Genomic DNA, 57,671 nt, shown 5'->3' on the forward strand with positions numbered 1-57,671 from the left:
AGACGCAAAAGGACTGCAACAGGTTATTAAAAAGCAACCTGTCACAGCCCCTAAACCCGCGTCCGACGCGGCCTCTCGGCTCTTACTCTTCTCCCGTCGCAATCGGGTTCTCACTGTACGAGATCCAGTCGCTCCAGCTTCCTGCGTACAGCTTCACTTTCTCATATCCGACTTCCTTCAACGCCAGCACATTGGGACAGGCCGTCACACCCGATCCGCAGTAGACGATAATCTCTTGATCTTTGGACACCGATTCAAACCGATTGCTTAACTCCTCAGCTGACTTCAATTTAGACGTGCCTTCCTGAAGATTGTCCTTCCAAAAATAGGAGACCGCACCTGGTATATGTCCAGCCTTTTTATCTAGCGGCTCTACCTCTCCAAGGTACCTCGGGTATTCCCGCGAGTCGATCAGCACAGCAGCTCCAGTGGTTGAAGCCTTACGCACATCTTCTATATCAGCCAGCAGGTGAGACTGAATATGCGGGGTGTAGGATGCCGGTATCCGAATCGGCACATCGGCAGTGACCGGGAAGCGCGCGGCCTGCCATGCAGCAAATCCCTCATCCATGATATATACCTTCTCATGACCGAGATAGCGCATCAGCCACCAGAATCTTGACGCCATCGCACCGCCTTGGTCATCGTAAGCAATAATTCGGGTCCCGTTACTGATTCCCACTTTGCGAATTCGGTCAACCAGCTGCTCTACATCTGGCAGTGGATGCCGTCCGCCGTGACCTTTTTCATGCACGGGTGAAGACAGATCCTGCTCCAGATCAAAATAAACAGCCCCTGGTATATGGCTCTCGCTAAAGACTTGTCTGCCTGACTCCGGCTGACCCAGGGCAAAACGGCAGTCGACAATCGCCACATCCGGTTCATACATACGGGCTAGCACCCATTTCATGGATACGATAAATTTCATTGCTTATCACCGCTCTTTACTTGGAATGTTGGTTTATACGTGCGAATGCTGTTATGTAAAACATGTCTAGCTGTATTTTACTTTAAATAGAGCTCACCGCCAATCCGCATGCGAAATAGATAAATCCTTTATTGGATGTCTCTAAGTAAATGTTTTTTTATTCTATAAATATAATAAGAAGGAAGTGTGACCCAGGAAGAATTAAGCAGAAGGAGTTCATATTCACGCATTTTTTCGAACAACTGAATTTTTATGAGTTGAGAATTCTTAAACGCTAGAGCCTACTTATGAGGATAAGAACCGATATCTTCAGCAAATTCTTCCAGTCGAACGAAAATCCTACTTGACGTTTGGCGTGCATTTCATATCTGATTGTTATTTCTGTTTTGTATTTCATGTAGTAAATAATGCTCAAATTTGCCTTATTCAGCAATAGGCAGTCAAAATCCAACTATAATAGATTATTAGACAGTGGATGAATTCTAGGAGGACGATGAAAAGATGAGTAAAGAGATGAATGAAGAAGTAAATGAACAGATGGATCAAGCACCCGGTTGGGATGCCATAGATGAAGCATTAAAGCCTATTTACGGAGATCAGGAGCCAAAGGATTATGGGACTTTGCTTTCTTATTCTCTTGGAGGTCAGGACCCGCTTGATGGGATCAGTGCATATAAGTCAGAGCGCGGGGGCCGCATTGGCATATCGTATGATAGAAAGGGTTTTGAATTCAAAGGAGGGGAGAAGGATGGGATATTTAACGATTCAGGAATTGCTTCACAAAGAGGACCATGCTTGGGAAGAGCTTGAGAATAGGCTAAGTCAGGGTAAAAACAAGAGTGTGATCATTCCCGCAGAGCATGAATCTGGAGCAGACACGCTATATCGTTTGCAGGTCAGCACCAAATCCTACTTGGGCGCCGTAGCTTATGAAACGGCAGGTATTCTGTTTGACCATGGATGGATTACGTTACTCGGTGCAGGGGGTGACGGTATATACGGCAGTCTTCCGTACTGGAATGGACTTCTCGATCGTGAGGGCGTTCCCGCTCTTGAAGGAATGCTGCTTGTCGCCTATGATGCGGCGGGCGGATTTTTCAGTTTGAATATCGGCCGTTTTGGAAATGACGGGCTCATCTATTATTATGCGCCGGATACACGGGAGTGGGAATCGACGGATCTTGCGTATTCCGGTTTTGTAAGCTGGCTCGCTGATGGGGATCTAGCCCAGTACTATGAGACCTTTCGCTGGAAAGGGTGGCAGGAGGAGACGAATCGGCTTCAGCCAGGTGAGGTGTTTGCTTATTATCCACCCCTGTGGACGGAAGAAGGCAGCGGAGCCAGCAGCAGCAAAGGGAAGATCTCGGCCATAGAAGCATGGAATACCGTTTTGGATGTCTAGGATGATCTGATGAAGCAAGGAGCAGGAGGAGAGGTTATGGCTCAGAAAGCCATCTTGGCGCTTGCCCGTGCCGGAAATGCTGAAAGAACAGATGAAGATTGCTGCTGTACTGGATGTCATTATGTGTTGAAACGGCGGGAAAATAGGGACAAACTGAAGCCAGAGTCTTAGAGACTCTGGCTTATAATAATCCGCAAAATCATGTGTAGTTCTAGTTGACCCACTAAACTTCCGATGTGCTTGGTTTCTGCTGAACCGGAGGCAGCATTTCTTCCTCCCCGTGAATGTTGTTTTTGCCATACCTCAGGAAGATCCATACGCCAAGCAAAATAATGAATCCTGCTATTAACTGCACACTAGTGAGTGCCTCGCCGAGCAGCATCCAGGCAAGAATGGAGGCAAATACAGGCTCGCCCAGTACGGCCATCGACACTGTCGCCGCATTCATTACTTTAAGCAGCCAGTTGAACAGATAGTGGCCGAACAGTGTAGGGACAATCGCAAGCAGGAGGAATATGCCCCATTCTCTTGCATCATATCCGGTAAAGGGAATGCGATTCACACCATTGTAGGCGGCAAGAGCAGAACCAGCGAATAAAAACACCCAAAAATTATATACATAAGCACTGATGTTTTTTCTAAGATGCTGTCCAAACAGCATGTGCACGGCTACAGCAATCGTTCCCAGAAAAGATAGAAAATCACCCAGCAGCGCATCTCCCGATATTTGGAAATCCCCTGCACCGATGACAACTGAACCGATTACCGCCATCCCCATTCCGATGAGCATGACTTTATTGGGGCGGATACCGAACAGCCACATGGACCCGAGCATAACAAGGATCGGCTCAAGTGTGAGAATAACGGTTGAACTGGCGACAGTAGTGAGCCGGAGCGAGCCCATCCATAATAAAAAGTGGAGACCAAGCATCAGACCGGAAGCTGCTAGGAACAGCCATTCTTTTTTTGTCAGCCGAACGATATCGTGACGGTATTTATAAAGAAGAGGGGCCATGAGCAAATTGGTGAGAAACAGACGGTACATCGCGATAACAGACACTTCCGCATCCGACCAGCGAACAAAGATGGAAGAGAATGAGATGGCTATGATACCAATGATATAAAGCATTTCATACTTACTGAAGGAACTTTTAGCGCTAGACATGATTGAATACTCCTATGGTGTATGTATTTTTCTTAAGCTTAACTCAAACATACACATTATACCGGAGCAGCTAGCAATTAGGAATAGCAATTCATTGGCAACGTATAACCTGTACCGAAAGATCAGCTGATTAACAAGAATGGTATTCGTGTAATAAACAGTAAGGCTATTTAATTGGAGGTAACTCGGATGAAAAAAAGAAACCGACAAACATCAGCTACCTTGAGTGTAACGATCTTGCTGCTGACTGCGGTGATTACTTCGGCAGAACAGACTGCAGCGGCTGAAGCGGCAGCGAGCCTGGAAGCGACAAGTACTGCAGAGCCGATCGTACGTGGAACAATCGTCGAGACGCAAGCCGAAACACAAAAGGAACAAGCTGAAGAGAATATAATAGAAGAAACGGCGATCTATACGGGTCTTGCCGATCCACATACCGCTGAGTTCAAGATTGACGGAGAGGCTGCTGCTTTTCAGCTGGAAGAAGGCCTGATGGAGCAATTGGCGCACTGGCGCAGTGGAACACAAGTGGAGCTTAGGTATACCATTAAAACATTCGATAATCTGCCGGATGTAAGACAGCTCGTTCTTCATGAAGTTGAGATGACAGACAAGAAGAATGATGAATGAGATGGGAGGCTTGTGTATCGCGCATGGAAAGAATTATTTATGAATGCGTTTACATAAAGCTCGTGGTGAAGTGCTTTTAACAAATAAAGATCGTCAGGCATATGCCTGGCGTTTTTTTGTGATTACATACTTCTTGCCTCTTAGAATAATATGGAATATTATGTATTGAAATATTTGGAAAATTAGAAGGTGAGATACGGTATGAAGTTTGTCATTATTTTTGGACCCCAAGCTGTCGGGAAAATGACGGTAGGGCAGGAGCTGGAGAGAATTACAGATTTGAAGCTGTTTCATAATCATATGACGATTGATCTGGTATCCCGCTTTATTAGTTACGGAACTCCGTCAGGCAAGCGGCTCGTTGGTCTGTTTCGCAGAGAGATTTTTGAAGAGGTATCTAAGAGTGAATTGCCGGGTCTTATGTTCACTTTTGTGTGGGCTTTTGACCATCCTGATGATTGGACTTATATCGAAGAGATCAGCCAGATTTTTGAGTCTAGAGGGGGGACCGTATACTACGTTGAACTGGAGGCAGATATAGAGGAGAGGCTTAAGCGCAATAACACACCGAACCGGCTAGAACACAAACCGACCAAACGGGATATTGAATTCTCTGAGCGAGATTTGCTTCAAACCATGGCACGCCATCGGCTGAATTCCTTGGAAGGGGAAATCAAGAAAGAGCATTACATAAGAATTAACAATACCGAGCTGAGCCCGGAGGAAACCGCAAAGCGAATCAAAGAAGCATTTCAATTATAGAAAGGAATGTATGTGATTGGAACAAAGAAACGTGACTAATATAATTTGCTGCTTGATTATAGGAGGATCGATCATAATCGCTAGTGCACTATATTCGAAAACGGAGGCGAACTCGACACCTGTTGCGGCCCAGACTGTTATTCCGGGCCCGGCATTTCTAATTAACTCTTATCGAATTGGATTGTTTAGCTTGAAGATGTTACCCTATTGTTGATATGAATGAGATAAATATAGATAATGAGGGAGAAACCAAACATGAGATCAGAAGACCAGGTTAAACGCAAATTAAATGAACTGAAACGGCAGCTGGATATGATGAAGAGCCGGATGTCTGCCGAAGAAGCGGCGGCAAATGTACAGGTGCTTCGTTTGGAGGATATGATCATGATGCTGGAATGGGTCATCGATCAACCAAGCGGCAGCTACCACGTGTAATGGATTTATATACAGTGATAGGAGAGGAAGCAAATGGTATCTATTGATCCTAGTGAGCAAAGTGAACGTGATAATTATAAACTGCTGACAGGCAGCATCATTCCCCGGCCAGTTGCGTTTGTAACGACATTATCTAAGAATGGTGTGCTGAATGCCGCTCCATACAGCTATTTCAATATCGTCACAGCTAATCCACCAATGATATCCGTCTCCGTTCAGCGAAAGGACGGTCAGATGAAGGACACGGCCCGCAATGCAAACGAGCGTGGAGAATTTGTCGTACATATTTCAGATGAGACGTACATCGAGGAAATTAACAAGACAGCGGCCAATCTGCCGGAAGACCAGAGCGAAATTGCTCTGACAAGCTTGACACTTGTGCCAAGCATAAATATTGATGTTCCTGGCATAGCGGAGTCCAGAATACGGATGGAGTGCGTATTGGAGCATTCCATTCCTCTCGGAGGAGAGAAGAACGTGCCCGGATGCGACCTATTGATTGGACGAGTCGTTCATTTTCATGTCGATAATGAGCTCTATTATGATGGTAAGATACGGATGAAGGATTTGCGCCCGATATCAAGACTAGCAGGTAATGATTACAGTAAGTTGGGTGAGTTGTTCTCCTTGCAGCGTCCTGAGTAAAACACTCGAAGTTGTCTTCGTTGTAACACAGACGCTTAAGAGCCTCCATAAGCTGGGGGCTCTTAAGCGTCTTGTCATGTAAAAGGATGTGATTCCGACGTGGGACGCCGTATGCCGTATGCCGTATGCCGTATGCGTCCTCACTTCCATCCGGCGCCTAAAGGAGTGAGCTTTCCCGCTCAGAAAATCGGTAAGCCGAGACTGGAGCTGAAGAGATGTCCGTATTCGCTTGCAGCATCCTGATCCTCATAGATTTGCGGTATTCCATGGGCGTTATCCCGTAGACTCTCTTGAATACGGCATGGAGATAATTAGCGCTGGAATAACCGGTTTCCTCCGCAATCTCATCTATCGTGCTGTCGCTTGTTGTCAGCCGCTTGCAGATATGAGACAAACGGATGGATTCCAGCATTTCGGTAAAGGTGCCTCCGCCGTATTCTTTCAATATCCGCTGCAGCTGACGGGCACTAAGATGTATCCGATCTGCAACGACTTCCACGGTGAGCGGCTCCATATAGTTATCCTTCATGAATTGTTCGGCCAGCAGGTATCGATGACGCCCCATATCTCTGGAGGGGAGAGAACGTCCGGGCTGAGGAAAATAAGCTCTGGCTGTACGAAGCATAATATTAATGACGGCTTGCTTCATGAGCGTAAATAAACCAGGTTCATTCCGATACCAAGCGGTATAGGCGGTAAGAAAGCATTCCATTGCTTTGAACCGATCGGTCGTCGGGATCTTGGGAAGTGAGCTCAGCTGACGTATACAGGCTTCAGCCTCATTGTATTCCTCTTGGATTCCCGTACTCCAATAGCCTTGTTCCATAGGGGAGTTATCATAAGCGGCAGAAGGCCGTAGCGGAACAATTTCGATTCTGAGGCACAGCTCCTCCATGGCCTCATCAGGAGCGGCTTCCTGATAATGCATCACATGAGGGCCGGTTAGATACATCATTCCCTCCGATAGCTTATATTCCTGATCCTCTAGTATAACCTTGCCTTTGCCCCTCGGAATAAAATGGAATTCAAACTCACTTGAATGCTTATGAAACTCAATGATTTTACCCGCCGGAAAGGTGATCAGATGGAACTGAACGACCCGGATCCCGTAATGTCCCCAGGAAAAGTCTACATTTAGCTGCTCCAGTGCATGGCGTTGTTCATTCATAAGTTCATAGGGGTAAGACAGGCTGGATTCATTCCGTTCCATCTTGCATGCCTCCTTGCTTATTGGCCTAAAGAATATCAGATGATCATATTTAGATTTGTATAATGTAGAATCAGAGCTTTTACGCTCTTTAATTAGGAAGCTTGAGCTTGGTGGTAAGCTTCTCTGGCACTCCGCTCCTCGCAGAACGATTGGAGGCTTCCATCAGCTGAGTCAGCTGAGATCCCATGACCAAATTTGCTTCAAATACGGTACCAGCCTCGATATGGCTGATCCACTGCTCAAAGGCACTTGGCTCTGCATCAGGCAGATCCGCCGTTTGCCATTTCTCATCATTCGCTCCCCGGTATAGGAGCTTGCGATCATGATCCGAGTAGAGAAGGCTGCCTTCTGTGCCGTGAATTTCAAAGGAAAAAGGGGAATGACGGTTTACAAACCCAGCTTCCACAACACCAAGCGCTCCGTTCGCATAGCTGAGTTGGACTACGGCATTATCTTCAACTTCTTTGCCAGTTACATAGCCATAACTGGCGTAGACTTGCTCCGGCATACCCAAGAACAGATTGGCTAAATACATCGGGTGACATCCGAGATCTGTCATCGCACCTCCGCCCGTCTCCTTATAGCTGAAGAAACGTTCCGGAAGCCAGCCTTGATGGTTGGTACCTTGCGGAATCGCTCCATTATGAGATAGCCGGGTACGAACAAGGGTGAGCTGCCCCAACAGACCGCTATGAATAATCTCCATTGCCTTGAGTGTGTAGGGCTCATACAATCGTGGCAGGGAGGCGGTGAGAGTTACGTTCTCCTCCTGTACACATCGGAGGATATCAGCGCATTCTTCTGTTGTAAGCGCGATCACTTTTTCGGTGAATATATGCTTTTTGGCTCTCGCTGCACGGGTTATGACCTCATGATGAATAGCCGTGCTCGTAACAACAATAACGCCATCGATCTCTGGACTTGCGAGCAGCTGATCCAGATTCTCATAGAATGGAACACTGCGTTTGGCTGCTTCTGCTCGTCCGCGTTCGATATCCTCATCCCATATAGCCGTAACTTCTGTCAGAGGATGGGCATCCGCTTGCGATGCATAATCACTCGCGTGGACATGCCAGTAACCGAGAATTCCAAGCTTCAGCATTTTGCTCATCATATCGACCTCGCTTCCATTGTATTGTTGTGGTTAACTATTCAAAATAAATCGCTTTTCCGGTTCTGCTCGATTCATATATGGCCTCAAGTATCTCTGAAACGACACAGGCTTGTTCCGGTGTAACCAGCGGCTCGGTGTCATGCAGGATGGCATCATACCAGCTGCGCATCTCAAGATCAGGTGCGGAATCGGATTGGCCTTCATAGAAGTCTGCGCCTTTGGCATCCAATGAGATTTGATTCAGGAAGAGCTTGCCATGAGTTTCGCCGTTAATACGCAGGCCACCTACCATATCTGCACCGCCTTCGGTTCCACATAAGGTTGTCTTGGCTTCCTGAACGTCCATGATATTCAGTGCCCAGCTGGCTTCCAGTGAAATCGTGGCTCCGTTCTTCATAACAATTAGACCGACAGCGGAATCTTCGACATTGAATTTGGCTGGATCCCATGGTCCCCAGGCGTTTGCAGCATTTTCTTTGGAGGACAGCTTATGGAAGGATCTGCCGAGGACAACGCTGGGTTCGTAGTTATCCATCAGCCATAATGTGAGATCAAGTGCATGAGTACCGATATCGATCAGCGGTCCGCCGCCTTGTTTCTCTTCGTCCAGAAATACGCCCCATGTGGGTACCCCGCGCCTTCTAATCGCATGGGCTTTGGCGTAATAAATTTCGCCAAGTGTTCCGTCCTGTACAATCTTCTTCAAGGTCAAGCTATCCGAACGGAAACGGTTATTATAACCGATCGTCAGCTTCTTGCCCGACTCCTTGGCTGCGGCCGTCATTCGCTTGGCGTCATCTGCGAGTTTGGCCATCGGCTTCTCACACATCACATGCTTTCCGGCTCTTAGTGCTGCAATAGAGATTTCGGCATGCGTATCGTTTGCCGTCAGCACATGTACAACCTCAATCGACTCATCCTGCAGCAACTCTGTGTAATCGGTATATACCTTAGCTTCCGGCAATCCATACTCCGCTCTTGCCTTTTCTGCCCGTTCCGGTATGAGGTCACAAAACGCGACAATGCCCGCTTCCTTAATCTTACTTAAGCTTGGTAAATGTTTCCCGAATGCAATGCCGCCGCAGCCGATGATGGCTGTTCTGATCTGTTTGTTCACGAGAAAATGTCCTCCTTATTCTGCCAATGATGGTGAAGATATGAGATTCGTTTCGGGAACATTTTAGCATGACAGCCATCTGCGGGGATATTCCAAGATTATGACATAAAAGAGTGCAAAATCACGACATCATACCTGATTTTTACGATTCATCCTGCTCATCTGCTTCTCAAGCTTATTGAAGCCTTCCGATAAGTTCGTCATTTCCTGCTGCTGGGTTGATACGAGGTCCAGTACATCTTTCAGGCTGCTTTTATGTTGTTCTGTGATATTGGCTGTATCTTCCGCTCTTTCTTTGGCGACCTGCAGCATATCCTTTAATTCAGCCATTAGTTGATCGTAGTTGCGTAATTGTGGAGTGTTTTCTCCTGTCCCGCGTGATCTCACGAGCTCTGCATTCATCGCTTCTACCTTCTCGCATATGAGAATCATCTGATGACGGTGCGAGGCAGAGTTCTGATTCTGTACTTCATAAGAATATAGAATGTTCTCGATGGAGGAGACGATCTCTACGGAACGCTGGTTGGTCGTGTCTACGGTGGTATTCAGATTGGTCTGATATTCACGAATCGATTGGACCGATTCCGTTAATCTGGACAGCATATGTTCCATCGCTTGCTTCGCTTCGATCACTTTTTGCGTCTTGCTTCGGTTCTCCAGCTGCAGATTATTGTTGAATTTAGCCTGCATAATATTAGAGACGGACACAAAACAAAAAGTAACGATGTAATACAGGAGATCGTTCACGTTTGTCGAATGGAATATGAATTCACCTTGAGTAAAGAAGTAGTAGCATAGAATGGCTAATGTAATCAGCGTTGTCATCAGATTAATAAACCGATCCTGGTAAATTCCCATGATAGCGACATAAAAATACATGGTCATGATGTTGATCATGTGAGGATCAATATGATTAATCATGAACATAAAAATACCAATCACGATCATATTAAAATACTTCATATAAGGTGTAAGCCGCTCTTCAAATTTAGAATAGCTGGCCACAATCGTCATCGGAACGAGCACGAGAAATATGATCCCCTCCACCGTAAGTACAAATCTCAGCGGGATTCCTAATGCAAAGTTAAGCATTTGTACGACAGTAATGACCGTGGCAAACACGGCAACAACCCAGTTGTTTCTCTTCCTTAGTAAGTAATGCTTGTCCACGTCAAAAAACACCCGCTTTCCATTCCCCGGGTGGACTATACCAGTCATATGGAGCTTGTTCATACACTTCTTTCAGATGAAAAAGAGCTGGAATAGCAAGAGCTCCCTTAAACCACTCTTCCTTCTGTACTTGGGTTGTTCTGATACGATACGTATGGTTGAACAGCTCAAATACGTAAGGATCTGCCATTCCAACGGCATGAGTGTATTGATGTTCTTTGGCATAGTGAATCATGAAGCTGACAATTTCTCTTCCGAGCTTGCCGCGATAGCTTGGCAATACAGCAAAACTATCGACCTCCACGAGATTCATCCCGTCTAATACAATATCATCAAATTTATTTCTTATAAAAGGCCTTGAATATGCATAAGGTGTAAATTGAAAGGTTCCCCCGGGTTCCTCGTCTATATAAAAAAGGAATTGCTCCGAATGGGGTTCAGCATATTCCATTTCAAACCCTTTCTCATCCCAGCTTGTCTTTTTAATGAGATAAAAAATATCGAGTTCTTGCTGAGTACCGACTTTTCTATACATCTTTCTTCCTCCTGCTGGCGTGTTGTCGTATCTAAGTATATCGGAGATTGAGGAAAAAGACTGTAGTTAATTCTGATTTCCAGCAGAAAATAGTGCCACACTGTTGTCACTTTGAGCTCGTATACTGTGAATCGTCAATCCTTTTGGAACACCCCGTATATTTATCGCGTGAAAGCGAAAAGAATAATAAGAAGGATAGACCCTTACGATTTCAGGTGTGTCTTGATATAATAAAGCGTCATAAGGTAGAGAGGATGAATTACATCAATGCTTGAAATGAGAAGCTATAGATTTGAAGAGGTTAAAGATCCGTTTGGCATTCTGGCAGGAACCCGTTATGAATTCCATATTGATCTGGACGTAGAGGAAGATGACGAGCTGTACTCCGAGAACGGTGTGTACATCCGGGTCATTTATAGAACCAGCGAAGCGGATTCCGGTATTGTCAAATATGAGCTATACGAGAGCGTAACAGATCAATATTTGGATTTTGATCTGGAGGAAGATGAGATCGCTGTCCTTGATGCGTTCTGTAAGGAGAAGCTGACAGAAGTCTAGTCAGAAAGAATCAGCCGGTATGTGAGTGAAATTATAAAGAGTTTCTTTTGATAAGCAGCAGTGCTGTTGTCGAAGGAGGCTCTTTTTTTTTGTTAAATCAAAGCTCTTTAATAGCCGATAAATAGGTGAAATGATTGTTGAAGGAGCGGGCTTTTTGTATAAAAGATTATTAACGATTTCTATCATCTTTATTGTCTTACTTTCTTTGATTCCCATATCTATTCTTATTAGTAACGAAGCACGTCAAGAATTACAAGTACAAAACGGAGTGATGGACCTCGCAGCTTGGAATCCAGAGCAGGACGGCAGGATAAAGTTGGATGGTGAATGGGAGTTTTATTGGAATGAGTTACTTCCCCCTTCCTTCTTCAGGCAAGACTCATCAGAGGCTGCTTCCAGAATGATAATGAAAGTGCCCTCTGATTGGACCCAGAGCAGAATTAACGGCAAGCCTCTACCTGCGCACGGGTATGCGACTTATCGGATGGTACTGAGCAATGTTCCTGATCATATGGTTTTTGCATTAAAAAAAACGAATATCCGTTTTTCAAGTGATATTTATATCAATGGTGAGAGGTTGCTGTCTGATGGGAATCCCTCTGATCGCAGTACAGACTATACAGCAGGCAATATCCCTCAAATGGGAGGATTCCCATCTACTGGTGATGATATAGAAATTATAGTTCATGTAGCTAACTATGATTATATAAATGCTGGGATTCCAGCTTCCATTTATTTTGGCGAGCTGAACCATATGACGAAACATCAACAACAGCTGATCGTTCGTGAGTTCAGTTTGATTGCTATCCTGGTTACACTTGCGGTTATATACGCCGTATGCTTCATAGCTGCATGGCTGAATGGAAAGAAAGATTATTCATTGCTTCTATTTTCCTTGATATGCTTACTATTTTCTATCTATCAGGGGCTAGTAGGGGAAAGGGTCTTATTGCTGTTTGGTTCAAGCTTTTCCTTTGAATGGATCTACAAAATAAAGGATATCAGCTCGATAACCTACTTTATCGTACTTGCTCTCCTCTTCAATCAGTTACAACAGAATATCATTTCACGAAGAGCTACGAAAATAACGATTACCGTACTTAGTATATTTACACTGCTTATCGTGCTTCTTCCTATTCAAAGCTATACCTTAATTCAAGTATATGTAATTGTATTTTATGAGCTTCTTCTGCTATGGATGCTGGTGAGGGCAGGGGGACTGTACGTTAAAAGTACAACAAATCAGCGAATAAATTCTTTATTGTTGTTTTTAGGGATGCTCACAATAAATCTGTATTCATTAGACCTGCTCTTGTTTGCATTCTCTCTAAAAGAAGAGATATGGCTTGGGCAATTATACATTGTTATTTTTAATATCATTATGATCTTTCTCGTTGTGCTTCGTTTCTTTACGGCTTATCAGAAAATGAAAGAGATGAAAAATAAATTGGTTAGGCTTGATAAAATTAAAGATGATTTCTTAATCAATACATCTCATGAGCTAAAGACACCACTTGGTGCGATTGTGGGTATTACTGACTCGATCATTCAGCGTGTTGAAGGACCTCTTAACGAGCAGCAAATTCAGAATTTAACCATTGTTAAGAACAGTGGAAGAAGATTAACTATGCTGGTTAACGAATTGCTGGATTACTCCAAGATGAAGAATGGAGATATAACAATCTATAAGAAAAGGATGAATCTGAAAGCATCTGTAGACGCGGTTATTAAAGTGCAGATGTTTATACTCGGGAACAAGCCCGTCCGTCTCATAAATAGCATTTCTGAAGCATTCCCGGATATTTATGCCGACCCTGATCGATTACTACAAATTCTGCATAATTTGATTGGGAATGCGATTAAGTATACAGACCTTGGTGAAGTTGAAATAAGTGCAGGGATGAATCGAAATACGGTCGTGATTCATGTTAGAGATACTGGAATTGGAATCGCTCCGGATATGGAAGAGGTTATATTCCAAGCCTACGAGCAGATTGAATCCTCATCGAAATACGATCGAAGCGGTATAGGCATCGGACTGAATATTACTAGGAAGCTCGTTGAACTGCACGGGGGCCAGATTCAGGTGGAATCTGCGATCGGAGAAGGATCTGTTTTTACATTTACCCTACCACAGCTAGGTATGGATTCAGCTGAGCGGGATACAGCATCAAAGGAACATCATGTGGAGGCTAACGAGTCATTGAATTTACAAGTTCAATATCCGTTATATCTGGAGGGTAAAATCAAAGAACCCATATTGGTCGTCGAGGACGACTTAGCCAATATGCAATCCATAATCAATGCTTTGAAGCTGAAGGGTTACTCGATTGTTGCCGTTAACAATGGGCATCAGGCGCTTCAGGAGCTGGATAAAAACCAGGATTTTTATCTTGTTATTTTGGACATTATGATGGCTGATATGAGCGGTTATGAGGTACTAACGAAAATCCGAGAAAGATATACGCTTTTTGAGCTGCCAGTATTAATGCTTACAGCGAGAAATAAGGCTGATGATATGAGGGTTGCTGTGGATAACGGTGCGAATGATTACGTCGGGAAGCCATTTGAGACAGAGGAATTGCTGGCTAGGGTCAACAACCTTACCAAAATGAAAGCAGCTGTGAAACATGCGAAGGACGCTGAAATTGCTTTTTTACGCTCACAAATTAAGCCGCACTTCTTATATAACGCCTTGAACTCGATAGCTGAGCTATGTATCGTTGAGCCTTCTCAGGCAGAAGATTTGGTGCTCCATCTTTCCAGTTATTTAAGAAATAGCTTTGATTTTAAACAGCTGGATTCGTTCACTACGCTCGAGAAAGAATTAGCACTGGTTGAAGCTTATGTCCATATTGAAAAAGCAAGGTTTGGCAGCCGAATTCAAGTAGAGTATGACATTGACGCGGATCCATTTATCCAAATTCCCCCCCTCAGCCTGCAGCCGTTAGTAGAGAATGCAATCAGACATGGGCTTATGTCCAACTCCAATGGAGGAATTGTTAATGTCGTGGTGAGGAAGCAGGAGGATTATATGATGTCCTTTTCCGTATCCGACAATGGTTGTGGGATGAGTGAGAAGAAGCTTAAGGAGATTCTATCTCCTCAGACAGAGACAAAAGGTGTAGGCCTGTGGAATATAGGTCAGCGAATCAAACTGTTATACGGTATCGACTTTGAGGTTACAAGCGTGGAGGGAGTCGGGACACGAATTATGTTCCAAATTCCGGCCCATCCAGAATACATGAAAAGGAGTAATTAAAGAATGCTGCAAGCCGTTATTGTGGATGATGAAGAGCTCTCTATTAATCGCTTGAAAAGACTGCTGACGGATAATGAGGAAATAGAGGTTTGCCGTACTTATTTGAATCCAAAGGATGCCCTTGAATATATAGAAGCAAACCACGTGGACATCGTATTTTTAGATATTTCAATGCCTGAATTAAATGGAATGGAGCTATCCAAGTATCTGAAGCATCACAATGACTCCATTGAGGTCGTTTTCGTAACCGGATACGATGAATATGCGGTTCAAGCCTTCGAAATTAGCGCACTGGACTATCTATTAAAGCCTGTCACGGCACAGAGAGTAGAGGTGACTTTAAACAAAATTCGCAGAACCGTTTCAACTAAGATCCAAGAAAAAAGGCTGACTGCAGAGACCACTGATCTGCTCTTGAAGGTTGAAATGTTTGACGGATTTAAAGTATATCAAAGCAATCATCAAAAAGAATGGGTTAAGCTGAGAAGCCCTAAGACGGAAGAATTGTTTGCTTTTTTGCTGCATAAAAGAACAGTTAGTCGTGATGAGATTATTGATACTTTATGGAAAAATTTTGAGCCTGAAAAAGCTTGGAAAAATCTGAATTCCACCCTGTACTACATTCGCCAAGCTATTAATGGCTGCTACAAGGGAGCATCTGTTATCCAAGCAACCAGAAATGAGATTCGTATTGATGTAGGGTATTTGTCCTGTGACATATATGAGTTTGATCGTTTGATGAAGCAGCAAAGCAACAGTCGTATTTTTGAAATTGAACAAGTAGAGTCAGCCATGAAGTTGTATACCGGACCGTTTCTGAAAGGAAAAACATACGAATGGGCGAGCAGCAGGGGGTTAGAGCTTGAACAGGATTATATGAAAATGCTTGAATATGCTGCCAAATACTATAGAAAAACAAATCATAGCGAACGGTCTCTATACTTTTATGAAGAAATGATCAGAATAGATGCTTTTCGTGAGGATATTGGCGAAGAATTGATAAAAATGTACTTAGAGCTGGGAAGGGAAAAGGAAGCGCTCCGTTTTTATCAGAATTTAGAAGATTTATATAAAATAGAACTAGGGACAGAACCGGTATCTTCTATTAAAAAGCTAATCAGCTCACTTGTGTAATGATGCAAAAAAGGGCCTTGTATGATAAGTCTATTATCCTAGGTCCTTTTTACTTGTTTATTTTTTGTTTATTTCATAAATGTATAATTTAGGAGAATTATGTCGAATTGAGCAATTAGTAATAGAGGGGAAGAAACAAATGAACCGGAAATTTGTAAAAATCGCCGTAAGTACGACGCTATCTGTTGGTATTGCGGTATCTGGAACTGGTTACAGTGGGAGTGCCTGGGCCCAAGCAGCAGGCATGGGTTGGAGTACGGAAGATAGAGAAACGGTGCTTCAACCGATTGAGGAGGATTCTGGAAGCCGGGAAATTAGCGTTTCCTCTATACTTCAGGATAAGGTGCCGTCCGAGGAAGTGCTGGGTATAGCTATTATGGATACGGATACTGCAAATGGAATCTGGGAGTATTACAACGGGAGCATCTGGTACAACATTGAGAAAACGGATGGAGGAACCTCTTATCTATTACTGGCAGGTTCAGATAAAATTCGCTTTACTCCCAATCCGAATTGGAATGGTCAGGCAAGTATGAAGTACAAGCTGTGGGATATGTCCAGTGGAAGTAGATATGCAAAAAATGTAGATACGAGCTCAGCTGCTTATAGTACGGATCAGGGAGAAGCATATATTTCGGTGACTCCTGTAAATGACGCGCCGTATCTGACGGATGAGCAAGCAGGAGAGTATCTTTATTTTGACGGAAATGGAGATTACGTTACGCTGCCATCCAACATAAATTCGATTTACGCAGATTCCTTCACAGTTGAAGGATATTTAAAGGTGAATCAGTTTAACACTTGGATGAGATTTTTCGAGTCTGCCAATGGTCCGGGCAGTGATAACATCTTTGTCGGATTTACTCAAGGCAAGATGAATTTTTCCGCATACAACGGTTCAAGTGGTCCTGTTGATGGGGCAACTAATAATATGACTACAGTAGAAAGCTTTCCTTTGAATCAATGGGTTCATGTTGCGCTAGTGTACAATCAGGAAGAGAAAAGAGCGTATATCTATTGGAATGGTGAGCTTAAGGCTTCTGGTGCTGCAGATTTAAGCTCTATTGGATCTAGATTTAGAGCAAATCATTATCTTGGCAAGAGTAGCTGGGGACAGGATGGCTATTATTCCGGAGGCATGAAGGATGTAAGGTTCTGGAGTAAGGCGAAGAGCAAAGAAGATGTCATTCGAGAAATGAATACTACGCTTACAGGTACAGAGACCGATCTCATTGCGAGTTACAGCTTAGACAGCAGCAGCAATGGAGATAACGCTGTCAGCTTGCCAGAAGTAATGAATGGCCAGATTGAAAATGCTGTATTTAAACAAGCAGAAGGATTCATCAGCGCAGTTACGACAGACATGAACAGAACGGCAGAGAGAGCGTTTAAAGTGTTCGACGTAGATGGAGATGAGCTTCAAGTTACAGCTGTGTCGTCTAACCCGAATCTCATTTCAAATGATAATTTGGAGATCAGCGGGGCTGAAGAGAATCGAACAATTACAATGAAGCCAACAGCTAATCAATATGGTACATCCAGAATTACAGTCAAGGTTAATGATGGAATAATTACTGAATATTACGACTTTCAGCTTATTGTAAATGGAACGGGAGAAATTATTGTAACGGATGTAATATTGAGCAAGAATGATCTTGAGTTGACTGTGGGTGGAGAGAATGAGCAATTGAGTGCGTCTATATCCCCTGCAAATGCAAATAATCCTAATGTAATCTGGTCCTCCAGCGATCCATCAGTTGCTACTGTTGATGAGAACGGTGTTATTACACCGGTTGGACCTGGCTCAGCGATTATAACTGTCACGACAGTTGACGGTGAGTATACAGATACAGTGACAGTCAATGTGGCGGACAAGCCAGGCAACCCTGAGAATGTGGCTGCAATTCCGGGTGATGGTGAAGCGATAGTTAACTTTACAGCGCCTGCCTTCGATGGAGGCAGTCCGATTACGAATTACACGGTAACTGCTCAGCCTGGGGGTATTACGGCTAGTGGTACGGAAAGTCCGATCAAAGTTACAGGTTTGGAAAATGGTATAGCCTACACCTTCACCGTGGTAGCGACTAATCGTGCAGGAGATTCCCTATCTTCGATTTCATCGGCAAGTGTTACACCAATGCCGCCTGCACCAGGAGCGCCAATATTGCTTGAGCCTGTTGCTGGTAATGGAGAAGTGACCTTGACTTGGAACGGAGTGGACGAGGCAACGGGATATAAAGTGTTCATGAGTGAATCGCCGGAAGCGATCGATAACGAAGTAGCTGCCGTAACAGATTCAGTCTACAGTCACACCATTACAGGGTTAACGAATGGCAAAGCCTATTATTTTGTACTAAAGGCAACGAACACGGGCAGTGATAGTGCCCCTTCCTTACCGGTTACTGCTACGCCGATGACGGTTCCTGGGGTGCCGACCAATATAACGGCCACAGCAGGCAATCGTCAAGCGATCATCACCTTTACTCCTCCTGTGGATGACGGAGGAAGCCCAATTACGGGATATGAAGTTACCGCCATGCCAGGAAACCATAAGGTGTTTGGAACATCTAGCCCTATTACAATGACAGGCTTGGATAACGGGACGAGCTATACCTTTACGGTTACCGCCATTAATGGCAAAGGAAACAGTGTGCAATCTGCTGAATCGGAGTCTGTGACCCCATTGGTACCAACTGCTCCGCCAAGCGAGGACGATACAAATGTACCGACTCCGCCGACTACTCCAGTGACGGCACCACAAGCTGAATCAGAAATTCTGATAAACGGCAAAGCAGAGGATATCGGAACCGTGTCAACTAGTGAGCAAAATGGTCAAAGTGTAATCAAAATGTCTATAGACGAACAGAAATTAAATGATAAGCTTGCAAGTGAAGGTTCAAGCTCAATCTTATCCATTGCTGCCAAGCAGGAATCCGATGTACTGATCGGTGAACTAACCGGGCAGACAGTCAAGAATCTGGAGAAGACAGAGACCAAGCTCGAAATCAAGACATCAAATGCAGCATATATTCTGCCTGCAGATGCAATCCGAGTTGATGAAATTTCGAAAGAGTTTGGAGCTGCAGCACTTCAGGATATTAAATTTGAAGTGAAGGTTGCAGCGACCAATAGTGAAATGGTTAAGGTAATCGAGAATGCAGCTGTAAACGGCAAATTCACCTTGATTACACCTGCTGTTGATTTTTCTATAAGTGCCACTTATGGTAATCAGTCCGTTGAAATTTCTGAATTTAATCAATTTGTTACTCGGATGATTGCTATTCCTGATGGAGTAGACGTAAGCAAGATCACGACGGGCGTCATCGTTGATGCAAATGGCTCGGTACGTCACGTACCAACCAAAGTTACGCAGATCAACAGCAAGTATTATGCAATGATTAATAGTTTGACGAGCGGCAATTCCTATTCTGTAATTTGGAATCCTATTGAATTTAGTGATGTACAAGGTCACTGGGCACAAGCTGCAGTAAATAATATGGGATCAAGAATGGTAGTTGATGGAGTAGGCAGCAGCCTGTTCAATCCTGATCAGAATATTACCCGAGCAGAATTTGCGGCAATTATTGTTCGCGGGTTAGGGCTAGCACGTGATAATCAACCATCGTCATTTACGGATGTAGCTATGTCAGACTGGTATAACAGTGCTGTAATAACAGCAGCCGAATTTGGACTTATTCAAGGTTTTGGAGACGGCACCTTCCGTCCGAATGAACAAATTACTCGTGAGCAGGCCATGGTCATCATTGCAAAGGCGATGGAAATCACGGAGCTGAATACTACGCTGCCGACGGATGCTTCCCAGCTTGATACTTTCGTGGATGCACCAGATGCGTCGAAATGGGCGAGCGTGGGCATTGCGAAGAGTGTACAAGCAGGCGTTATTAATGGCAGAAGTGAAACCAAGCTTGCTCCAAAAGCAAATATGACCAGAGCTGAAGTTGCAGCGATTGTAGAGCGGCTCCTCCAGAAATCTGAACTAATCTAAGATGTGGATAAAAGAGAGTTTCTCATGCAAGCAGGTAGCTCCTGTTGCAGAGAAGCTCTTTTTTTGAACAAACAGGAAACTTTTACTGTATTACAGCGTCTATAATATAAATTACATTGTGATTATTTTCTCATATACAATTTGAGCTTCGTTAAGGAGGTGGCATGAGAGTGTTTGCGAATCAGCCGATATATGTCGAGACACTCATCCATACGGACATGGAATCGATCTGGGAGGCTACGCAAAACCCACAGAAGCATGTGGAATGGGATCTTCGTTTTTCGCAGATTGATTACATCCCTAAGCAAGAAGAGGAGGAAAAACAGCGATTTCGTTATGTGACGAACATCGGATTCGGGCTCCGAATAGAAGGGGAGGGAGTGACCACTTCCGGGAAACATCAGGATCATAAACGTATGTCTTCCCTACATTTCTCCTCGGATCAGGCGATCTCTCTTATTTTGTCTGGAGGAGGGTACTGGCGCTATGAGCAGGCGGATAAGGGCATCCGGTTTCTAACCCGTTATGATTACAAGACCCGATTTTATTTCCTGGGAAAATGGTTTGACTTTTTTGTTTTCAGGCCATTGATGGGCTGGGCAACAGCGCTCAGCTTTGATGTACTTAAGATTTGGCTTGAAAAAGGAATTTCTCCTAAAATATCCTACCGGCAGCTATTTATTCATGCGATCGTCACGTTTGGCCTTATGTTTACCTGGATTTACCATGGATTGGTACCGAAGCTGCTTACGCAGGATGCTCAGGAGCTTGCACTGTTGAAGGGGATCATCGGTTCGGAGGCGAATGCAGTGCTCTTGCTGCAGGTGGTGGGGCTGCTGGAAATAGCCGTTGGGATCTTATGCCTCTTATTTCACAGGCGAAAGGCGCTCTACATATTCAACATTGCAGCTATGCTGCTTCTCACTATCGGTGCAGCGATCTCAGATATATCCGTCTTCCTTGCGCCGTTTAATCCAGCCACTTTAAATATGGCAGTTTGTTTGCTTGCCTGGATAGGCTGTATGACACTCGCACATCTTCCATCCGCAAAGCACTGTATCCGCAAGCAGCCATGAGAGAGGAGAACAAGCAATGGATTCGATCTATCGGACAGTACTAGGAACCGATTTTGAGAAGCTCCACCCCCGAATTCAGAAGCGATTTGGGTTTAACAGCTTAAGCGGAATCGCTTCAATCGGGAGAGGAGTGATGGATTCCGTATGGTATGGACGAATGTATACCCTTCCTTTTCTATATATCGGTACCTGGCGAAATATTATGTTTCCTCAGAAAGGGACGAATGTGCCGTTTACGATAGAAAACTATGCATATCTGGATCAATTCGGAAGAGAGACCGTGACTTGGATCCGGACCTATGATTTTGGTAACCAACGCCGCAGATTTGATGCGACCATGATTTACAGCTGTCAGCGGAACAGGATTGTGGATTATCTAGGCACGCATCAGCATCTGGCAGTGGACATTGACCTGACTGTCGATGAGGAAGGAGGCTTAAGACTGCGATCTGGTGAGCAGCGTTTTTATGAAGGCATTATCGGATTTCGGTTTCCCATGCGGTTCTCCGGTGTAGCGGATGTGAGGGAGTGGTACGATGAGACAATGGATAAATATCGTATAGACGTTAAAGTGACAAATGATCATTGGGGACCGCTATTTGGTTATCATGGAAGCTTTGATACAGCCTTTATTCCGATCAAAGTAGGCGGGATCCCTGCTTATATCAAGCCGGTTCGTGAGGAAAAGCGGGAATAGTGACAGGAGTCAAACAAATTCTCAAGAGACTTTTTCCGTAATAGAGCGATATACATTGTACGATAGTCTGTCAAAAGGCTGCTATAGAATTTTCAAAAAGGATGCGTGAATTCGGCGCATTCTTTTTTTATGGAGTACAAAGAAATACGGCATCGGTTAGTCATTTATACAAATGGTTGATCTGTTAGCAGAAACAATCCAGACTACACCGAATAGCGAAAGTAAAGCGTTTATACATAGATACAAAATAATGGAATTGCAGGAAAGCTCAGCAGGAGCCCATAGTGAAAAGAAGGATGAAACGAGAGGAGAAGGGTGATGGCACGAATCCTGTTTAACCATGTGTACAAAAGATATGGCAAAGATCAGCAGCCCGTCGTACAGGATTTTCATCTGGAGGTTGTGGACAGAGAGTTTATCGTATTTGTTGGACCATCGGGGTGCGGCAAATCGACGACGCTGCGTATGCTTGCCGGGCTGGAGGAAATCTCTGAGGGCGAGATTTGGATCGATGATGAAATGGTCAATCAGCTACCGCCGAAGGATAGAGACATCTCGATGGTGTTCCAGAACTATGCACTGTACCCCAATATGTCCGTATATGAGAACATTGCGTTTGGACTAAGACTTCGCAAATTGCCAAAGCATGATATTGATCTGGCGGTAAAGCGAGCAGCGAGAATACTTGAGATCGAATCGTATCTTGACCGAAAGCCGAAGGAGCTGTCCGGCGGACAGCGTCAGCGTGTAGCACTTGGCCGCTCCATCGTGCGTAATCCGCAGGTATTTCTCATGGATGAGCCGTTATCTAACTTGGATGCCAAGCTCCGGGTTCATATGCGTACTGAGATCATCAAGCTTCATAAACAGCTTGGAGTGACAACCATATATGTAACCCATGATCAGACAGAAGCGATGACGATGGGCAGCCGAATTATCGTACTGAAGGACGGCATTATTCAGCAGGTGGATTCTCCAGAGCTGATATACAATTGTCCGCAGAATATGTTCGTTGCAGGCTTTATCGGCTCTCCACAGATGAATTTTATAGAAGGGAAAATTGTAGAAGCGGACGATCAGCTGGAGTTTCAGACGAGAAGACATCGTCTCGTTATTCCGGAGAGCGCTGCTGTTCCCTTGAGGAAGCGAAACAGGGTCAATAAGTACGTTATCCTCGGGATCAGGCCGGAGAATATAAGCATAGAACCAATCATGTTCGAGACCTTTCCAAACGCTGTATTCCAAGGCATACATCAGTTCAGTGAGCTAATGGGTGCCGACCGCTACTTGTATGTCGATATTGGAACTGACAAGGATTTAATTGTCAGGGTGAACCCGAGAGACCATGTGGAAGAGCTGACAGAGATACGGCTGGCGATGGATATGAACAAGGCACTATTTTTCGATAAAACTACGGGTGAAAGGTTCAGCTGATTTACAGGAAAAGAGAGGTGCAATATGAAGCATATCCGCTATATTTTCCTTATCCTTCTGCTTGGTATCGTTCTGTCTACGGGCATCTTTCCATACACAAGCCCTTCTGCCACTCCACCTGTATCCGCTGCCGATTCCTTACAAGATTCAAAGGATGGAGAATATCCGCTTGTTAATCCCACAATTGAAAGCGCATTCGAACCGTATTATTCGGATGTTGCTGATTCATGGGAGCAAGAAGGAGTTCCGCCGGCTCGGGAGTCCATTCTCGTACCCGGCACAAGTATCTCAGGCCAATCGGAAGGGGCAAGTGTATCCGCCGGCTCATACGCAGGCAAGGAAGATGTACTGATCTGGAGCAATAACCGGACGGAATGGATCGAGTATGAAATTGATGTTCCTGCCGAAGGAATGTATGAAATGGCGCTGTCATATCACGCCTTGATTGATGAGGATGCCGTTTATCAGAGCTACCGGCCGACAACGATGGCTGTATCCTTTGAAGGTGAATATGTGTTCAACGAGGCAAGGGCGATTGAGTTTGCCAGATGGTTCAGGGATGAGCTTCCTTTCAAGACAGATGAGAATGGAAACCATATTAGACCCAGGCCGATTGAACAGAATCAGTGGATGAGACAGCCATTTCAGGATGCGGAGGGAACCACTCCTCTACCGCTAAAGTGGAAGCTGACCGAAGGCAAGCATACCTTGCGTCTTCAATCCTTTGCACCTATCGTTATCGATCGAATTGAGCTTGTTCCGCCAACAAGGATACCGCCTTACGAGGTGTTTCAGACTAACATGCCGGTGAGCAATGGGAATGCGAGTGGAAGTGAAGTCATCGTAATTGAGGCCGAGAATATGCAGGCCAAGAATGATGTAGCGATTCAAGCGATGACGGATCAGGACCCGCTCATGACACCGGACGCCGCGAGCAAGCTGATCTTTAATGCCGTCGGCGGCACACGCTGGCAGAATGGCGGCGGCGCAATAACCTGGAGCTTCACAGTACCGGACAGTGGACGTTATAACCTAGGGATCAGGGCCTATCAAGGCTACCAATCGAGCAAAAAGGTGTATCGGAAGATCATGATTGACGGGAAGGTGCCCTTCGAAGAGCTGCTGGCATATCCGATCTCTTATTCTACAAGCTGGCAGGGGCTGGTGATCGGCCAATCTGCGGAAGAACCTTATGAAATATACCTTGAAAAAGGTGAGCATACCCTCACACTGGCTGCTACATATGCTCCTTACAATCAAGTTCTTAACGAGCAAGAACAAGTACTCGCTTCAATTAGAGCCTTATCTGAGAATATCAACACGATTACCGGAGGAGTAGAAGATACAGCTCGAACGTGGAGAATCAAAGAGAACTTTCCGGAGCTGATTACAAGGACAGAGGAGATTAAGCGGAAGCTCGAACGTATGGCGGCCATGCTGCTTGAGGTGAATGGCGAAGCGGATGCAAACTCACAGTCCTTGTCTACAGCAATAACCGATGTAGAGGACATTCTTCGTTATCCGAATGATATACCCTACAAGCTGGAGGATCTAAGTCTGATCTCATCCCGGATTGCTTCAATTACAGCGAGTCTCACGGCTGCACCGCTTGCGCTTGACAAGCTGTATATTGCTCCGGCAGGCACAGCTTTTCCGCGAATGGAAGCCAATTGGGGGGAGAAGACGCTAAGAAATGCCTCTTCTTTCTTTCATTCCTTTAGTTCAGACAACAGACTATCGTCCAGTGAGGGTGAGGTACTGAATATATGGGTCAACTATGGCCGTGACTATGTCAATCTGATACAGGAGATGGCGGATCAATATTTTACTCCGGAGACGGGCATCGAAGTCCAGGTGGACCTGCTGCCAGACGAAAATTTACTAGTGATGGCGAATGCCGCAGGTAAATCTCCGGATATTGCCCTAGGGATGACGGAAGGAAGGCCGATTGAATTGGCCATTCGCGGGGCAGTAGAGGACTTGTCCAATTATCCGGGATTTGATGATTTGTTTGAACAATACTCACCAGGCTCTACTTTACCCTACTATTTTGCTGACGGCTACTATGCACTGCCGGAAACACAGCGGTTTCAGGTGCTCTATTACCGCAAGGACATTTTGCAGAAGCTGGGGCTTGGCGTGCCCGATACATGGGAAGATGCGATCGAGATGCTTCCCACTCTGCAGCAGAACGGATATAACTTCCACATTCCGTATAACGATTACATGACCTTCCTATATCAGTACGGTGCTGAATTTTATACGGCAGACGGAATGAAGACAGCACTTGATTCACCCGAGGCGTTCACCGGCTTCAAGCTTATGACCGATCTGTTTACTGTATATGGAATCGAGCAGCAAGTTCCGAGCTTCTACCAGCATTTCCGCGATGGAGATATGCCGATCGGGATCGCTGATTTTAACTTTTATTTGCAGATGCGTGTGGCTGCGCCTGAGCTGGATGGCTGGTGGGGAATGGCACCGCTGCCGGGAACAGAGAGTGAGCGCGGGGAAGTAGAACGCTGGACAGGCGGAAATCAGACCGCGGCGTCGATCTTCTCAAACAGCAATCTTAAAGAGGAAGCCTGGCAGTTTCTGCAATGGTGGCTGTCGAGCGAGACGCAGCAGCGATTCGGGAATGATCTGGAAGGATTCTACGGCGTAGCGTTCCGCTGGAATACGGCGAATCTTGAAGCCTTTACAGGACTGCCGTGGAACGAGGAAGAGCTTGCAGTCATGCTTGAGCAGTGGCGCTGGTACAAGGATATGGCCAATATACCAGGCTCGTATTTTATCCCGCGGGAAGTGATGAACGCATGGAACAGAACCGTCCTGAGCGGTCAGAACTACCGTGATGCCCTTGAAGAGGGAATACTCGGCATTGATCGTGAGATTTGGCGTAAGGCGAGGGAGTTCAATTTCATTGATGATCAGGGACAGATTGTAAGCACCTATGATCCACCACAGGTGACAGAGCCTTGGAAGGGAGTGGATAGGTATGTCAACCCATGAGGCAGAGCTCTCTAAGCCATTAAGACCTCCAGAGAAAAAGCAAAAGACCAGCAGCAATCGTATTGCAGCGCTGTTTAGGGAGATATGGAAATACCGGCTTTCTTACCTGTTTATTTCTCCCTTTGTCATCGCCTTTACGTTGTTCATTCTTCTGCCGGTACTGGCTGCGTTTGGGCTTAGCTTCACGGATTTCAATACAATTCAATTCCCTAGATTTATCGGCTGGGACAACTATGAGTACATTTTTTCACAGGATACCTTATTTCTAAAGCACGCAATTCCGAATACGATCAAATTTGCGGTGCTGGTTGGTCCAGGCGGATTGATTCTGTCCTTTATTCTCGCCTGGCTGATCGCTCAGATTCCAGACAAAATTCGGCTGTGGTTCGTGCTTGCGATTTATGCTCCCTCTCTAACAGGAGGCGTAGTGATGCAGATTATTTGGCAGCCGCTTCTGTCCGGAGATCGGATCGGTTATCTAAACAGCTTCTTGCTTAAGCTTGGCATCATTGACGAACCGCAGTTATGGGTGCTTGATCCGGCATACCTGATGAATTCCATGATTATCGTCACCTTGTGGTCAAGTATGGGCGTGGGCTTCCTTGCGATGCTCGCCGGAATTCTGAACGTCGATGAGACACTCTATGAGGCCGGGCGGCTTGACGGGATCAAGAGCAGATTGCAGGAAATCTGGTATATTACGATTCCTTATATGCGGCCGCAGATGCTGTTTGCTTCCGTGATGGCCATTGTATCTGCGTTCAAGGCTGGAGCCATTGGTGAACAGCTGTCGCAGACCAAGCCCACTCCTGAATATGCAGGCCATACTCTCGTCAATCACATTGACGATTATGGGCTGGTCCGGTTTGAGATGGGTTATGCAGCAGCTTTATCCGTTGTTCTGCTCATTACGATCTATATATTCAACAGGCTCAGCTGGAGATTGTTTGGTACGAAGGGGGAATGAACATGGACCATGCCGCAAATGATGGATCACAGAAGTCAGTCAAACGGCCTGTAATACGCCATAAATTCTGGCTTCGGCGTATGGACAGAACACAGCTGATTTTGACGTTTCTGCTCGGCATATTCGCTGTGCTGATGCTGGTGCCGATCATTTACATCATAAACCATGCGCTCAAGCCGTACTCGGAGCTGTTTATTTTCCCTCCGAATATTTTTGTCCGGCAGCCGACCTTGAGCAATTTTACCGAGCTGTTTGTCATGACCCGGGATGCTGTCATCCCAGCTTCAAGATATTTATTTAACAGTATCGTCGTCGGCGTCATCGGAACAGGAAGCGTCGTTATTGTAAGCGCTCTCTGCGCCTATCCGCTCTCGAAGCATAAATTTCCGGGTCACAAGCTGCTATTTTCCATTATCGTCGTGTCCCTGATGTTTGTGCAGGAGGCTATTAATATTCCCAGGTATGTAGTCGTCGCAAATCTCGGTATTATGAACACTTATTGGGCACACATCCTGCCTCATATTGCGAGCACCGTAGGCGTTTTTCTGATGAAGCAGTTTATGGATCAGGTTCCGAATGAGCTGATTGAAGCAGGCAAAATTGACGGAGCGAGGGAGTTCACGATCTTCGCAAGGATCATTATTCCGATTACACTTCCAGCCTGTGCTACAGTCGCCATTTTCTCCTTCCAGTCGATCTGGAGCGATGTATCCACATCGACGCTGTTCATGCAGGACGATGCGATGAAGACTTTTCCTTTCTTTCTGTCGACCCTTACCCAGAACCTCGCCAACTCTGTAGCCAGACAGACGGCAGCGGCAGCAGCTGCACTCATCATGTTCCTGCCAACACTGATTATGTTTCTGTTCTTCCAGCGCAAGGTGATTGCCACAATGTCGCATTCCGGCATCAAGTAGTGAAGGAAAGGAGGATCGTTATGAAGTTTAACTGTGGATTACGTGCATGGTTGTCTGTCGTTAGCTTGGCAATGATCCTGGCTGCTGTGCAGGTTCCGCATACGGCATGGGCGGACGTAACCTACGGCACTTTTACGAAAGACAGCTATGGACATCAGATTGACACCCAGCCCGCCTACACACCCTTCAAAATGATAGGCAAGGATCTCGCCGTACCCGATCCAGACAATCCGGGGCAATTCGTGGCTTCACCGATGCAGAAGCCTTCGGATGTCTATATCAGTGAGTCTGATGAAATTTATGTGGCAGACACGGGGAACAATCGAATTGTGAAATTTGATAAAGACGGGAATTTTGAAAGGTATTATGAGCTGGCGGAGAATCCGCTGAATGCTCCTCAAGGCGTATTTGTTGATGAGAAGGGTCATATTTTCATTGCGGATACCGGGAATAAGCGCGTTGTTCGACTGTCGGCATCAGGCCAGCTGCTTAAGGAATATAAGCGTCCTGAATCCAGCAATGTACCAGAGGAGCTGAAATACGATCCCATCAAGGTGGCGGCGGACAGACGCGGATACATATATATTGTCACGATGGGCGGATATTACGGGCTGGTACAGCTTAACCCGGATGGGGAATTTCAAAGATTCTATGGAGCCAATGCGGCACCATTTTCCTTCATTGATTCCATAAAAAGAGCATTTTACACCCGGGAGATGTATGAAAATGAAACGAGCAAAATTCCTCCTGCTGTCAACAATCTTGCGATCGATGACGGGGGGTTCATCTATACCGTAACGAACGGTGCTGAAGTGGAAGCCGAGCAGATTAAAAAGCTGAATTTCCAGGGAGAGAATATTCTTGCCCAATATAATAAATTCGGTACGGCGAAGAAGAGCTTCGGCGAGTATAACTGGTATGACATTCGTTATGTTGACGGCATTACAACCCCTCCCCAAATTGTCGATGTTTCAGTCGATTCGGAAGGGAATTTTACAGTCGTTGATTCCTATTACACCTATTTGAGCCAGTATGATGCTAATGGCAATCTGCTCTTTTACTTCGGCGGACCTTCATCCTCTGCTTCGTCCCAGCTCGGTTTAATTAAGACACCTGCTGCGATTGATATTAATTCCAGAGGAGAAATTTATGTGCTCGACAGTCAGGAAAGCATACTGCAAGCCTATCGTCTGTCGGAATTCGGGGCAATGGTGCATGAGGCGAACCGCTTGACCCAAGAGGGCAGGTATCTCGAAAGTGAGAAGCCCTGGAAGGAAGTACTTCGTCTCAATGAACAATATTTGCCGGCCATTCTAGGTCTAGCACAGGTAGCGTATAAGAAGGGAGAATACGAGGAAGCCGCCAGGCTGTTCAAAATTGCGGGAAACGATGCAGGTTATTCAGAGTCCTTCTGGCAGATCCGGCTGCAGTGGTTCCAGGCTCGATTCTCATTCTTTGCTACGCTGTTCGCAATAGCCGCAGTATTTATATTTGTTGTCAACCGACTAGCTAGAGGAAGAATAAATCGGATGATGGAAGGCTTCTCAAACCGAATGGATGACAGGTATCTGTTGTTCTCCCAACTAAAACAGGCTTTTGTCATTCTAAGACATCCCATCGACGGTTTTACCGCATTAAGGTTTGAGAATAAAGGCGGGTATGTGAGCGCGTGTATTCTGTTGGTACTGACTGGAAGTGCGCTCCTTCTATCTGAACAGATGACGAGCTTTGCGTTCAACCCGGTTTCGCCGTCTTCGGTTACAGTGACCTCGGTGCTGCTCCCTTTCCTAGGGCTGTGGTGCGGTTGGGTTGTAAGCAATTATTTGATTAGCTCCATCTACAGGGGAGAGGGACGTTTCAAGGATGTTTTTGTTGGCAGTGCCTATGCACTCACGCCTTTTATTCTCATTGGTGTACCGCTGGCTGCCCTATCCAATGTCATGACACACGCAGAAGGTGCAATTTACGATTATCTCCAGCTCGGAATGTATATCTGGCTCGCTTTTCTGTTCATCTGGATGGTTCAGTCCTTGCATAATTACACCGTAGGGGAAACCTTGATGAATATGATAATGAGCCTGTTCGCTTTAATTGTGCTCGCAGTCTTGATCTTTCTTGTCATTGGTCTTACGAACGAGCTGCTCGTATTTGTCCATGAAGTCTATCAGGAGGTGCTGTTAAGATGAGGCTTGCAAAATACAGAAAAGCTGTGCTCTTCATTCTTCTCGCCTTCATTATCATACTTGGAGCCAGTAGGCTCGAAGTGAAGTTTAGAGGAGATGACATGGTCCCAGCAGCTCAGCAAGGGACATCAGGAGGTGCGGAGCAGCAAGAGGCCTCACTCCCGGTAGAGGCTGATTTTAGAGCAGCGGCAGAAACCGATTCACTGATTCTGAAGCTGGATGAGACGACAGGACACTTCATTGTCGAGGATAAACGTAACGGCAATATTTGGAGATCCTATCCTGATCCGCAAGACTTCGAGAATGAGACGATCGGTGGAATTTGGAAGACACACCTGGTCTCGCCACTCATGTTCCAGTATACCGATTTCACGGTATATAACACGCAGCCTCGTGAGAGTAATTTCAGGACCTTAGGCGGCACAATTGAAGACATCCAAGAGATCGACGGAGGCATTCAGTGGACATATGATATGCCCAAGCTGGAATTGACCGTGCCTGTCCAAATCCGGATACAAGACGATTACGTGGAGACCAAGATCGTGGATAAGGGCATGAAGGAAGGCAAATACAGTTTGATCTGGCTGAGACTGTTCCCATTTATGGCATCAGAGCACTCAAACGATCGGGAAGGTTATCTGTTCGTTCCGGACGGATCCGGCGCATTGATCGCTTATGATGATCACAGACTGAATACGAATCTTGGTTATCAGGAAAGTGTATACGGCAAAGACCCCTCCTATATGAGCCGGCTTGGCTTCAGTTCTCGTTATCCAGCCCAGATGCCGGTCTTCGGAATTCACTCTGGCGAGAAGGGAATGCTTGCTGTAATAGAAGAGGGAGCCGAATACAGCGATATTTTCGCCGCCCCTTCCGGCATGCTGAGCGGCTATAACTGGATTACGGCACAGCAGTCCTATCGAGCCACGTTTGAGCAAATTACGAACCGGAGCAAAGGAACGAGCTTTACGACCTACAATAAAGATAAGCGTTTCGGCACTGATCGGACTGTACGATATTATTTCTTGAACAATGGCAAATCCGATTATGTCGGCATGGCGGATCGATACCGCAAGTACTTGATGGAAGAGAAAGGGCTTGAGAAACAAAGCGATTCGAAATCTGCCAATATCCCGCTTCATCTCACTCTTCTGGGTGGTGATTCTGAAGATGGGATGCTCGGGAACCGTTATATTCAAGCGACGACAACAGAACAAGCTGCACATATTCTGTCCGATCTCCGGGAACGGGAAGTTGGCCCGATGTCATTAACCTACTTGGGATGGCAGAAAGGCGGTTATGCACAGTATGGCGGATATCTTGGTGTTGATCCGGCGCTTGGCGGCGAGCAGGGGATGAAGGAGTTAATCGAGCATGCCCATTCGCTGGATATCCCGGTTATGCTGGGAGTCAATTATGAGTTCAATAATACCGGTAACGGAGGATTCCGTGAGCAGTATCATGCGATAAGAAACATGGCTGGGACGATGCAGGAAGCCCGAATCCGCGGTGATGAGGTCTATTTGGCCAGCAGTCGCTTTATTCAGAATGCTCTGCGCAAGGAGCTGAGCTCCTATGCTGAGCTAGGGGCAGATGGGCTGTCTCTCCTCGTCACAGGCAGTCGTCTGGACAGCGACTATAACACTAGAATCGGAGCCTCCCGCACGGAAGCGATCTCCATACAGCAAGAGCTCCTTCAGCAAGTGAAGGATGAATTGGGCGAGGCATGGATTGGAAGTCCGAACTTTTATATGCTGGGCGGTGCTACTCATGTGAATGCGCTCCCAGACGATTACTCCTATGATCTGTTCTCGCAGGAGGCCATTCCTTTTGCACAAATCGCGGTGCATGGACTAATCACCTATACGTCTGGATTTGAGAATGACAGGCAGCAATTTAAGCACGATTTTTTGCGGGATATTGAATATGGTGCGCTTCCCTCATTTCTATTCACAGCAGTGCCGGCTGACAGATTGACCCAGGCACACGGTCTCCAGCTCAAAAGCTCCCACTATGCAAGCTGGGCGGATACCGCAGCTTCGGAGTACAGGAGGTATAATGAGGCGCTCTCAGATGTACAGCATCAGTTTATTGTTGAGCATCGTGAGCTGGCTGACGGGGTAAAGGCGACCACCTATGAAGATGGAACCATGATTATCGTCAATTATACGGAGGCGGCAATTTTATATGACGGTGAGGAGGTTGCCGGGCAGAATTTCAAGGTATTGAAGGGGGATGGAGCGTAGATGAAACGTAAAAAGAGGCGTCTAAGTGCACGAGAGCATCGAAAGCTGTGGGGCTCCATCTTCATATCCAACTGGGTTATCGGTTTCTTGATCTTTATGGCGTTTCCGCTTGTGTATTCGCTGTACATGAGTTTTCATCATTTGGAAATTCTAGCGAGCGGGCTCAAGGTGGAATATAGAGGACTTGCGCATTACAAGACGATATTATTCGAGAATGGCAGATATTTGTACGAAGGGCTGATTCCATTTCTGCGAGAAGCACTGCTCATGATCCCGGTTATTGTCATCTTCGCCCTGCTGATTGCGATTATGCTTAATCAGAAATTTGCGGGACGCACCGCGTTTCGAGTCATCTTCTTTCTTCCTGTTATCTTTACGACCGGGCAGGTGATTGAAGAATTTATGGCACAAGGTGAAGGTGATATTGAGTTCTTAACGAGATACAATATTTCTTCCTTCGTAACTGAGCTGCTTCCTGGCAGCTGGGCTGCACCCATCATTGCGGTAATGGGTTCGTTTGTACTTGTGCTGTGGTATGCCGGAGTTCAAATCTTGATCTTTCTTGCAGGCAGACAAACGATCTCGCACTCAATCTATGAGGCAGCCCGGATGGATGGAGCAGCCCCTTGGGAGACGTTCTGGAAAATAACACTTCCAGAGATGGTCCCCTTCATCCTGTTAAATACGATTTATACGGTGGTCGATTTGTTTACTTTTCCGACCAATCCTGTTATCGACATGGTCAATACGGCGGATTATGGATTGTCGAGTGCTCTGGCCTGGATCTATTTCAGCATTATTCTCGTTTTCTTGGGTATTATTTTCTTCCTGTTCTCGAGAATTTCACGCAGGGCCAGCGCTTACCGTTAAAGGAGGTATATCATGGCTAGACCGGTCTTTGTCAAAAATAAAACGAAGAGCTTGCCGCTAACCGCCCGCCGCCTCGTGAAGACCAAGCTTATTGGGCTTGAGGCGGACAAAGGCCTTATATTCAAATGCTTCCTGTATGTCATCCTCATTGATACGGCGTATATCTATCTTAATCCCATTATCTTTATGATCACGAGCATGATTAAGGATTCTGTGGATTTGATGGACCCGGCGGTGACCTGGGTGCCTCGGGTTATTTATTTCGGGATGCTGCAGGATGCATGGGAAATGCTGCAGTATCCAAAAGCACTCACCATCAGTTTATCTCTCTCAACGAGCATAGCCGTATTTCAGACGATTTCATGCGCAGTTGCAGGATATGCGTTTGCCAGGCTTGATATCCCTTTGAAGAAATTCTGGTTCTTCTGTTTGCTGCTTACCTTTATTGTACCGCCGCAGCTGACCGTACTGCCGAAGCTGATTGCCGCTTCACAGCTGGGATTCCTTGAGTCTTACGTTCCGCTTGTGCTGCCCGCGTTATTTGGTCAAGGAGTCAAAGGAGCACTGTTTGTCATCATTTATAGGCAGTTCTTCGCCAAACAGCCGAAGGAGCTGGAGGAAGCAGCGATGATGGATGGAGCCAATCCGTTAAAAGTATTCTTCCGAGTGATGCTGCCGCTGGCAAGGCCAGCCATTGTCGTCGTATTCTTATTCTCCTTCGTTTGGAACTGGAATGACTTCTATACGCCAAGCATTTTTCTGCATGGTATGGAAGATCAGCCTCTATCTGTCGGTGTAGCCAGTATAACGAATGAGATAAACATGAGAGCCGAGGAAATCGGACCGTCCATCTATGATGAGCCGATGAAGATGGCTGCTTCGTTCCTGATGATACTGCCTCCGCTCATTCTGTATATATTTGCACAAAGATGGTTTGTAGAAGGAGTTGACCGCACAGGTCTCGTAGAATAAGAAGCAGCGGACTGTCTAAATTCAATTGGGAAAGGGGATACGATATCACTGTGATGATGAAGCTGGAAAGTCTCAGAACACAATTTTTGACACCCGATGGGGCATTCACCCCTATGCCTTTCTGGTTCTGGAATGGAAACCTAGAGCAAGAGGAGCTGCTTCGGCAGCTCCGTGATTTTCGTGATAAAGGAGTCGAAGGCTTTGTTCTTCACCCGCGTATAGGTATTCCGGATGCCCTTGGTTACTTATCCGATGAATTCATGGCGCTCGTGGAAGCTATCGTAGATGAGGCAGCAAGCATGAATATGCGCGTCATCCTGTACGATGAAGGAATGTATCCATCAGGGAGTGCTAATGGGGAAATTGTACGCTGTAAACCGGAATACGCGAGCCGCGGGCTTATCATGCTGGAGCAGCCAATGAAGAATACACCCGAATGGATTATCCCGCTTGAAGAAGGCGACCGTATCGTATCAGTGCAGGCGATTAGCCGGACGGGGCCGAAGCTGGAAGGAATTGAAGGCAGCAAGACGCAGATCATTGAAGTGGCAGATGATAGCTGTGGCATCGTGAGCTTTGCTCCGCCAGATGAAGGGGCATGGTCATATGTTGCCTTTATCGACCGGTATAGCTTAGGCACGATTCGGGGCATTCATTACGGCCAGGACGATGGGGAACCGGGTGCACCCCGTGCAGCCGATCTGTTAAATCCGGAAGCCGTACAGCTGTTCATTGAGCTTACGCATGAACGATATTATGAGCGGATCGGCCGTCATTTTGGCAGCAGTATCATCGCCATGTTCACAGATGAGCCGGATTTGCTCGGAAGAAAACATCGCAAGGGTATGCTGCCCTGGACGGCAGGATTCCTTGAGGAGTTCATGAGCAGTGGGAACCGGGAGGAGGAACTTGTTCTCCTATGGCTTGAGAGCGGTGACAACACAGCCGAAATTCGGAGATGCTACCGCAAGGCGGTTAGACACAGAATGGAGCGAAGCTTCTACAAGCCGCTTCATGATTGGTGTGAGGCGCATAGCATTGCGCTGACTGGACACCCTGCAGCGAGTGACGACATGGGGCTGTTACGCTATTTTCACATACCCGGTCAAGACATCGTTTGGCGCTGGATTGCTCCTGAAGGGGACCTCGGTATAACCGGTAAGCACAGCACGATGGGCAAATGCTCGGCCGATTCAGCGCGGCACCGGAACAAATCAAGAAATTTGAACGAATGCTTTGGCGTATGCGCCAAAGGTAACAGCTGGGCTCTAACGGCAGATGATATGAAGTGGTATTTGGACTGGCTCTTCGTCCGGGGCGTTAATCTGATAAGTCCACATGCTTTCTACTATTCTATCGAAGGGGAGCGGCTTCATGAGCGGGCTCCCGATGTAGGACCAAACAACATCTGGTGGCCGGAGTATGACCGTTTCTCGCAGTATATTAAACGTATGAGCTGGGTTATGACAGAGAGCATAAATCAGCCTGAAGTGTGTGTTCTGTGCCGTGCGGATCATTTGTCCTGGGAGCTGGCGAGACCGCTGTATGAAGGTCAAATCGAGTTTAACTATTTGGAGGAGGAGCTGCTTCAGGACGAAGCTGTTCTTGAGAACGGGATGATTGCTATAGCAAATCAGCGGTACCGTATTGTTCTTCTTGAGGATGTAGAGCAGTTTGAACTGGACACACGGGAGAAGCTTAAGGAATTTGTCTGTCAAGGTGGGAGAATTCTGGAGCACAACCGAGTAACTGCACCACCTGTCGGCTGCGTTGAACCGGGCTGGGAGGTTCATCACTCCATCGAAGCAGTAGCAGATCGAGTGGAACAGATACTCCCGCATCGAGCTGAATTTAAACCCTTAAGCCCTGGACTGAGAATCAGTCATGTTGTTAAGGAGGGTATCCATCTGTATGTGCTTGTCAACGAAGGCGAAACAGCAATCAAAGGTACTTTATCTATGAACGGTGAGGGTAAGCCTGAATTGTGGGATGCATGGAGCGGCACCACTATACCTGTACAGGCTGAAGCGAGAAATGGAGGAATGAATATCCCCCTAACGATTGAACGCAGACAATGTCTGGTTATCGCGCTCGACCCGGCAGCTGCTGTGACTTTAAACCCTGTCATCTCCAAGCAAGAGGCTGTTGCCCAGGACTTGAACGATGGCTGGGAAGTAGATGGTATAGAAGGAGAAGTCCCGCTTACGTCATGGACTGAATGGGAAGGAAGGGAGCATTTCTCTGGTACGATGACGTATACTAGAGAGCTCGAATGGAACAGGACAGCTTCCTATGCAGATGTCATTCTGGATTTAGGAGAGATCCACGAAATGGCCAAGGTGTTCCTGAACGGGCGGCTTATAGATGCGAAGCTGTGGTCTCCGTACCGTTTTTCATTGTCAGATCATTTATTGACGGGAAAAAATGTGCTGAAGGTCGAGGTAACAAATACACTTGCAAATCGTTATGATCGGGTGTCATTACCCTCTGGTATGCTTGGACCAGTAACGTTGACTACCTGTATTGAAGTTTAGTGTTTAGCGATGATCATCAGAAATCCTTGAAAAATGAGATGTTATTAGTCGACCTTGACCTTATGGGTTAGGGTTTTTTATATTCTTGCGCTGAAAAGTGCGCTTTCAAGCAGGGGGCATCGGACATATGAATGGGTTGCTTTTTAGATACATATAAATATAAATTAACTAATGTATACGCTTTAATTTCCATATTAAAGGGGGATAGGAATGAGAAAATATCCGAGCTCCAAAGGAAAGTATTATCGTAAAAGCCTGCTCGTCATTCTGTTTGCCGCAAGTATTCCTGGTCTCCTCGCCAGTCTCGGTATTTACTGGTTTGCTGTGGGGGCAATCAATGACGATATGACAGAGCTGCACCGCAAGCAAATGGAGGAGCGGGCCGCAAGCATAGATGATCTTCTGGGATATTTGGAGCAGAGCGTAGAGAGCTGGACCTTGGAATCAAGCTTTGGTGAAGCTCTGAAAAAGGTGGATTTTTCTCTTCCCGCAAACAGAAATGAGATTTGGAATATAAGTCAGGTGCTTGACATTATCCATGGATCTCATCCTTTGATTTCACAAGTTCAATTATTTGTCCAGCAAGAGAACCAGCATTATTTGTTTAATCCACAGCTTACACAGCTGTATGAACCTAAGCTGCAACAAGAATATGAGACCTTATTAGCTCGCCCTGAGCATTTTATGTGGAGCACACAGCCCACCATACTTCGCGGTGCATCCCAAGAAGGACCTGTCAAGGAGGGACCCGTCATTATGCTGTCCCACAAAATTAGTGGAGCGGACAAGACTCCGGTTGGTGTGCTCATGGTTACGCTGGTACCCGAGAAGCTGCTGGACCAGCTGATGACACTGACTCCTTACAATGAGGGCAGCGCTTTTCTGCTGGATGAAAATATGAAGCCGATGGTGTCTAGCAATGATGGTATTGATGCGGAGGTATTCGAGCGCAGCCTGCGAGAAGATCTTTTAAAGACGGGGAAGCCCAGTGGGAGCAGCATAAAGGAATGGAGAGGGGTTACCTATTCGGTGTCCTATAATACGTTTGACCGTCTTGGGGAGCAGTGGACATATGTTGCCGCGGCGCCAATGACCGTTATTACGTCTACGGTCGAGCTGATATCGACCATTATTTTTATGATCAGCCTGTTGATGCTGCTCGCAGCTCTGTTTCTCTCCTGGATTGCTTCACGCCATATTTACTCTCCTGTCGAACAATTTGTCACACTGCTCAGAGGTGACAGGCAGCTTGGGAACCATGGTTATTATATTGATGAATTTAAGCTGTTCGAGCAGGAATGGCAGGAAATTTCGCTCGAGAGCAAAGCGCTTCAGCTTCGACTTGAGGAGGAACTGCCCAGAATCAAGGAGAGCTTTTTACTTCAACTGGTACAAGGGCATTTGCAAGGATATTCAGAGAAGGATATCCGGGAACGAATGAAGCATTATGGATGGAATGTATCCGACTGCAAATTCACATTGATCATCGTGCAGCTGACAGGTCAGCCAGGTACCGATCCTCGATTTGATATCGGCGAAGAAGGGCTGGTCGCCTTTGCTGCAGCAAACATTATTGAAGATACGGCCAAAGATCAATTATCTCAGTATAGTATTCTAAGCTTCCATAACCTGATGATCGGTGTGCTCGTTATTCAGCCTGTGGAGGAGGTTCGGCTGAATGGCTTGCAGAGCTTTGCCGAAGCGCTGTCGGCTACAGTGAGCGGAGTACTTAGACTTGCGGTTACCGTGACGATTAGTCAACCCACGACACTTGTTCGATCACTTCCGAATCTATTCATGGAGGTGAATCAGACCGCATCTTTACGGCTGTTCAGGGACGAGAATCAGATTATTGATATGAACCAGGAGTATGCTCAGTGGGATGTACATGCGGAATCGGAGAAGAGTGTAAATTATCCATTTGCACTGGATCGTGAACTGATCGAGGCGATGCGAATGGGGGAGCAAGAGAAGATGGAGCTCTTGATTGACGAGTTTTTGGAAGAGGTTTCGGCAGGGCAAGAGAAGGAATACTGGGTTCAGCAATGTGTACTTCAGCTTTATGGCAGCATGCAATATGTCATCCTGCAGACAGGAATTCAGCCTCACCAATTGTTCAAGGGAAAGAACATGTATGAGCAGCTGTCCATGATTCGGGAGCCCCGCATGCTCTCGCACTGGTTGAAGGAAGCTGTCATTCATCCGTATATGGAGCATCTTAAGAAACGGACGAATATTCAAATGAAACGAATGGTCGAAGAGACCATCCGATATGTTCATCTGCATTACATGCAGGACTTATCCCTGGACAGCTGTGCCCGTGCAGCAGGAACCACACCCTATACCCTAAGCCGCCTGTTTAAGCAGGTGACCGGCGTGAATTTTATCGATTACTTAACGGATTATCGCGTTGTGCGGGCTAAGGAGCTGCTGCGGACGACAGATATGAAGATTAATGAGATCGCAGAGGGCGTCGGCTATAAACACAGCTATTTCAATCGAATCTTCAAGAAATATGAGGGGATGACACCAAGTGAATACCGGGATCAGTGGAGAGCAAGCTGAGCAGCTAGAACCCACGAAACGGCCGATCGCCAGTAAATAATTTTTTGAATTCCTTGGGAGCCATTCGGGTGACTTGTTTGAATTTACGATTGAAATGCGACACATTCGCGAAGCCGACCTGCTCGGAGATATGAATGATCTTGTGATTCGACTCGCGCAGCAGCTTCTCGGCTTCACGAATGCGGAGTGTATTGATATATTCCTTGAATGTGAATCCCGTCGTTCGCTTAAACAGCCGGCTCAAATAAAACGTGCTCAAATGAAATTGTGCTGCGAGCTCTTCGAGCCCCAGCTCCTCACGAAAATGCGTGTTGCAATACACTATAACCTCGGCCATCCTTGCGTTCATGGAATCCTCCGGAACTGCGGGCTGGTCTTGTTCTGTTTTACGAGTGGAGAAGAGCAGGAGCTGAACCAGCAGAGATTCCAAATACAGCTCTCGTCCGAAGGAGACCTGCTGGTTAAATTCGTGATGCATTTGAAACATCAGACGCTCAATATAACTCTGGTCCCTGATACTGAACTGGACCTTGCGATTATCCTGGTCGAACGGGGACAGCAGGATTTCAAGCTGATCTTCGGAGAAGCGACGCAAAAATCGGCTGCTAAAATAGAGGACCAGTCGTTCATGATCCGGGGTCTGATTATCAGAATCAACGGTTTTATGAATTTCGTTTTTGCCTATAAATAAAATGGTTCCTTTATCAATCGAATAACGTTTGTTCTCAATGTAATAGTAGCGATGTCCCGAGAGAAGATAATACACCTCGTAATAGTCATGATAATGATATTTCGGCATCGTATAGCTTCCTTTGCGCTTGGCCGGATAAATAGCAAAATCCTTCACCTATCTCACCTCCAGGTGTAAACATTTTGAGGATGGTTATAGTATAGCGTTCCTTGTTCGAGATAGATAGAAAATATAGTAAATAAAGCCATAAAATAAGAGCAAAAAAGATCAAGGTGAGCATACTTAAGGCAAGAAAAGATTAGAACAGTGCGGCGAGCCGTGGTAAAACTGAAATAAGATCAAGAAATAATTCTAAGAAGAACCGACTTATGGGTGAAGTGCATCACATCAACCGCCATGAACTGCAAAATGTAAACGCATACTTGAATGCAGCTACTTTAGGGAAGGAGACAATGTACGTGATGACGGCAGGAATGAAGGGCGGTAAGGTAAGCAGCAAAAACAGGCTGGTCACGAGGTATCCTTCTTCGTGGTGGAAGAGCAAATGGAGAGAGGCACTGCCTTCCGGAAACGGGATGATCGGGGCATCCGTGTATGGAGGCGTGCAGGACGAAACGATCCTGATCAACCACCTCGGTCTATGGCACGGCGGGCAGATCGGAGTTCTTCCCGATGTCAGTCATACGCTTGAGGATACACGGAGGCTTATGGATGAAGGACGGTTCCAGGAGGCCAGCTGGGTTCTAACCCGCGCGCTCAAGGAAAAAGGGTATAACAGTACACTGTCTGCTCCTTTGCCACTTGCGGATTTAAGACTCTCCATGACAGGTCAGGAGGCGTTTCGGCATTACCGGCGCAGCTTGAATATGGAGACGGGAGAAGTGGTCGTATCCTGGCTGGACGGGGAGGAGGCATATAATAGAAGCCTGTTTGTGTCACGTGCGGATCACATGATCGTATACAGGCTGAAATCTAGTGTTTCCAGTGTGGATGCCTCCCTTACATTTGATATCCATCCAAGTGATAATCCTTCGAGAGCTGAGCTGCTGCAAGCTTTGAAAGAGACGGCAGACTGGGCAGTTGAGGGGGAGTTTCTGTCTTTTGCTGCAAGGTATGAGAATGGAACGGACTACGGTGCAGTTCTGAGGGTGAAGACAGACAGCGGCGGACAGGTAAGGCGAGAAGGTGAACGGCTTCGGGTTACGAAAGCGAACGAGGTTCTCATTCTCGTTAAGGTATTTACAGAGGATGCAAGGAGCAAGGCGTGGCCCCGTCTGAAAAAAGAATTGGCAGAAGTGGGCTCCTCCTATACAGAACTGCTTGAAGCGCATGTATTGCTTCATAAGGCACTGTTTTCTTCTGCCTCCGTTGAGCTGAGCAGCTCTGAGGAGCCAGAGAACAACGAGAACAGATCGACGGAAGAATTGCTTCTTACTGCTTATGACGGAAAAGCTTCTGTATCTCTGCTTGAAAAATTGTGGGCTTATGGGAGGTATCTCTATATTTCCTCTACCGAGGAGAAAGGCTTGCCAATGCCTCTATATGGATTATGGGGCGGAGATTACAGACTGATGTGGTGTCATTACATGGCCAATGAGAATGTACAGATGATGAATTGGCATGCACCCGTTGGAGGTCTATCCTCTTTGATGAAACCATTGTTTCGTCATTATGATTCCTTGCTGGGGATCTTTAGGGAGAATGCCCGTAAGTTATACGGTGCCAGAGGCATCTTCATTCCGGCAGGAACGACGCCGGGTATCGGAAGTCCGACCCAGATCGTTCCGGTGATCTTGAATTGGACCGGCGCAGCTGGATGGCTGGCGAGGCATTATTATGAATACTACCTGTACACAGGAGATGAGCAATTCCTGAGAGACGAGGCCTTGCCCTTCATGACGGAGGCTTCCTTATTCTACGAGGACTTTCTGACGGAAGGTGAGGATGGACTGCTCCATATATATCCATCCGTTTCTCCCGAGAATACGCCAGGCAATTATATACCCGATATGGCAGAGTCCCTGGATCATCCTATGCCGACTGCGATAGATGCTACCATGGACGTTGCTATCATCAGAGAGTTGTTCACGAATCTTATAGAAGGTAGCCGAAGAACGGGACACAGTGAGGAGGATATTGTTCGCTGGGAGCACATTCTGAAGCGTCTTCCTGCCTATAAGCTGAACGAGGATGGGGTCCTGAAGGAATGGATTCATCCCGAATTTCATGACAGATACAATCACCGGCATCTGTCCCATATCTATCCTGTATTTCCGGGTCAGGAATTTGCACGTGAGGAAAGTCCGGAACTGTTTCACGGTTTGGAGCGGGCTGTTCATATGCGTGTTCTTGGAGCACAGACCGGCTGGTCGCTGGCACATATGTCTGCGGTCTATGCAAGGCTGGGAGACGGAGAGAAGGCACTTGATTCGCTGGATATCTTGACCCGCTCCTGTCTGCTTACTAATCTCTTCACAGTTCATAATGACTGGAGAGATATGGGAGTCACCATGAATAAAGCTCAGGCACCGGTTCAGCTCGATGCGAGCCTCGGGATTACGAATGCAATCCAAGAGATGCTACTGTATGTATCCCCCCGGATGGTGAAGCTGCTGCCAGCACTTCCCGATCGGTTGGAAGCGGGACGCGTTCGAGGGTTCCGGTTCTGTACCGGAAGCATTTCACTCCAGTGGGACCGCAGGACAAAGAGCTTTGCAGCTGAGATTAAGGCGGAACGAGCCACGGATATTACGCTTGTTCTTCCGGACTTTGCAGCTAAATATCGTCTTACCGGAGTAGACCTTGATGTCCATGCCTCAACCGTCTATTCCCATACTTATGACATTCAGATGGAGCCAGGCCAAGTGCTGTATATCACAAATGAGGAGGGATAATGGATGATTAGTCTGTGGAAACGCCAAGTTTCAGTGACTTTACTGACTGCTATGCTTGCAGTCATTGCAGTCCCCTATCAAGCTTACGCACAGGATGAACCTCTTTCACCCGTCCAAGTAACGACAGACGGCGAAGCTCTCCCGGCTTTTCCGGGAGCTGAAGGAGGAGGGATGTACGCTACCGGAGGACGCGGCGGCGATGTCGTGTATGTGACGAATCTGAATGACAGCGGTCCCGGCTCTTTAAGAGAAGCGGTTAGTCAGGGGAACCGGACGATCGTATTCAAAGTGTCAGGCAATATTACACTTGATTCTCCGCTTCGTATCCGAGGTGACAACATTACTTTGGCGGGGCAGACCGCACCAGGTGACGGAATCAGTGTCAACAACCATTCGACTTACATCGAGGCAGATAATGTGATCATACGTTATATGCGCTTTAGGATGGGAGATCACACCGGATCGACTGGTGATGGCATGTCGGCCAGAAGGTACAGCAATATCATGATAGATCACTGCTCCGTCACATGGGGCGTTGATGAAGTGCTGTCTCCTTACGAGAATCAGAACACAACCGTACAGTGGTCCATTGTCGGCGAAGCGCTGCACATGTCGAGCCATTCGAAGGGAAGACATGGCTTTGGCGGTCTGTGGGGATCAGGGAATGCCAGCTATCACCATAACATTCTGCTTCATAACTCAAGCCGTAACCCCAGAGTAAAGGGAACACTGGATAGCAATAAGAACTTCGATTTCAGCAACAACATCGTATATAACTGGAATTACCTCAGCGGTTATGGCGGAGACCAGGCGGATATTAACATGGTGAACAACTACTACAAGTACGGACCGGATACTTTGCTGGACAAACGAAGCATCATCCTCAGTCAGACCGGGGCGAATGGCAAGCTTCATGTGTCAGGCAATGTAGTTGACGGGGATGAGGCAGCAACCCAAGACAACTGGCTTGCAGTGAATCCGGATACGGGGAAGGAGCTTGTATACGAACCACTTCATGTAACCCCGGTTACTCTGCAATCTGCAGCAGACGCTTATGAGTTGGTGCTGGAACAGGCAGGGGCAATTCTGCCGAAACGGGATTCCATTGATGCCAGACTTGTTAACGATGTGCGTAACCGGACAGGAAGACACATCAATCATCCGGAGGAAGTGGGTGGATGGACCGAGCTTGTAAGCGGGGCAGCACCTGATGATATGGATCTGGACGGAATGCCGGATGCGTGGGAGCTTGAGCAAGGCCTGAATCCGAATGAGGCAGCTGACCGGAATGAAGACATGAATGGTGACGGATATACCAATCTGGAGAACTATTTGAACAGCATAGTTGGTAGCGGTTCCATAAATCCAGTGGTTAACATTGTCTCACCTGAGATGAATGCATTAAAGGGCCAGCCAGGCAAGGTCATGATTAATGCACAGGCATATGATCCGGACGGCCGTATCGCCAAAGTCGAATTTTTGGCAAGCGGTGTTAAGCTCGGAGAAGATACAACGGCTCCCTATCAATGGAAATGGGATGACCTGCCGGAAGGCAGTTACTATATTACAGCTAGAGCGGTAGATAATAGCGGCACGAAGACGGACTCTGATGCGGTTGTCGTCCATATTAATGCTGACGGTGAGCTTGGGGCTTGGAGCTCTTCCGATATCGGTGAGACGGGCATAGAGGGGCATGCAGACCTGAGGAATGGTGTACTTACAGTGAAAGGAGGAGGGAATATTGATCCGCTCTTTGCCGGTAATAGTGGGAGGACGAATGAGGATCAGTCCTTTCATTACGTATATCAGCAGCTCGAAGGCGATGCAGAGCTCGTTGCAAGACTGGATCAATTGTCCGAAACGGCTCCTCATAACCGTTCAGGACTGATGATCCGCAGCAGCCTGAATCCAGCCGCCAAAGAAGCGATGATCGGATTTTCGGTTAGAGGCGACCAGTACTGCTCCGTGTTCTACAGCAGACAAGAAGAAGGGGGGCAGATGGTACAGACACCTCCGATTCCATCGCTGAGCACTCCTTACTGGTTCAAGCTGGTTAAGGAAGGCGATACCATCACTGGCTATCACTCATCGGATGGTACAGCCTGGACGGAAGTATCATCTATCACCATGGCAGGCCTGGATACCTTTTATATTGGAATGGCCGTTGACGCGGGAGATGAGAATAATCCGGTAGAGAATTATAATACCTCTGTATTTTCCGAAGTGCAGCTGTTACAGCAGTAAGATTTAATACCTCTCATGATTCTATAATTTGAAGGGGGATCATTATGAACAGTCGCAAATTTCACTCCGTGCTCTTAACACTATGCTTAAGTTTGGTATGGGTACTTAGTGCATGTAGCTCGGGGGGAACCGGAAGTGCAGGAAACACAGGCGAAGGGGAAGACCCTGGCGGAACGGCGACAACTCCTGTCGTGGACAACAAAGCGGAAGGGAAAGATACATTGTACGTGTATTCCAACAGTGGAGATTCTGTAGAGAGCTGGAACGAGCGTTTTGGGGATCTGCTGAAGGAGAAATTTCCGGATTATACAATTGAATACATTCCGAAGACCAATGAGGTCGGTCTGAAGGAATTGATTACAGCAGGACAGCGCATTGATATTTACTGGGAATCCATTGGCGGATTCTCGACGTATCTCACGGACTTCGATCTTCAGTACGATATGACAGAGCTGATTCAACAGCATGAGATCGATATGACCCAATTTGAACCGACCATTGTCGATGCCATCAAGCAAATCTCGGGAGACCAAATTTGGGGCGTACCCGTATTCAACAACACGATGGTCCTGTATTATAACAAGGACTTGTTCGATAAGTTTGGTGTCGATTATCCCGTCGACGGAATGACATGGGACGAAGCCGCTGAGCTGTCCAAGAAGCTGACCCGTTCCGAAGGCGATAAGTCATATGTCGGCTTGTCTTCCTCGGAGACCCATCTTCTGCTAATGAATCATCTATCGATCCCGTATGTCGACCCTGACACGAAAAAGTCTACGCTAGATCAGGATGAGCGCTGGAAAACCTTCTATGAAACCGTATTTGCCAAACCAGCAGATGTATCCGGCTACCGCGAATATATGCAGGCCCATGAGAACAAGCTGCCTTATCGCAAAGAATTCCTTGAAGCTCAGGAGCTCGCAATGTTCGGATGGCTGTCTTCCATCACATCGGTATTTCCTGATGAGTTCTCGAAGATGAACTGGGATATGGTCGCCATGCCAACCTTTGCGGATGCACCTGGGATCGGAACGCAGGCCTACCCTACCTACTTCAGCTTAACGAAGATGACAGAGAATAAAGATGCGGCAATGGAGGTCATTAAATACCTCGTTTCGAAAGAGGTACAGACGAAGCTCTCCAGAAATGGAATCATGCCGGTTCTGAATGATGAAAGCATTATCGAGCAATATGGAGCAGACAGCGTATATCAAGGCAAGAACTACGGCGCGGCGTTCTATAATGAATTTGCCAAGATTCCTTTTAAATCCGATCATGACCGTACGATCAATACACCTTACGCCAAGGCAGCTCCAAGAGTGGTACTCGAGGGCGACTACAATACGATCTTTAGAGAATACGCAGAGGAATCCAACCAGAAGATTACGGATACTGGAGTAGAGTAAGCTGTAATAGAACCAAGAGTTGTATTCAATAAATAAAGCCGCATCCCTTACAGATGCGGCTTCTTCATTGGTTGATGCAAGTAACGAGATGCTATGCAATTCAGTCTACTAACCTTAATTTATTTTGAGATAAAAACCGTTAAGGTTCATCTGGATAGGGAACGCTTTCATTTAAGCTCTTGAAGGAAACTTTAATAAGTTCTCAATCTGAACAGCCTGCCCGGTTCTCATAGAAACGTTGCCCGCTATACCAGTGAGGATGGACATGGCTCCGTCCAAATGGGATGCGGAACGGTGGAATGGATCCTCCGGTGGTGTGCCGAATAAGTCTTCAAGCAGAATAGGATCTGCTCCGCCATGACCACCGGATTTATTTTCCAGCTGAACCTCATAAGCATCCTCCCACATCGGCTGAACTAGAATCTGTCTGAGCCGGGTTGCTCCTTCATCGGTCTGTTTGCCGCCGGAATTTACATAGGACTTTTCACCAATCCGCATCTGAATGCGTCCTTTGGTGCCATTAAAGGATACCATATGGCCTTCCCATGGGGCGTAAGCGTGAAGGGAGTAATTGAGCATGGCATTATTCTTGTATCTGACAAGCACGTTCATCGTATCTTCAATGGAGATGCCGTCCCCAAATACACTTTGATCCCGCTGGTAACCGTCCTCGTGCTCGGCGTCCAGATACAGTCCTTTTAATGAAGGAGATTTCTCGAGATCCAGGGCAAAAGGATCTTCCTTGGCTGCCGGATGGCCGTATGCACGCTGATAGAAGGAGGTTTCCCCGCGTTTTTCGGCATTTTCCTTTCCATAGAATAATAGATCTCCCATGGCAAAGACCGTCTTCGGCTCCGAGTTCAACCAGAAATTGACCAGATCGAAGTGGTGAGTTGATTTGTGCACAAGCAGCCCGCCGCTGTTGCGTTTGTCCCGGTGCCAGCGACGGAAATAGTCAGCTCCGTGTCTCGTATCCAGCAGCCATTCAAAATTGACATGCAGCACATCACCGATTACGCCATCGCGGATCAATTCTCTTACCTTGGTCGCATGAGGAGAATAGCGGTAGTTGAAGGTGACGCGTACCTTCTGCCCGGTCCGTTCGACGGTGTCAATAATCTGCTGGCATTTGTCCTCGTCAACGGTCATTGGCTTCTCGGTAATGACGTCACAGCCGAGCTCCATCGCCCGAATAATATAATGATGATGGGTACGGTCTATAGTCGTTACGATAACGACATCCGGTTTCTCCGTGCGAATCATTTCATCAAAATCAGCGGCCTTATAGGTAGGGATGGGGCGATAGTGCGGAAACTTCTCAGCGAGCCGGTTGTTCGCATAGTTCATGCGGGTCTGATTCGAATCGCAAAAAGCAACCAGTTCGGCACTATCCTGATAACTGCCCACGATCGCTTCATAGAAAAAGGATGCCCGTCCTCCTGTACCGACGTGTGCATAGCGTTTTTTAACTGCCAATATAATCAGCCTCCTCTATAAACTACTGTCAGAATAGTACAAATAAAGGTAAGCTTTCTACACAGTTGTTGCTAAATTGGCCTGTTCTTGATCAAATTTGTCCTTCGACGATACGAAGCAGGAATGTGGGGTGTCATGACAAAAGAGCTGAGGTCAAAAACAACGCTGCAGTTCCTTCGTACAGGCACGAATGGGTGCATGCCTACATACATTAGTTAGACGACAAAGAATGTAGACTCTGAAGATTGTAGGAGGTGTCACCTGTGCCTGGTATTTTTACGGCCATTGCTCTATTTATTAAGGAATTGACACTGCTTGTCTCTTATGTGAAGAACAATGCATTTCCTCAGCCGTTATCAGAGGCAGACGAAGCCAAACATTTGAAGCTGATGGCAGAAGGCGATGCAAGATCGCGTAATCTTCTGATCGAACATAACCTGAGGCTGGTTGCCCATATTGTGAAGAAGTTTGATAATACCGGTGAGGATTTGGAAGACCTGATCTCGATCGGTACGATCGGACTGATTAAAGCAATCGAGAGCTTTCAGCAGGGAAAAGGTACCAAACTGGCGACATTCGCAGCCCGTTGTATAGAGAATGAGAACTCAATGACTATAGAGGTGCATACATAGGTATAAAAAGAGCTCTGAATGATCAGAGCATCATGGTATAATATGGTTGTACAACACGCCTAGGTGGGTGAGTCTTCCTCCAGAAGGAGGTGAGGCTCATGAACTTCTCCTTTTCAGATATAATTATCTTCGCTGGGTTTATCATAGCGTTGCTAACATATATCGAACAAAAGAAGAAGTGACCCCTTAGGTTCGCGCCTGGGTCACTTCTCTGCATCACACTATGTTGGAGGAGAACCCACCAAGCTGTTGTCCTGAGGACGGTTCGCGGCCGTCCTTATTTCTATTCTTATGATATCATAACTGGATTATACAGGCAATTTAGTTATAGTGATTTAGCTAAACCGTATAATTCCTGAGGAGTTATGGAGTTGGACATATATTCATTAGTAGTGACATAATAAAGGAACTGCCCCTTGTAAGTAAGCATTGGCGGCTTAGTTGCAAAATCATTATAAGCGCTTTCGTTTGAGTATTCGCCACCATATGTACCAAATTCGTTAGTTATACTTGTTGCGCTGTATTCACTTCCGTAATCACCATACTCATTAAAAATTGATTCAGAGTCGTAAAAATTTGTAGACAAAGTTCCTAAAAAAACTTTTCCATCATTAGAATACAGTTTAAGATCTGATGCAGTCATAGTTACTGTTGAAGGATTAGTATTGCCTGTGTTGTTAGAATTGATAGATGATACTGTATTTGTTTTCTGCAATTTAATCGTTTTGTTTGCTTGGTCCCACGTGTAAGAGACCCCGAGATCTCGTAACATAGAGACAGGAATCATCGTTCTTCCGTCATAGCTAATAGCAGGTACATCTTTGTATTTTACTGTAGATCCATTAAGTTGGACTCTTACAATCTCATTTCCTTTATATGTACCCCACATGCTCGCCGCACTTACTACTCCACCAACCATCATACTAGCTACCATTAATGATGCTACTACTTTCTTTTTCACACATACACCCCGTTTAGATCCACATCGGCTGCGGTAATTGTCTATATATGTAAGTCAACCCTCATTATATCCTCTAATTTCTTTGCTGGCATCCCCTACTGGTAGATTTTACAACATGTCAACTAACTTTTTTTCATCTATCATTATTCTTTAGCACAGCAAAGGAGGGATTTCGACTTTTGAAACCCATTACTATCATTGGAGTGAACTATTTAAGAGAGGAGGGGAAACAATTATACGAGATATTTGATCTTCAAAAGGAAGTTATGGCGGTGGAATTAATTAAGCCTACTGATTATTCAGGTAAGGTTTTGGCATATCATACAGATTCGGGGTTGTTTCTATCTGTAAATACGTTGAGTGATGCGAGTAATGTCTATAGCCCCTATGGATTTGAGTCTTACGATAGATCGACTCTTGTCAACCCGGCCAAGGTAAAGGGGCTAAAAGAACATAAAAGAGGTACAAAAGTCATTTTTGATAATGATACTTATGTGATTGTACGAAAAAAATTGTACTAATTAAAGAGTCAATACCCCTTTAACCCTATTAAAGCCCCTGATAATTAACACTTATTGTTATATACAGTTTGGGGAATTTTGTTATAGTAAGGATATAAGAACCAGTTCAATGTCGATAACTCGTTGATAGATGAAGTGGAATGGTGTCGTATTACATAGTACACATAAAAATGTACTTTGCTCCAGAGTAGCTGAAATATGCTACTCTGCTACCGCCATTCCCATACAAATAGATCATCCATCTTACAGTTAAGGTGAAAAGCAATGAGTGCGGCAAGTTGAATCGAGATATTGGGCCTTCGCAAGTGAACAATATCAGAGATAACCTGCTTTTGCAGACCTGTAACGTCTGCCAGCCATTGCTGGTTCTTACCTTTTTTCTTTAGAAGTACGGGAATACGACAGCGGACGGGAACGAGTTGGTGCTCCATCACACTGCCACCTTATTCTTTTTTTACCCAAAAACAGAACATGTGTTCTTAAAGTTGAGATTTTGTGGTATTATCTATTTATCTACTCAACCGGCTGCATTTAACAGAAAAGGGGTTGTACACATGGATGAGCAGTTGTTGCTGTTAGCAAAGACTTTTGTCAAGAAATCAGATGCTTCTATCAAAGAAGAAGAGATAATTACTTTTCTTTCTGTGCGGATTGCTTCATTTTTGCGAGATGAGAAATCAGATCCCGGAGGGCAGACTCAACAACTGGATCATCGCGCAGGTTAACCTTGTATTCTGTTTCTGCTTCCTTAATCAAACTATTTACAAATTCCTCTGGGAGCGAATAATCGCTCTCTTTTTCTTTCCTATCATGTAACCAATCTAAAGACACCTCATATAAATCAGCTAATTTCTTAAGAATCTCTGTATCAGGGTCTCTATAATTACGCTCATATCCAGAAATAGCGCCATTAGATACTCCTAGATGGTTTGCGACTTCCTGTTGTGTGAGGCGTTTGCTTTCACGTGCTTTCTTTAATCTGGCGCCTAAACTACTCAATTCAACTTCCTCCTCTCATTCTATTAATATACCAATGTTAAGCGTTACGCATAATAAATTAAGCGAAAAGCTAAAAAAAAGTGTTGACTAAGCGAAATGCTTAGTTTATATTAAGATTACAAGTTAAGCGAAACGCTTAGTTGACGAAAGGTGGTGACACAATGAATCCAGTTGTCAAAAATATAGAAACTACTCGCAAAAGAAAAAGAATCACAATGAAAGAAATCGCTGACCACTGCGGTAAAACGATTCCTTGGTACGCGGACATCGCAAAGGGAAGACGTCGGGTTTATCTGGATGACATGCTTAAGATTGCTGAAGCATTAGATGAAGATCCACAGATTTTTTTTGCTCAACAACTAAGCGTTACGCTTAATTCAACTAAAACAGCATAAAGGGGCGATTGCAAATGAATCCGATTCAATCATTTATGTATGGTCAATCCCACATTAGAACATTAACAATCCAAAACGAACCTTGGTTTGTAGCAAAAGATGTTTGTGACGTGCTTGATATCGGGAATGTAGGTCAAGCGATTTCGAGATTGGATTCTGATGAAAAAGCTGACGTCATTTTAAATGATGGCAGACAAGACAGGCTCCAAACGGCTATAAACGAACCTGGTCTTTATACCTTAATCCTCGGCAGCCGCAAACCTGAAGCAAAACAATTCAAACGCTGGATCACGCATGAAGTCATACCAAGCATCCGTAAACACGGTGCATACATGACAACAGAAACACTAGAGAAAGCAATCCTTAATCCAGACTTCCTAATCAACCTAGCAGGGGAGCTTAAAAAGGAACAAGAGAAGAGTCGAGCACTTGAGCAGCAGATTCATCAAGTCAAACCCAAAGTATTGTTCGCTGAAGCGGTTGAAGGTTCCTCTAATTCAATCCTGATCGGACAGCTGGCGACCATCCTTAAGCAAAACGGAGTCAACATTGGTCAAAATCGGCTATTCGGTCGCTTGAGAGAAGAAGGGTTCCTTTGCAAAGCAGGTGACCGCAAAAATCTACCAACTCAGAGAGCAATGGATATGGATCTATTCGAAGTCCAGGAGAGAACAGTCGGTGGTTCTAGTGAAACAAAAGTGAGATTCACTACACGAGTAACCGGACGCGGACAGATTTACTTTCTTAATAAGTTCAAAGGAGATATTGCGTGACCTAATGGACCGTTAGGTCATATGTATAACCTCAATATATTGTACAACAAATCACAAAACATGTGCCAAAAATACTAGATGAGGTGATCGGGAATGAGTGGGAATCTACGAGTCAGCTTCGAAGTTGGACCGATGGCAAATGAAATACGAAAAAGCATTCTGCAAGACTTCGGAAATAAGAAGAAATCAGATTACCTCAATAAAGAACTCCCAAAGGTGGTGAACAAATGAAGGTCAATGAAGAGAAGGGACCGCAGTTTAAGGAAGTCACTAAGGAAGCACTGGTCAAGTTAGGACAAGCCAAACAAGAAAAAGAAGACGTGAAAGGAAGTGTCAAGCATGGCTAAAAGACAAAACGACGTAGAAAACGCAATGTTAACAACAATCATTCCGCTACGTAAGCCTGAGAAGACGGAGTTTGTGGAACCAACCTTTACAAAGTGTGACGGCTGCAGCAGACCAGCAGTGTACGAGGTTTATGGTCAACCTCATTGCAGAGAACACATGCTAGAAGCGATTGAGAGCAAGTCATATGTGGAAGTAAGACTGTTACACGGAGGTTTTGACGATGCAAGCTGAGATTACTGAGTTCTACGTCCTAACCGAATGTGGCCGCACCTTTGCTTGGTCAGCAGTTGATTACAGCAGCTTAATGAAAGAACTGGTCTTCAAAGGTTACAGAGCAAAAGAAGTTATGCCGCTGTCCGAATACGAAGCTGAAGTCATAACCAGTGAAGAGCAACAAAGACTAACGGACGAGCTATACCGTGCAATAGAGGAGCTGAAACATTCTGCATGAGATGACATTTAAGACCATAGACGATGTGATTACATACTTCCGGAGAGGAGGTGCACAGGAGGAGAGTGTGAACGATGACGGACCCGATCATATTTCTGCAGTTAGCGAAGATAGCGAGTGCCAGAGGGAAATTAAATCGGACACTCAAGAGGGTTTACCTGATGAATTACGTGAGAGCAGTTAAAAGACAAAGGGCCGCTGCGGTAACAGCGACCCAGGAAAAACACTTAGTTAAATTTGCGATTTGATTATACCACGAAAGGACGATCCGTATGCAAGTTAAAGTTCGATACGTCCCACAACATAAAGAAAAAGGATACTTCTTAGACCAATATGCACAGCCTGTGGACGACTTTACCAGAGCGATCAGCTTTAAATCTCCTGATGATGATTACGCTCAATTCATGATGGGAAGATACAGACCTGATAATCCGCTTGAGTTCAAAGCAGCCAAAGTCAAAATTACCTACGAATTGGAGGATGAAGCATGCTGATCAGAAAAGCTCAACGAAAAGTTACTAAGGCAAGAGTAGGAATAACTGGCCCGAGTGGGTCCGGAAAGACATTGTCTGCTTTGTTCATGGCCTACGGTATGACAGGAGATTGGGATAAGGTCGGTTTAATCGACACTGAGAACCGCAGTGCAGACTTGTATGCGGAGACGGTAAAGGCTGGCGAGCACATCCCGGAGTTTCCGAAGATTGATCTGGAGCCGCCATATACAACGGAGAAATACATTGAAGCGATCAAAGCCTTCGAGGATTACGGAGTAGATGCCATCATTATAGATTCACTCTCTCATGCATGGGCTGGCGAGGGTGGATTGCTAGAGCAAAAAGACCATGTAGCGAAGATGGGCGGAAAGAACAGTTACACGGCATGGGCTGAAATGACACCAAAGCAAAACAAAATGGTGGAGGCAATCCTCAAATCAAAGTGTCATGTTTTCACGACAATGCGGTCGAAGACTGAGTATGTGCTTGAAGCAAATGACAAAGGAAAGCAGGTGCCTAAGAAAGTCGGTATGGCCCCAGTACAGCGTGACGGTTTGGAGTATGAATTCACCTTAGTTATGGACCTGACTGCCGATCATGTTGCAACAGTATCCAAAGATAGAACTGGTCTATTTGATGGACAGTATTTCACACCTTCAGTTGAGACTGGAAAGCAACTGCGTGAGTGGCTGGAGTCAGGCGAGAAGGTTATCTCTAAAGACACCATGGTCAAAATCCAGACCAAGTGGATTGAGCTTGGCTATCAACCCGATAAAGTCGATCGTCAAACTAACAATTTATATGGGTTCCCTTTGAACTCAATTACAGAGAAGCAGGCGCATGACTTCATTGAAAAACTAAATGATCTTATAAAAGAAAAAAACGCTCAAGAAGCTGAATCGAAGGGAGCATAACACATGCTAAACAGAGTGATTTTGATCGGAAGACTGACCCGGGACCCGGATCTTCGGTACACGCCTGCAGGTGTTGCCGTGACTCAATTCACATTAGCAGTTGATCGTCCGTTCAGTAGCAATGGCGGAGAACGTGAGGCTGATTTTATTCCTACTGTGGCATGGAGACAACTTGCAGAGACTTGTGCCAACTACCTTAAGAAAGGTCGTCTAGTCGCTGTGGAAGGTCGCATACAGGTCCGTAACTACGAGAATAACGAAGGCAGACGCGTGTACATCACTGAGGTAATAGCGGACAATGTGCGGTTCCTAGAGAGTGGCAGCCAATCAAGCCAGAACGATCAGACTAGACATGGGGGAGGTGCGCAGCGTGGACAAGATCCATTCTCTGATGAAGGAAAGCCAATCGACATCTCAGACGATGATTTACCTTTCTGATCCCTTTGACCCTGAATACGAGGTGGAGCTTCCAGAAGGATGTGATGGGCCATTCTGAACTTCGGATTTAACCCAGCGCCTAAGCCAGATAGTCGGAAGAAAAAGAACAACAAAGGTAAGTCACAGAAAGAGAAAGTTAGAGAAGCGGTGATCGCACGAGACGGCGGTAAATGGTGCTTAATCTGCGGTATATCAAGAAGCGGTTTACACCTGCATCGTGTGGTCTACGGCTCTCAGGGAGGCATATACGAGGTTGATAACTGTGTGCTGCTCTGTGACCGTGACCATACGATGGTCCATTCAAATAAACGGATATGGCAGCCGGCATTGCAAGAGTATCTGCAGACGTTAGATCCATATGAAATTAGAAGTTTGAGGGATACAGCCTAATAAGGGAGAGATAAACACATGGAAGATTGGATCAAATACCAATGTGAAGAGTGTAATCGAAAGTTTGCGGTTCCTGAAGATCTGGAAGAGCCAGCTTGCCCAGAATGCCATGAGAGCAACTGTGCTGAGATAGGCTGAGCTTATGAATAAAGATAGGAAAGCTGAAGTGGAATACTTTCTGTTCCAATCTCGTGCATCTGTAGAACTCAACACAGAAGAGATCGAGGAACTACATCGAGTGATCGAGGAGATCGAAAGAGAATCCAAGTCAAGCAAGAAACTAGCCAAGCATCACGAAGGTCGAATTGAGTACATCCTTAGTCATATCATGCCGCTCTATGAGGGATGGCTTGATTCAGCAAAGAAGAGGGTCATGCGGTACGAGGAAGAGCTTCAGCAACTGACTTACCAAGAGAGTGATGGTCAAGTTGAATTCAATTTTTAGGCTATACAGCCTTAAAGGAGAGATAACAGAGTGGAAATTCCTGAAGCGTGCCCAAAGTGCGGATCTGATGAAGGATATTACACGAAAGACTATGCCTATGGGAATATAAGAACCAATCACAAATTTGATGGATCTATAGCAGATAACACAGAAATGTATATGTATTTAGAGCACAAAATGGGGAAATACGCTTACTGCTCATCATGTGGTAAACGAATATTTAAAGTCGATGGGTCTGAGGCATAGCCTCTTTCCCTGGGAGGGGAGAACAATGGAGTTTGTTTATGAAAGAAACGGCAAGCGCGTTTATGCGACGATACCAAAAAATAATAGATATGTTCCACCTACCAAGAGATTACGGAAGAAAAAGTTTTGGCTTAAATGCGGAGACTGCAACACTTGGTTTAAAAGATACAGTCAGTCACACGGTAAGAGATCGGATGGAAAATCCATTTGTCATTCTTGTTTAAAAGATCGAATTAAACGAGCAAGACCGGATTTGTTCCAAGCGGAGAAACGAAACTAATTGGACGAAGGCCAACGAGACGAACGAATACGCTTAGGCTTTAGCCGGAGGCCGTATAGAGGATCCATAATCCAAGTAAGGGAGAGATAACAGGGATGACACAACCAAACACGCTTTCAGAACTCATCAAGCAAATGGACAAGAGTAGTGAACGATATGATTTTCCAGATGAATATTTGTTAGAACACGGTCATTCTATGCCATCAATTGGTGAATTCACATATGGAACTTCTTATACACCAACAGCTTGGGTTTTACCATACTTAACAGAACTTATGGAGCTAAGAACTAATTCAAATACTGAGATAGATCGACTACGTAAGGCACTGGCAGATGTAAAAACAGAATTATTAAACAACGGATATATAGATGTGGAATCTGCGCTTCAGAAATCATTTAAAACCATAAATCAGGCTCTGGAACCAGCTAAAGGGGAGGATGAAAGGGAATGAGAGATTACAAATTCCGCGGTAAGCGAGTAGATAACGGTGAATGGGTGTACGGAGAGGACTATGCGAAAATAAAAGACTGCGTCTACATCAAGAAAATACTAGTTGATCCCGAAACAGTGGGTCAATATACCGGATATAAGGATAAATCAGGCAACGAGATCTATGAAGGCGACATCGTGAACTACGATAAACCTGATGAAGAGTATGTAATACGGGGAAATGGTTATTTGGATGTCGGCATAGAGGAAGGATTTACGTTTAACGGCACGGTCAGATTCTTGTACAACTGCTGGTTGATTGACGAAGGAAACGCAAAGGGATGCCCTTTAGATTTCGGTGGTCAGAAGGTACTAAAGGTGTTAGGTAACGAGTTTGAACATCCTCACCTATTAAACCTTCCTGGGGAGGTAGACCATGACTGAGAGATTACAAGCAAAGTTAAATCGGCATGCAGAAATGCTTATTATCGTAGGATTGACATCACTTGTTGAAGACCACGGATATACGCCACATCAAGCGTTTGAAATACTTGAGGATGTGAAACGTCAAACATGGCATGCATTGTCTGAGATTCATAGAGGGGAAGGGTAGAACATGAGTAAATTACAATGCAATAAATGTGGGTGCAAGAAGTGGAAACATAAACTTGTAGGCATTATCCAACTTAAAACCTGC

General features: G+C 45.8%; 51 protein-coding genes and 2 pseudogenes. 41 read left to right on the top strand and 12 right to left on the bottom strand.

Annotation, left to right across the window (positions count from 1 at the left end):
- Positions 1-82: 82 nt before the first annotated feature.
- Entirely contained in the window at positions 83-928 is an 846-nt protein-coding gene (locus ACFQ3J_RS00005) for a sulfurtransferase (RefSeq protein ID WP_251584279.1), read from the bottom strand.
- Between the two features lie 513 nt (positions 929-1,441).
- On the opposite strand from ACFQ3J_RS00005, the pseudogene ACFQ3J_RS00010 reads away from it, so the two are divergent.
- The 3 genes and pseudogenes from ACFQ3J_RS00010 to ACFQ3J_RS00020 all read left to right on the top strand — a co-directional run.
- Positions 1,442-1,638: pseudogene (locus tag ACFQ3J_RS00010) on the top strand (suppressor of fused domain protein); the annotation flags it as partial.
- 38 nt (positions 1,639-1,676) lie between these two features.
- The gene (locus ACFQ3J_RS00015) at positions 1,677-2,330 is read left to right on the top strand and encodes a DUF2625 family protein (protein WP_091158758.1); all 654 of its coding nucleotides are present in this window, start codon (positions 1,677-1,679) and stop codon (positions 2,328-2,330) included.
- A gap of 36 nt (positions 2,331-2,366) precedes the next feature.
- A complete protein-coding gene (locus ACFQ3J_RS00020; RefSeq protein WP_285850310.1) occupies positions 2,367-2,501 on the top strand; it encodes a hypothetical protein in 135 nt (44 codons plus the stop codon).
- 52 nt (positions 2,502-2,553) lie between these two features.
- Here ACFQ3J_RS00020 and ACFQ3J_RS00025 read toward each other — a convergent pair whose 3' ends face one another.
- Positions 2,554-3,495 (bottom strand): DMT family transporter, encoded by a 942-nt coding sequence (locus ACFQ3J_RS00025; protein WP_091158757.1) that lies wholly within the window; start codon positions 3,493-3,495, stop codon positions 2,554-2,556.
- A gap of 189 nt (positions 3,496-3,684) precedes the next feature.
- On the opposite strand from ACFQ3J_RS00025, the gene ACFQ3J_RS00030 reads away from it, so the two are divergent.
- From ACFQ3J_RS00030 to ACFQ3J_RS00045, 4 genes are all read left to right on the top strand, one after another.
- The gene (locus ACFQ3J_RS00030; RefSeq protein WP_251584281.1) at positions 3,685-4,125 is read left to right on the top strand and encodes a hypothetical protein; all 441 of its coding nucleotides are present in this window, start codon (positions 3,685-3,687) and stop codon (positions 4,123-4,125) included.
- Positions 4,126-4,326: 201 nt separating this feature from the next.
- Positions 4,327-4,887 (top strand): AAA family ATPase, encoded by a 561-nt coding sequence (locus ACFQ3J_RS00035; RefSeq protein WP_251584283.1) that lies wholly within the window; start codon positions 4,327-4,329, stop codon positions 4,885-4,887.
- 255 nt (positions 4,888-5,142) lie between these two features.
- Positions 5,143-5,322 (top strand): hypothetical protein, encoded by a 180-nt coding sequence (locus ACFQ3J_RS00040; protein ID WP_091158752.1) that lies wholly within the window; start codon positions 5,143-5,145, stop codon positions 5,320-5,322.
- A 33-nt stretch (positions 5,323-5,355) separates the two neighbouring features.
- Entirely contained in the window at positions 5,356-5,967 is a 612-nt protein-coding gene (locus ACFQ3J_RS00045; RefSeq protein WP_251584285.1) for a flavin reductase family protein, read from the top strand.
- Positions 5,968-6,124: 157 nt separating this feature from the next.
- Here the strand turns inward: ACFQ3J_RS00045 and ACFQ3J_RS00050 are convergent, their stop codons facing one another.
- The 5 genes from ACFQ3J_RS00050 to ACFQ3J_RS00070 form a co-directional block, all read right to left on the bottom strand.
- On the bottom strand, positions 6,125-7,177 hold the full coding sequence (locus ACFQ3J_RS00050) for an AraC family transcriptional regulator (RefSeq protein ID WP_091158749.1): 1,053 nt from the start codon (positions 7,175-7,177) through the stop codon (positions 6,125-6,127).
- Positions 7,178-7,265: 88 nt separating this feature from the next.
- On the bottom strand, positions 7,266-8,279 hold the full coding sequence (locus ACFQ3J_RS00055) for a Gfo/Idh/MocA family protein (RefSeq protein WP_091159266.1): 1,014 nt from the start codon (positions 8,277-8,279) through the stop codon (positions 7,266-7,268).
- A 46-nt stretch (positions 8,280-8,325) separates the two neighbouring features.
- Complete coding sequence (locus ACFQ3J_RS00060) at positions 8,326-9,408, bottom strand: Gfo/Idh/MocA family protein (protein ID WP_251584289.1); 1,083 nt, start codon at positions 9,406-9,408, stop codon at positions 8,326-8,328.
- A 129-nt stretch (positions 9,409-9,537) separates the two neighbouring features.
- A complete protein-coding gene (locus ACFQ3J_RS00065; protein WP_251584291.1) occupies positions 9,538-10,578 on the bottom strand; it encodes a hypothetical protein in 1,041 nt (346 codons plus the stop codon).
- A gap of 1 nt (position 10,579) precedes the next feature.
- On the bottom strand, positions 10,580-11,113 hold the full coding sequence (locus tag ACFQ3J_RS00070) for a GNAT family N-acetyltransferase (RefSeq protein WP_251584292.1): 534 nt from the start codon (positions 11,111-11,113) through the stop codon (positions 10,580-10,582).
- Between the two features lie 267 nt (positions 11,114-11,380).
- Between ACFQ3J_RS00070 and ACFQ3J_RS00075 the strand changes: the two genes are divergently transcribed.
- From ACFQ3J_RS00075 to ACFQ3J_RS00150, 16 genes are all read left to right on the top strand, one after another.
- Entirely contained in the window at positions 11,381-11,671 is a 291-nt protein-coding gene (locus ACFQ3J_RS00075) for a DUF6509 family protein (RefSeq protein ID WP_091158742.1), read from the top strand.
- 154 nt (positions 11,672-11,825) lie between these two features.
- Entirely contained in the window at positions 11,826-14,933 is a 3,108-nt protein-coding gene (locus ACFQ3J_RS00080; protein WP_251584294.1) for a sensor histidine kinase, read from the top strand.
- 3 nt (positions 14,934-14,936) lie between these two features.
- On the top strand, positions 14,937-16,067 hold the full coding sequence (locus ACFQ3J_RS00085; RefSeq protein ID WP_091158738.1) for a response regulator: 1,131 nt from the start codon (positions 14,937-14,939) through the stop codon (positions 16,065-16,067).
- Positions 16,068-16,206: 139 nt separating this feature from the next.
- Complete coding sequence (locus tag ACFQ3J_RS00090; protein ID WP_251584299.1) at positions 16,207-20,073, top strand: S-layer homology domain-containing protein; 3,867 nt, start codon at positions 16,207-16,209, stop codon at positions 20,071-20,073.
- A 164-nt stretch (positions 20,074-20,237) separates the two neighbouring features.
- On the top strand, positions 20,238-21,149 hold the full coding sequence (locus ACFQ3J_RS00095) for a DoxX-like family protein (RefSeq protein ID WP_251584300.1): 912 nt from the start codon (positions 20,238-20,240) through the stop codon (positions 21,147-21,149).
- 16 nt (positions 21,150-21,165) lie between these two features.
- Entirely contained in the window at positions 21,166-21,846 is a 681-nt protein-coding gene (locus ACFQ3J_RS00100) for a DUF4166 domain-containing protein (protein WP_251584301.1), read from the top strand.
- 318 nt (positions 21,847-22,164) lie between these two features.
- Positions 22,165-23,280, top strand: a complete 1,116-nt coding sequence (locus ACFQ3J_RS00105; protein ID WP_091158732.1) for an ABC transporter ATP-binding protein — start codon at positions 22,165-22,167, stop codon at positions 23,278-23,280.
- 24 nt (positions 23,281-23,304) lie between these two features.
- Positions 23,305-26,292: an extracellular solute-binding protein gene (locus ACFQ3J_RS00110; RefSeq protein ID WP_251584302.1), complete on the top strand. Its 2,988-nt coding sequence runs from the start codon at positions 23,305-23,307 to the stop codon at positions 26,290-26,292.
- Positions 26,279-27,259, top strand: coding sequence for a carbohydrate ABC transporter permease (locus ACFQ3J_RS00115; RefSeq protein WP_091158728.1), 981 nt, complete (start codon positions 26,279-26,281; stop codon positions 27,257-27,259). Before ACFQ3J_RS00110 ends, ACFQ3J_RS00115 begins: the two co-directional genes overlap by 14 nt.
- Positions 27,260-27,261: 2 nt before the next feature.
- Positions 27,262-28,176, top strand: coding sequence for a carbohydrate ABC transporter permease (locus tag ACFQ3J_RS00120; RefSeq protein WP_379292243.1), 915 nt, complete (start codon positions 27,262-27,264; stop codon positions 28,174-28,176).
- Positions 28,177-28,196: 20 nt separating this feature from the next.
- Positions 28,197-30,362, top strand: coding sequence for a YIP1 family protein (locus ACFQ3J_RS00125; protein WP_251584304.1), 2,166 nt, complete (start codon positions 28,197-28,199; stop codon positions 30,360-30,362).
- Positions 30,359-32,605, top strand: coding sequence for a DUF5696 domain-containing protein (locus ACFQ3J_RS00130; protein WP_251584306.1), 2,247 nt, complete (start codon positions 30,359-30,361; stop codon positions 32,603-32,605). Before ACFQ3J_RS00125 ends, ACFQ3J_RS00130 begins: the two co-directional genes overlap by 4 nt.
- The gene (locus ACFQ3J_RS00135; protein WP_251584308.1) at positions 32,606-33,475 is read left to right on the top strand and encodes a carbohydrate ABC transporter permease; all 870 of its coding nucleotides are present in this window, start codon (positions 32,606-32,608) and stop codon (positions 33,473-33,475) included.
- 12 nt (positions 33,476-33,487) lie between these two features.
- Positions 33,488-34,447, top strand: a complete 960-nt coding sequence (locus ACFQ3J_RS00140) for a carbohydrate ABC transporter permease (RefSeq protein ID WP_091158720.1) — start codon at positions 33,488-33,490, stop codon at positions 34,445-34,447.
- A 53-nt stretch (positions 34,448-34,500) separates the two neighbouring features.
- Positions 34,501-36,981, top strand: coding sequence for a glycosylhydrolase-like jelly roll fold domain-containing protein (locus tag ACFQ3J_RS00145; RefSeq protein WP_251584331.1), 2,481 nt, complete (start codon positions 34,501-34,503; stop codon positions 36,979-36,981).
- A 210-nt stretch (positions 36,982-37,191) separates the two neighbouring features.
- On the top strand, positions 37,192-39,546 hold the full coding sequence (locus ACFQ3J_RS00150) for an AraC family transcriptional regulator (RefSeq protein ID WP_251584310.1): 2,355 nt from the start codon (positions 37,192-37,194) through the stop codon (positions 39,544-39,546).
- Between the two features lie 4 nt (positions 39,547-39,550).
- Here the strand turns inward: ACFQ3J_RS00150 and ACFQ3J_RS00155 are convergent, their stop codons facing one another.
- A complete protein-coding gene (locus ACFQ3J_RS00155; protein WP_251584312.1) occupies positions 39,551-40,393 on the bottom strand; it encodes an AraC family transcriptional regulator in 843 nt (280 codons plus the stop codon).
- Positions 40,394-40,605: 212 nt separating this feature from the next.
- Between ACFQ3J_RS00155 and ACFQ3J_RS00160 the strand changes: the two genes are divergently transcribed.
- From ACFQ3J_RS00160 to ACFQ3J_RS00170, 3 genes are read left to right on the top strand one after another with little or no spacing between them, the layout of a single operon-like run.
- Positions 40,606-43,131, top strand: coding sequence for a glycosyl hydrolase family 95 catalytic domain-containing protein (locus ACFQ3J_RS00160; RefSeq protein ID WP_251584314.1), 2,526 nt, complete (start codon positions 40,606-40,608; stop codon positions 43,129-43,131).
- A gap of 3 nt (positions 43,132-43,134) precedes the next feature.
- On the top strand, positions 43,135-45,375 hold the full coding sequence (locus tag ACFQ3J_RS00165; protein ID WP_251584316.1) for an Ig-like domain-containing protein: 2,241 nt from the start codon (positions 43,135-43,137) through the stop codon (positions 45,373-45,375).
- Positions 45,376-45,419: 44 nt separating this feature from the next.
- Positions 45,420-46,781 (top strand): ABC transporter substrate-binding protein, encoded by a 1,362-nt coding sequence (locus ACFQ3J_RS00170; protein WP_251584318.1) that lies wholly within the window; start codon positions 45,420-45,422, stop codon positions 46,779-46,781.
- Between the two features lie 171 nt (positions 46,782-46,952).
- Here the strand turns inward: ACFQ3J_RS00170 and ACFQ3J_RS00175 are convergent, their stop codons facing one another.
- Entirely contained in the window at positions 46,953-48,257 is a 1,305-nt protein-coding gene (locus ACFQ3J_RS00175; RefSeq protein ID WP_251584320.1) for a Gfo/Idh/MocA family oxidoreductase, read from the bottom strand.
- 263 nt (positions 48,258-48,520) lie between these two features.
- Between ACFQ3J_RS00175 and ACFQ3J_RS00180 the strand changes: the two are divergent.
- Positions 48,521-48,859 (top strand): annotated as a pseudogene (locus ACFQ3J_RS00180) (sigma factor); the annotation flags it as partial.
- A gap of 355 nt (positions 48,860-49,214) precedes the next feature.
- On the opposite strand, the gene ACFQ3J_RS00185 reads toward ACFQ3J_RS00180, so the two are convergent.
- Complete coding sequence (locus tag ACFQ3J_RS00185) at positions 49,215-49,850, bottom strand: stalk domain-containing protein (RefSeq protein ID WP_379292244.1); 636 nt, start codon at positions 49,848-49,850, stop codon at positions 49,215-49,217.
- A gap of 179 nt (positions 49,851-50,029) precedes the next feature.
- Between ACFQ3J_RS00185 and ACFQ3J_RS00190 the strand changes: the two genes are divergently transcribed.
- Positions 50,030-50,371, top strand: coding sequence for a LytTR family transcriptional regulator DNA-binding domain-containing protein (locus ACFQ3J_RS00190; protein WP_379292245.1), 342 nt, complete (start codon positions 50,030-50,032; stop codon positions 50,369-50,371).
- A gap of 209 nt (positions 50,372-50,580) precedes the next feature.
- On the opposite strand, the gene ACFQ3J_RS00195 is transcribed toward ACFQ3J_RS00190, so the two are convergent.
- Together ACFQ3J_RS00195 and ACFQ3J_RS00200 are read right to left on the bottom strand one after the other, a co-directional pair.
- Positions 50,581-50,802 carry a helix-turn-helix domain-containing protein gene (locus ACFQ3J_RS00195; RefSeq protein ID WP_379292246.1) on the bottom strand — a complete coding sequence of 74 codons (222 nt, stop codon included), beginning with the start codon at positions 50,800-50,802 and terminating at the stop codon, positions 50,581-50,583.
- Positions 50,803-51,001: 199 nt separating this feature from the next.
- Positions 51,002-51,370 (bottom strand): helix-turn-helix domain-containing protein, encoded by a 369-nt coding sequence (locus tag ACFQ3J_RS00200; protein WP_379292247.1) that lies wholly within the window; start codon positions 51,368-51,370, stop codon positions 51,002-51,004.
- 161 nt (positions 51,371-51,531) lie between these two features.
- On the opposite strand from ACFQ3J_RS00200, the gene ACFQ3J_RS00205 reads away from it, so the two are divergent.
- The 13 genes from ACFQ3J_RS00205 to ACFQ3J_RS00265 all read left to right on the top strand — a co-directional run bounded on the left by ACFQ3J_RS00205 (position 51,532) and on the right by ACFQ3J_RS00265 (position 57,587).
- On the top strand, positions 51,532-51,765 hold the full coding sequence (locus ACFQ3J_RS00205) for a helix-turn-helix domain-containing protein (RefSeq protein ID WP_379292248.1): 234 nt from the start codon (positions 51,532-51,534) through the stop codon (positions 51,763-51,765).
- A 14-nt stretch (positions 51,766-51,779) separates the two neighbouring features.
- On the top strand, positions 51,780-52,538 hold the full coding sequence (locus ACFQ3J_RS00210; RefSeq protein WP_379292249.1) for a phage antirepressor KilAC domain-containing protein: 759 nt from the start codon (positions 51,780-51,782) through the stop codon (positions 52,536-52,538).
- Between the two features lie 339 nt (positions 52,539-52,877).
- Entirely contained in the window at positions 52,878-53,117 is a 240-nt protein-coding gene (locus ACFQ3J_RS00215; RefSeq protein WP_379292250.1) for a hypothetical protein, read from the top strand.
- Positions 53,107-53,337, top strand: a complete 231-nt coding sequence (locus ACFQ3J_RS00220; protein ID WP_379292251.1) for a hypothetical protein — start codon at positions 53,107-53,109, stop codon at positions 53,335-53,337. The genes ACFQ3J_RS00215 and ACFQ3J_RS00220 overlap by 11 nt, the downstream gene beginning before the upstream one ends.
- Before the next feature lie 272 nt (positions 53,338-53,609).
- Entirely contained in the window at positions 53,610-53,831 is a 222-nt protein-coding gene (locus ACFQ3J_RS00225) for a hypothetical protein (protein WP_379292252.1), read from the top strand.
- The gene (locus ACFQ3J_RS00230) at positions 53,825-54,745 is read left to right on the top strand and encodes an AAA family ATPase (RefSeq protein WP_379292253.1); all 921 of its coding nucleotides are present in this window, start codon (positions 53,825-53,827) and stop codon (positions 54,743-54,745) included. Before ACFQ3J_RS00225 ends, ACFQ3J_RS00230 begins: the two co-directional genes overlap by 7 nt.
- Before the next feature lie 3 nt (positions 54,746-54,748).
- Positions 54,749-55,183 carry a single-stranded DNA-binding protein gene (ssb, locus tag ACFQ3J_RS00235; protein WP_379292254.1) on the top strand — a complete coding sequence of 145 codons (435 nt, stop codon included), beginning with the start codon at positions 54,749-54,751 and terminating at the stop codon, positions 55,181-55,183.
- A 147-nt stretch (positions 55,184-55,330) separates the two neighbouring features.
- Complete coding sequence (locus ACFQ3J_RS00240) at positions 55,331-55,573, top strand: HNH endonuclease (protein WP_177178745.1); 243 nt, start codon at positions 55,331-55,333, stop codon at positions 55,571-55,573.
- 142 nt (positions 55,574-55,715) lie between these two features.
- Positions 55,716-56,018 (top strand): hypothetical protein, encoded by a 303-nt coding sequence (locus ACFQ3J_RS00245; RefSeq protein WP_076311237.1) that lies wholly within the window; start codon positions 55,716-55,718, stop codon positions 56,016-56,018.
- Between the two features lie 284 nt (positions 56,019-56,302).
- Positions 56,303-56,488: a hypothetical protein gene (locus ACFQ3J_RS00250; RefSeq protein ID WP_251584959.1), complete on the top strand. Its 186-nt coding sequence runs from the start codon at positions 56,303-56,305 to the stop codon at positions 56,486-56,488.
- Positions 56,489-56,639: 151 nt separating this feature from the next.
- Positions 56,640-56,996: a hypothetical protein gene (locus ACFQ3J_RS00255; RefSeq protein WP_251584957.1), complete on the top strand. Its 357-nt coding sequence runs from the start codon at positions 56,640-56,642 to the stop codon at positions 56,994-56,996.
- Positions 56,993-57,418, top strand: coding sequence for a YopX family protein (locus tag ACFQ3J_RS00260; protein ID WP_251584955.1), 426 nt, complete (start codon positions 56,993-56,995; stop codon positions 57,416-57,418). Before ACFQ3J_RS00255 ends, ACFQ3J_RS00260 begins: the two co-directional genes overlap by 4 nt.
- On the top strand, positions 57,411-57,587 hold the full coding sequence (locus tag ACFQ3J_RS00265; RefSeq protein ID WP_251584953.1) for a hypothetical protein: 177 nt from the start codon (positions 57,411-57,413) through the stop codon (positions 57,585-57,587). Before ACFQ3J_RS00260 ends, ACFQ3J_RS00265 begins: the two co-directional genes overlap by 8 nt.
- The last annotated feature ends 84 nt before the right edge of the window (positions 57,588-57,671 follow it).

The organism is Paenibacillus provencensis (assembly GCF_042678545.1).
GTDB lineage: Bacteria > Bacillota > Bacilli > Paenibacillales > Paenibacillaceae > Paenibacillus > Paenibacillus provencensis.

Coding starts and splice junctions, on each gene's coding strand:
- ACFQ3J_RS00005 (WP_251584279.1), bottom strand. CDS start 928: ATGAAATTTATCGTATCCATGAAATGGGTGCTAGCCCGTATGTATGAA.
- ACFQ3J_RS00015 (WP_091158758.1), top strand. CDS start 1,677: ATGGGATATTTAACGATTCAGGAATTGCTTCACAAAGAGGACCATGCT.
- ACFQ3J_RS00020 (WP_285850310.1), top strand. CDS start 2,367: ATGGCTCAGAAAGCCATCTTGGCGCTTGCCCGTGCCGGAAATGCTGAA.
- ACFQ3J_RS00025 (WP_091158757.1), bottom strand. CDS start 3,495: ATGTCTAGCGCTAAAAGTTCCTTCAGTAAGTATGAAATGCTTTATATC.
- ACFQ3J_RS00030 (WP_251584281.1), top strand. CDS start 3,685: ATGAAAAAAAGAAACCGACAAACATCAGCTACCTTGAGTGTAACGATC.
- ACFQ3J_RS00035 (WP_251584283.1), top strand. CDS start 4,327: ATGAAGTTTGTCATTATTTTTGGACCCCAAGCTGTCGGGAAAATGACG.
- ACFQ3J_RS00040 (WP_091158752.1), top strand. CDS start 5,143: ATGAGATCAGAAGACCAGGTTAAACGCAAATTAAATGAACTGAAACGG.
- ACFQ3J_RS00045 (WP_251584285.1), top strand. CDS start 5,356: ATGGTATCTATTGATCCTAGTGAGCAAAGTGAACGTGATAATTATAAA.
- ACFQ3J_RS00050 (WP_091158749.1), bottom strand. CDS start 7,177: ATGGAACGGAATGAATCCAGCCTGTCTTACCCCTATGAACTTATGAAT.
- ACFQ3J_RS00055 (WP_091159266.1), bottom strand. CDS start 8,279: ATGCTGAAGCTTGGAATTCTCGGTTACTGGCATGTCCACGCGAGTGAT.
- ACFQ3J_RS00070 (WP_251584292.1), bottom strand. CDS start 11,113: ATGTATAGAAAAGTCGGTACTCAGCAAGAACTCGATATTTTTTATCTC.
- ACFQ3J_RS00075 (WP_091158742.1), top strand. CDS start 11,381: ATGCTTGAAATGAGAAGCTATAGATTTGAAGAGGTTAAAGATCCGTTT.
- ACFQ3J_RS00085 (WP_091158738.1), top strand. CDS start 14,937: ATGCTGCAAGCCGTTATTGTGGATGATGAAGAGCTCTCTATTAATCGC.
- ACFQ3J_RS00090 (WP_251584299.1), top strand. CDS start 16,207: ATGAACCGGAAATTTGTAAAAATCGCCGTAAGTACGACGCTATCTGTT.
- ACFQ3J_RS00095 (WP_251584300.1), top strand. CDS start 20,238: ATGAGAGTGTTTGCGAATCAGCCGATATATGTCGAGACACTCATCCAT.
- ACFQ3J_RS00100 (WP_251584301.1), top strand. CDS start 21,166: ATGGATTCGATCTATCGGACAGTACTAGGAACCGATTTTGAGAAGCTC.
- ACFQ3J_RS00105 (WP_091158732.1), top strand. CDS start 22,165: ATGGCACGAATCCTGTTTAACCATGTGTACAAAAGATATGGCAAAGAT.
- ACFQ3J_RS00110 (WP_251584302.1), top strand. CDS start 23,305: ATGAAGCATATCCGCTATATTTTCCTTATCCTTCTGCTTGGTATCGTT.
- ACFQ3J_RS00115 (WP_091158728.1), top strand. CDS start 26,279: ATGTCAACCCATGAGGCAGAGCTCTCTAAGCCATTAAGACCTCCAGAG.
- ACFQ3J_RS00120 (WP_379292243.1), top strand. CDS start 27,262: ATGGACCATGCCGCAAATGATGGATCACAGAAGTCAGTCAAACGGCCT.
- ACFQ3J_RS00125 (WP_251584304.1), top strand. CDS start 28,197: ATGAAGTTTAACTGTGGATTACGTGCATGGTTGTCTGTCGTTAGCTTG.
- ACFQ3J_RS00130 (WP_251584306.1), top strand. CDS start 30,359: ATGAGGCTTGCAAAATACAGAAAAGCTGTGCTCTTCATTCTTCTCGCC.
- ACFQ3J_RS00135 (WP_251584308.1), top strand. CDS start 32,606: ATGAAACGTAAAAAGAGGCGTCTAAGTGCACGAGAGCATCGAAAGCTG.
- ACFQ3J_RS00140 (WP_091158720.1), top strand. CDS start 33,488: ATGGCTAGACCGGTCTTTGTCAAAAATAAAACGAAGAGCTTGCCGCTA.
- ACFQ3J_RS00145 (WP_251584331.1), top strand. CDS start 34,501: ATGATGAAGCTGGAAAGTCTCAGAACACAATTTTTGACACCCGATGGG.
- ACFQ3J_RS00150 (WP_251584310.1), top strand. CDS start 37,192: ATGAGAAAATATCCGAGCTCCAAAGGAAAGTATTATCGTAAAAGCCTG.
- ACFQ3J_RS00160 (WP_251584314.1), top strand. CDS start 40,606: ATGGGTGAAGTGCATCACATCAACCGCCATGAACTGCAAAATGTAAAC.
- ACFQ3J_RS00165 (WP_251584316.1), top strand. CDS start 43,135: ATGATTAGTCTGTGGAAACGCCAAGTTTCAGTGACTTTACTGACTGCT.
- ACFQ3J_RS00170 (WP_251584318.1), top strand. CDS start 45,420: ATGAACAGTCGCAAATTTCACTCCGTGCTCTTAACACTATGCTTAAGT.
- ACFQ3J_RS00195 (WP_379292246.1), bottom strand. CDS start 50,802: ATGGAGCACCAACTCGTTCCCGTCCGCTGTCGTATTCCCGTACTTCTA.
- ACFQ3J_RS00205 (WP_379292248.1), top strand. CDS start 51,532: ATGAATCCAGTTGTCAAAAATATAGAAACTACTCGCAAAAGAAAAAGA.
- ACFQ3J_RS00210 (WP_379292249.1), top strand. CDS start 51,780: ATGAATCCGATTCAATCATTTATGTATGGTCAATCCCACATTAGAACA.
- ACFQ3J_RS00215 (WP_379292250.1), top strand. CDS start 52,878: ATGGCTAAAAGACAAAACGACGTAGAAAACGCAATGTTAACAACAATC.
- ACFQ3J_RS00220 (WP_379292251.1), top strand. CDS start 53,107: ATGCAAGCTGAGATTACTGAGTTCTACGTCCTAACCGAATGTGGCCGC.
- ACFQ3J_RS00225 (WP_379292252.1), top strand. CDS start 53,610: ATGCAAGTTAAAGTTCGATACGTCCCACAACATAAAGAAAAAGGATAC.
- ACFQ3J_RS00230 (WP_379292253.1), top strand. CDS start 53,825: ATGCTGATCAGAAAAGCTCAACGAAAAGTTACTAAGGCAAGAGTAGGA.
- ssb (WP_379292254.1), top strand. CDS start 54,749: ATGCTAAACAGAGTGATTTTGATCGGAAGACTGACCCGGGACCCGGAT.
- ACFQ3J_RS00245 (WP_076311237.1), top strand. CDS start 55,716: ATGAATAAAGATAGGAAAGCTGAAGTGGAATACTTTCTGTTCCAATCT.
- ACFQ3J_RS00250 (WP_251584959.1), top strand. CDS start 56,303: ATGAAAGAAACGGCAAGCGCGTTTATGCGACGATACCAAAAAATAATA.
- ACFQ3J_RS00255 (WP_251584957.1), top strand. CDS start 56,640: ATGACACAACCAAACACGCTTTCAGAACTCATCAAGCAAATGGACAAG.
- ACFQ3J_RS00260 (WP_251584955.1), top strand. CDS start 56,993: ATGAGAGATTACAAATTCCGCGGTAAGCGAGTAGATAACGGTGAATGG.
- ACFQ3J_RS00265 (WP_251584953.1), top strand. CDS start 57,411: ATGACTGAGAGATTACAAGCAAAGTTAAATCGGCATGCAGAAATGCTT.